Source organism: Burkholderia sp. 4M9327F10 (assembly GCF_005503145.1).
Lineage (GTDB): Bacteria > Pseudomonadota > Gammaproteobacteria > Burkholderiales > Burkholderiaceae > Paraburkholderia.
Genome location: NZ_SCNV01000065.1, coordinates 1 through 48,428, shown reverse-complemented (window position 1 = coordinate 48,428; position 48,428 = coordinate 1). Strand labels below are relative to the sequence as shown.

At 61.9% G+C, this 48,428-nt stretch carries 41 protein-coding genes and 1 pseudogene; 20 read left to right on the top strand and 22 right to left on the bottom strand.

Features of this window, described 5'->3' with window-relative positions; all coding sequences use genetic code 11:
* Positions 1 to 399 precede the first annotated feature (399 nt).
* The 4 genes from FFS45_RS35255 to hpnI are packed head-to-tail and all read right to left on the bottom strand — an operon-like array spanning position 400 to position 4,936.
* The gene (locus FFS45_RS35255; RefSeq protein WP_137959249.1) at positions 400 to 1,389 is read right to left on the bottom strand and encodes a lysylphosphatidylglycerol synthase domain-containing protein; all 990 of its coding nucleotides are present in this window, start codon (positions 1,387 to 1,389) and stop codon (positions 400 to 402) included.
* Positions 1,386 to 2,252 carry a hopanoid biosynthesis-associated protein HpnK gene (hpnK, locus tag FFS45_RS35250; protein ID WP_137959248.1) on the bottom strand — a complete coding sequence of 289 codons (867 nt, stop codon included), beginning with the start codon at positions 2,250 to 2,252 and terminating at the stop codon, positions 1,386 to 1,388. The genes FFS45_RS35255 and hpnK overlap by 4 nt, the downstream gene beginning before the upstream one ends.
* Entirely contained in the window at positions 2,252 to 3,673 is a 1,422-nt protein-coding gene (gene hpnJ, locus FFS45_RS35245) for a hopanoid biosynthesis associated radical SAM protein HpnJ (protein ID WP_137956479.1), read from the bottom strand. The genes hpnK and hpnJ overlap by 1 nt, the downstream gene beginning before the upstream one ends.
* A 60-nt stretch (positions 3,674 to 3,733) precedes the next feature.
* A complete protein-coding gene (gene hpnI, locus FFS45_RS35240; protein WP_137959247.1) occupies positions 3,734 to 4,936 on the bottom strand; it encodes a bacteriohopanetetrol glucosamine biosynthesis glycosyltransferase HpnI in 1,203 nt (400 codons plus the stop codon).
* A gap of 813 nt (positions 4,937 to 5,749) precedes the next feature.
* On the opposite strand from hpnI, the gene FFS45_RS35235 reads away from it, so the two are divergent.
* The 4 genes from FFS45_RS35235 (at position 5,750) to FFS45_RS35220 (ending at position 9,403) form a co-directional block, all read left to right on the top strand.
* Positions 5,750 to 6,745, top strand: a complete 996-nt coding sequence (locus FFS45_RS35235) for an LLM class flavin-dependent oxidoreductase (protein WP_137959246.1) — start codon at positions 5,750 to 5,752, stop codon at positions 6,743 to 6,745.
* A 580-nt stretch (positions 6,746 to 7,325) separates the two neighbouring features.
* Positions 7,326 to 7,901, top strand: a complete 576-nt coding sequence (locus FFS45_RS35230) for a carboxymuconolactone decarboxylase family protein (RefSeq protein ID WP_137959245.1) — start codon at positions 7,326 to 7,328, stop codon at positions 7,899 to 7,901.
* A 40-nt stretch (positions 7,902 to 7,941) separates the two neighbouring features.
* Positions 7,942 to 8,613 carry a peroxiredoxin-like family protein gene (locus tag FFS45_RS35225; protein ID WP_137959244.1) on the top strand — a complete coding sequence of 224 codons (672 nt, stop codon included), beginning with the start codon at positions 7,942 to 7,944 and terminating at the stop codon, positions 8,611 to 8,613.
* A gap of 73 nt (positions 8,614 to 8,686) precedes the next feature.
* A complete protein-coding gene (locus tag FFS45_RS35220; RefSeq protein ID WP_137959243.1) occupies positions 8,687 to 9,403 on the top strand; it encodes an SDR family oxidoreductase in 717 nt (238 codons plus the stop codon).
* Here the strand turns inward: FFS45_RS35220 and FFS45_RS35215 are convergent.
* Positions 9,380 to 10,306: a LysR family transcriptional regulator gene (locus tag FFS45_RS35215; protein ID WP_137959242.1), complete on the bottom strand. Its 927-nt coding sequence runs from the start codon at positions 10,304 to 10,306 to the stop codon at positions 9,380 to 9,382. The genes FFS45_RS35220 and FFS45_RS35215 overlap by 24 nt on opposite strands.
* A gap of 304 nt (positions 10,307 to 10,610) precedes the next feature.
* Here FFS45_RS35215 and FFS45_RS35210 point away from each other — a divergent pair, with 304 nt between their 5' ends.
* A complete protein-coding gene (locus FFS45_RS35210; RefSeq protein WP_137959241.1) occupies positions 10,611 to 11,243 on the top strand; it encodes a glutathione S-transferase N-terminal domain-containing protein in 633 nt (210 codons plus the stop codon).
* 297 nt (positions 11,244 to 11,540) lie between these two features.
* Here the strand turns inward: FFS45_RS35210 and FFS45_RS35205 are convergent, their stop codons facing one another.
* Both FFS45_RS35205 and FFS45_RS35200 read right to left on the bottom strand, forming a co-directional pair.
* Positions 11,541 to 11,852, bottom strand: coding sequence for a hypothetical protein (locus tag FFS45_RS35205; RefSeq protein ID WP_137959240.1), 312 nt, complete (start codon positions 11,850 to 11,852; stop codon positions 11,541 to 11,543).
* A gap of 44 nt (positions 11,853 to 11,896) precedes the next feature.
* Positions 11,897 to 13,120 (bottom strand): FAD-dependent monooxygenase, encoded by a 1,224-nt coding sequence (locus tag FFS45_RS35200; RefSeq protein WP_137959239.1) that lies wholly within the window; start codon positions 13,118 to 13,120, stop codon positions 11,897 to 11,899.
* A 95-nt stretch (positions 13,121 to 13,215) separates the two neighbouring features.
* Here FFS45_RS35200 and FFS45_RS35195 point away from each other — a divergent pair, with 95 nt between their 5' ends.
* Complete coding sequence (locus tag FFS45_RS35195; RefSeq protein ID WP_137959238.1) at positions 13,216 to 13,806, top strand: TetR/AcrR family transcriptional regulator; 591 nt, start codon at positions 13,216 to 13,218, stop codon at positions 13,804 to 13,806.
* Between the two features lie 488 nt (positions 13,807 to 14,294).
* Complete coding sequence (locus FFS45_RS35190) at positions 14,295 to 14,798, top strand: GNAT family N-acetyltransferase (protein ID WP_249363052.1); 504 nt, start codon at positions 14,295 to 14,297, stop codon at positions 14,796 to 14,798.
* Between the two features lie 264 nt (positions 14,799 to 15,062).
* Here FFS45_RS35190 and FFS45_RS35185 read toward each other — a convergent pair whose 3' ends face one another.
* Positions 15,063 to 16,088, bottom strand: a complete 1,026-nt coding sequence (locus FFS45_RS35185; RefSeq protein WP_137959237.1) for a phosphotransferase — start codon at positions 16,086 to 16,088, stop codon at positions 15,063 to 15,065.
* Positions 16,089 to 16,580: 492 nt separating this feature from the next.
* On the opposite strand from FFS45_RS35185, the gene FFS45_RS35180 reads away from it, so the two are divergent.
* Positions 16,581 to 17,321, top strand: coding sequence for a Type 1 glutamine amidotransferase-like domain-containing protein (locus FFS45_RS35180; protein ID WP_137959236.1), 741 nt, complete (start codon positions 16,581 to 16,583; stop codon positions 17,319 to 17,321).
* Between the two features lie 152 nt (positions 17,322 to 17,473).
* Here the strand turns inward: FFS45_RS35180 and FFS45_RS35175 are convergent, their stop codons facing one another.
* A complete protein-coding gene (locus tag FFS45_RS35175; RefSeq protein WP_137959235.1) occupies positions 17,474 to 18,385 on the bottom strand; it encodes a LysR family transcriptional regulator in 912 nt (303 codons plus the stop codon).
* A gap of 201 nt (positions 18,386 to 18,586) precedes the next feature.
* Between FFS45_RS35175 and FFS45_RS35170 the strand changes: the two genes are divergently transcribed.
* The gene (locus FFS45_RS35170; protein WP_249363054.1) at positions 18,587 to 19,774 is read left to right on the top strand and encodes an SGNH/GDSL hydrolase family protein; all 1,188 of its coding nucleotides are present in this window, start codon (positions 18,587 to 18,589) and stop codon (positions 19,772 to 19,774) included.
* A gap of 59 nt (positions 19,775 to 19,833) precedes the next feature.
* Here the strand turns inward: FFS45_RS35170 and FFS45_RS35165 are convergent, their stop codons facing one another.
* The 6 genes from FFS45_RS35165 to FFS45_RS35140 form a co-directional block, all read right to left on the bottom strand.
* On the bottom strand, positions 19,834 to 21,078 hold the full coding sequence (locus tag FFS45_RS35165) for an MFS transporter (RefSeq protein WP_137959233.1): 1,245 nt from the start codon (positions 21,076 to 21,078) through the stop codon (positions 19,834 to 19,836).
* A 224-nt stretch (positions 21,079 to 21,302) separates the two neighbouring features.
* Positions 21,303 to 21,923, bottom strand: a complete 621-nt coding sequence (locus FFS45_RS35160; RefSeq protein WP_137959232.1) for a nucleotidyltransferase domain-containing protein — start codon at positions 21,921 to 21,923, stop codon at positions 21,303 to 21,305.
* 318 nt (positions 21,924 to 22,241) lie between these two features.
* On the bottom strand, positions 22,242 to 22,745 hold the full coding sequence (locus tag FFS45_RS35155; RefSeq protein WP_137959231.1) for a prolyl-tRNA synthetase associated domain-containing protein: 504 nt from the start codon (positions 22,743 to 22,745) through the stop codon (positions 22,242 to 22,244).
* Positions 22,746 to 22,823: 78 nt separating this feature from the next.
* Positions 22,824 to 24,236, bottom strand: a complete 1,413-nt coding sequence (locus FFS45_RS35150; protein WP_137959230.1) for an aspartate ammonia-lyase — start codon at positions 24,234 to 24,236, stop codon at positions 22,824 to 22,826.
* Positions 24,229 to 25,212, bottom strand: coding sequence for a LysR family transcriptional regulator (locus FFS45_RS35145; RefSeq protein WP_137959229.1), 984 nt, complete (start codon positions 25,210 to 25,212; stop codon positions 24,229 to 24,231). Before FFS45_RS35145 ends, FFS45_RS35150 begins: the two co-directional genes overlap by 8 nt.
* Positions 25,213 to 25,279: 67 nt before the next feature.
* Positions 25,280 to 26,674 carry an MFS transporter gene (locus FFS45_RS35140; RefSeq protein ID WP_137959228.1) on the bottom strand — a complete coding sequence of 465 codons (1,395 nt, stop codon included), beginning with the start codon at positions 26,672 to 26,674 and terminating at the stop codon, positions 25,280 to 25,282.
* 627 nt (positions 26,675 to 27,301) lie between these two features.
* Between FFS45_RS35140 and FFS45_RS35135 the strand changes: the two genes are divergently transcribed.
* The gene (locus FFS45_RS35135; protein WP_137959254.1) at positions 27,302 to 27,829 is read left to right on the top strand and encodes an Rrf2 family transcriptional regulator; all 528 of its coding nucleotides are present in this window, start codon (positions 27,302 to 27,304) and stop codon (positions 27,827 to 27,829) included.
* A 573-nt stretch (positions 27,830 to 28,402) separates the two neighbouring features.
* Positions 28,403 to 29,611, top strand: a complete 1,209-nt coding sequence (locus tag FFS45_RS35130; protein WP_137959227.1) for an NAD(P)/FAD-dependent oxidoreductase — start codon at positions 28,403 to 28,405, stop codon at positions 29,609 to 29,611.
* 265 nt (positions 29,612 to 29,876) lie between these two features.
* Here FFS45_RS35130 and FFS45_RS35125 read toward each other — a convergent pair whose 3' ends face one another.
* Complete coding sequence (locus tag FFS45_RS35125) at positions 29,877 to 30,761, bottom strand: LysR family transcriptional regulator (RefSeq protein ID WP_212745788.1); 885 nt, start codon at positions 30,759 to 30,761, stop codon at positions 29,877 to 29,879.
* Between the two features lie 120 nt (positions 30,762 to 30,881).
* On the opposite strand from FFS45_RS35125, the gene FFS45_RS35120 reads away from it, so the two are divergent.
* Positions 30,882 to 31,355 carry a heme-binding protein gene (locus FFS45_RS35120; protein ID WP_137959225.1) on the top strand — a complete coding sequence of 158 codons (474 nt, stop codon included), beginning with the start codon at positions 30,882 to 30,884 and terminating at the stop codon, positions 31,353 to 31,355.
* Positions 31,356 to 31,540: 185 nt separating this feature from the next.
* Here the strand turns inward: FFS45_RS35120 and FFS45_RS35115 are convergent, their stop codons facing one another.
* Positions 31,541 to 32,215 (bottom strand): dihydrofolate reductase family protein, encoded by a 675-nt coding sequence (locus tag FFS45_RS35115; RefSeq protein WP_137959224.1) that lies wholly within the window; start codon positions 32,213 to 32,215, stop codon positions 31,541 to 31,543.
* Positions 32,216 to 32,294: 79 nt separating this feature from the next.
* Entirely contained in the window at positions 32,295 to 33,410 is a 1,116-nt protein-coding gene (locus FFS45_RS35110; protein ID WP_137959223.1) for an alpha/beta hydrolase, read from the bottom strand.
* Positions 33,411 to 33,887: 477 nt separating this feature from the next.
* Between FFS45_RS35110 and glgC the strand changes: the two genes are divergently transcribed.
* The 3 genes from glgC (at position 33,888) to pdxY (ending at position 37,770) form a co-directional block, all read left to right on the top strand.
* The gene (gene glgC / locus FFS45_RS35105) at positions 33,888 to 35,171 is read left to right on the top strand and encodes a glucose-1-phosphate adenylyltransferase (RefSeq protein ID WP_137959222.1); all 1,284 of its coding nucleotides are present in this window, start codon (positions 33,888 to 33,890) and stop codon (positions 35,169 to 35,171) included.
* Between the two features lie 68 nt (positions 35,172 to 35,239).
* Entirely contained in the window at positions 35,240 to 36,700 is a 1,461-nt protein-coding gene (gene glgA, locus FFS45_RS35100; protein WP_137959221.1) for a glycogen synthase GlgA, read from the top strand.
* A 206-nt stretch (positions 36,701 to 36,906) separates the two neighbouring features.
* Positions 36,907 to 37,770: a pyridoxal kinase PdxY gene (pdxY, locus tag FFS45_RS35095; protein WP_137959220.1), complete on the top strand. Its 864-nt coding sequence runs from the start codon at positions 36,907 to 36,909 to the stop codon at positions 37,768 to 37,770.
* Positions 37,771 to 37,774: 4 nt separating this feature from the next.
* On the opposite strand, the gene FFS45_RS35090 is transcribed toward pdxY, so the two are convergent.
* Entirely contained in the window at positions 37,775 to 37,972 is a 198-nt protein-coding gene (locus FFS45_RS35090) for a hypothetical protein (protein ID WP_137959219.1), read from the bottom strand.
* A 271-nt stretch (positions 37,973 to 38,243) separates the two neighbouring features.
* On the opposite strand from FFS45_RS35090, the gene FFS45_RS35085 reads away from it, so the two are divergent.
* The 3 genes and pseudogenes from FFS45_RS35085 to FFS45_RS42605 form a co-directional block, all read left to right on the top strand.
* A complete protein-coding gene (locus FFS45_RS35085) occupies positions 38,244 to 38,705 on the top strand; it encodes a hypothetical protein (protein WP_137959253.1) in 462 nt (153 codons plus the stop codon).
* Positions 38,706 to 39,192: 487 nt separating this feature from the next.
* A complete protein-coding gene (locus tag FFS45_RS35080; protein WP_137959218.1) occupies positions 39,193 to 40,347 on the top strand; it encodes a branched-chain amino acid ABC transporter substrate-binding protein in 1,155 nt (384 codons plus the stop codon).
* A 221-nt stretch (positions 40,348 to 40,568) separates the two neighbouring features.
* Positions 40,569 to 41,042, top strand: a pseudogene (locus tag FFS45_RS42605) (undecaprenyl-diphosphatase); the annotation flags it as partial.
* Here the strand turns inward: FFS45_RS42605 and FFS45_RS35070 are convergent.
* From FFS45_RS35070 to FFS45_RS35055, 3 genes are all read right to left on the bottom strand, one after another.
* Positions 41,033 to 43,045, bottom strand: coding sequence for a DUF3857 domain-containing protein (locus FFS45_RS35070; RefSeq protein WP_249363053.1), 2,013 nt, complete (start codon positions 43,043 to 43,045; stop codon positions 41,033 to 41,035). The pseudogene FFS45_RS42605 and the gene FFS45_RS35070 overlap by 10 nt on opposite strands.
* A gap of 333 nt (positions 43,046 to 43,378) precedes the next feature.
* A complete protein-coding gene (locus FFS45_RS35060; RefSeq protein ID WP_137959217.1) occupies positions 43,379 to 44,767 on the bottom strand; it encodes an MFS transporter in 1,389 nt (462 codons plus the stop codon).
* Positions 44,768 to 44,937: 170 nt separating this feature from the next.
* Positions 44,938 to 46,161 carry an aminotransferase class I/II-fold pyridoxal phosphate-dependent enzyme gene (locus FFS45_RS35055; RefSeq protein ID WP_171029838.1) on the bottom strand — a complete coding sequence of 408 codons (1,224 nt, stop codon included), beginning with the start codon at positions 46,159 to 46,161 and terminating at the stop codon, positions 44,938 to 44,940.
* Positions 46,162 to 46,315: 154 nt separating this feature from the next.
* Between FFS45_RS35055 and FFS45_RS35050 the strand changes: the two genes are divergently transcribed.
* Positions 46,316 to 47,170, top strand: a complete 855-nt coding sequence (locus FFS45_RS35050; RefSeq protein ID WP_137959250.1) for a LysR substrate-binding domain-containing protein — start codon at positions 46,316 to 46,318, stop codon at positions 47,168 to 47,170.
* A 192-nt stretch (positions 47,171 to 47,362) separates the two neighbouring features.
* Positions 47,363 to 48,391: a D-alanine--D-alanine ligase gene (locus tag FFS45_RS35045; RefSeq protein ID WP_137959216.1), complete on the top strand. Its 1,029-nt coding sequence runs from the start codon at positions 47,363 to 47,365 to the stop codon at positions 48,389 to 48,391.
* Positions 48,392 to 48,428 lie beyond the last annotated feature (37 nt).

Here is a 48,428-nt window from a genome sequence, read left to right as displayed (position 1 = left end):
GGGTGCGGGTGCGGGTGCGTTCACAGAATACCGGCGGCGCCGGTTCATGGAAAATCGGCAAGCCAAATATAGTTAGAATACCTACATACCATGCAGAAGGCGTTATGCCCTTCGGCGGGGCGCGCAGCGCGACGCTGGAGCGGATGAGTGCTGTGTCACGAACGTGCGTGGTGCGAGGGCGGGTCTCGTCTTGGGCCGTTCCCGGTGGCGAACCGGGATGGCTCACTACAAGCTAGCGGTTGCAGCCCGCTTTCTTTGCTTACTTTCTTTGCGGCGGCAAAGAAAGTAAGTGCCGCCCCGCACAGGGGCAACACAAATAGACCGATAACAAAACAAGGAAAGGCCAACACCCCAAAGAACAACAACCAAACAACAAGCCGCCGCAGGCAAAAAAAACCCTCACTCCCCCACTACAACACCAGCCCCCCGAGAACTCCGCCTCCAAACCTCAGCCACCTGCCAGGTAACCAGTGCGGAGCACCCAAACAGCACCTCCCGCATGCGCTTAACAACCGCCAACGACAAAGCGACCTCACGATCAACCCCAAAAAGCTGCGCGAGCAAAACCACAGCCAGATCCTGCACCCCCACCCCAGCGGGGACAAAAAACGCCGCATGCCTGACAGCCTGAGTAAGCCCTTCAACAGCAAGCGCCGCGCCCAACGAAACCGGATGCCCAAGCAACTCCAAAGCCCAATAAGTCTCCAACGCCCCAAGCAGATACCCGCCCAATTGCCAAAGAAAAACCCGCAACAAAACCCCAGCGCGGCTCATGAGCGCATCAATATCCGCATCGAGCTGCTGCCCATCCATGCCCTGCAGCAGCGAACTGGACGCCCCCAGCAACTTCCCGGCCCACCGTTCGATAGCGTGAAAAACCCCGCCTCGCCGCACGAGCACAACAGCAATCACCGGCAATGGCAGCGACAAAAGCAAAGACAACGCAATCGTGCCCACCCCGTCGGCCCGATGCGTCGAAACAACTATCAGAACCAGCGCCAGCGCAGAAAACGCATACTGCACCGCCATCGTCACCATCACCTCAACGATCACCGACGCGCTCACGCCGCTCAGATCCGCCACCTGCCATTGAGCCAGCCGGATCCCGACAATCTCGCCGCCAATCCCCGCCACCGGCAACAACCGGCTCACCGCCTCGCGCACCGCCGCGATCCACCACAGAAACACGAGCGACGCCCGCCTGCCGAGCAACAAGTGCCAGGCATACGCATCGAGCAACAGCGGCAGCGCATGAAACGGCAGCAGCCACAGCAGCGCAAACCCTGCCTGGCCGATCACCTGGATAAGGCCGGCCAAGCCCTCATGCAGCACGAGCCCAATCAGGATCGCGATGCCCACCGGCAAGCCGGCCCATTGCAACCACTTCATGACGGCTGCACCCCGCGGTCACGCGCGCGGTGGCTGCACACGTCGATAAAACCGCCTCGCGTCGCCCCCGCCGCCTCGATCGCGGCCGCTACGCGCGGCGACAGCAACGCGGCCAGTTCGTCCGCGTGACGGTAGGTTCGCATGCCTAACGTCAATGGGCCTTCGCCCGCCACAGCCGGGTGGCAATAGATTTCGCCCACGCCCTCGGGCAAATGCGCCAAAGCATCGAGCAGCACCGCTTCATCCATCTGCCCCGTCTTCGCAATGCCAACCACGTAATCGTTATGTGCGATACCGGCCCGCTCGAGTCGTGCCCGCACCAGTCCGATCCAGGGCTTCAGCCAGAACGGCTCCCTCGATTCGCTCGGCAAGCGCATCGCGCGCATGCCGTAGTCGCGGCCAATCTCCAGGATCAGGCCGAGCACCGTCGGATGCAGATGGAAATGCTTATGTGTATTGACGTGGTCGAGCGGCAGCCCGGTCTTGGCGAACGCTTCGAACTGCGCGCGGATTTCCAGCGCGAGCTGTCTGCGCACATGCGGCAGGAAGAAAAAGCGAAAGCCGTCGCGCACCATGTTGTCGCCGAACCGGCCGCGTGCGTCGACCAGCGCGGGAATGGCGTCGCGCGGCAGGAAGGCCGCGCCGTCGGCCAGCACCAGGTGCAGGCCGACGCGCAGTTCCGGCAAGCGGCGGGCACGCGCTACCGCATCACGCGCGGCAGGCGCTGCCACCATCAGGCTCGCCGCCGTCAACACGCCGTGCGCATGCGCGCGCTCGACCGCCTCGTTGACACGCTCATGCAGCCCGAAGTCGTCTGCCGTAAAGATCAGCGTGCGCTGCGGCAGACGGGCCTCGCGTGCCATCACGCTTCGTGAGCGCGCAGGAAGCGGAAGAACTCCACGCCCTCACGCAGACGGCGCTTCATCATGTCCCAGCTCATCAGCATCTCGCGCACGATTTCCCAGATCTTCGACGGCCGGAAATAGAAGCGCTTGTAGAAGCTCTCGACATGGTGATAGATCTCCTCGCGCGACAGGTGCGGATAGCCGATCGCCGCGAGCTGCACGCCTTCCTTGCTCACCAGGTTGATCACCTTGTTTTCCTGCAGCCAGCCGTTTTCCACCGCCTGGTTGTACAGCGTCGTGCCCGGATACGGCGCCGCCAGCGACACCTGGATCGTGTGCGGGTTGATTTCCTTCGCGTACTCGATCGTCTTCTCGATCGTGTCCTTCGTCTCGCCCGGCAGGCCCAGGATAAACGTGCCGTGAATCTTGATGTCCAGCTTGCGGCAGTCGTCGCTGAAGCGTCGCGCGATATCCGTGCGCAGGCCCTTCTTGATGTTCAGCAGGATCTGGTCGTCGCCCGACTCGTAGCCCACCAGCAGGAGGCGCAGGCCGTTCTCCTTCATGATCTTCAGCGTCGAATACGGCACGTTGGCCTTCGCGTTGCAGGACCACGTCACGCCCAGCTTGCCCAGACCGCGGGCAATCTCCTCCACGCGCGGCTTGAAGTCGGTGAAGGTGTCGTCGTCGAACATGATCTCCTTGACCTCAGGCATGTTGTCGCGGATCCACTTCACTTCTTCCAGCACGTTTTCCACCGAGCGCGTGCGGTAACGGTGCCCGCCCACCGTCTGCGGCCACAGGCAGAACGTGCACTTCGAGCGGCAGCCACGGCCCGTGTAGATGGACACGTACGGATGCTTCAGGTAGCCGATGAAGTAGTTCTCGATCTTCAGGTCGCGCCTATAGACCGGCGCTACGAACGGCAGCTCGTCCATGTTCTCGAGGATCGGGCGCGCTTCGTTGTGCTCGATCGAACCGTCCGCGGCGCGGTAGCTCAGGCCCAGGATCTGCGCGAGCGGCTTGCCCTCTGCCACTTCCTGGCAGGTGAAGTCGAACTCTTCACGGCAGACGAAATCGATTGCCTCGCTTGCGGTCAGCGAGTTGTGGGGATCGACGGCCACCTTCGCGCCCACCATGCCGATCAGCACCGACGGCTTGCGCTGCTTGAGGTCCTGCGCAAACATCGCATCGGTGGGGAACGACGGCGTGCTGGTGTGGATGATGACGAGCTCGTACTGCTGCGCGATATCGAGCGAGGCCTCCACCGACAGCCCGTCGGCGGGCGCATCCAGCACGCGGCTGTCGGGCACCAGCGCCGCGGGCTGCGCGAGCCACGTGGGATACCAGAAAGAGCGGATTTCGCGCTTCGCCTGATAGCGCGAACCCGCGCCGCCATCGAAACCGTCATACGACGGGGCCTGCAAAAACAGCGTTTTCATGAATGCTCCGGCAACCTGCGTTGATTCAGATGACTGACTAAATAGTTGATGCTAACGCCCTTATCCGCGATCGGACATTTCGGCGATCGGCCTGGGCGGCGGCGCCACCCGGTTGACCACCGACATCCGCGCGCCGCGCCACACGACGTGCGAACCGAATGCCGCACCGAGCCACTGCAGTGCAAGCAAGGTATCGCGCAGCGGCACGAGCGGCAGATCGCGCCAGAAGGTCCGCGAAATGCGGGCGCTGCGCGCATGCAACAGAATGCGCGCGATGATACCGGTTACCGTGCTGATCGAGAGCGTGAGCGCCATGGCCGGATGAGCGCCCTCCCCGCCGCTCAGTCCGGCGGCGAGCAGCGCGCCGGCCATCAGCCACGGCGAGGTGAACGTGATGATCAGCGAGGCGAACCCCGCGGGGTTCACCGAGCGGATCGTGCGCAGCCAGCGCATTTCGCGCAGCCACAGCGTCGTGAAGGTGGGCTCGATCACATCGGTGGCGACCATCACCGACGAAAGCACCGTGGTCAGGCCGAGCGAACGTGCATGTTCGGCGAGCCAGTAGTCGTCGGCGAGGCAGTCCTTGAGGGTCTCGAAGCCGCCGATGCCCTCCAGCGTCGTGCGCCGCAACGCCAGCGTCGCGCCAAAGCCGAAGCGGCGCGAGCCGCCCGCATGCGCGACGCGCACCGAAGGCGCGAACCATTCGTTGATGAACAGCGCCCCCACCCTCGGCCAGAAACCGCCGACGCTCTGCGCCCGGTACAGGCAGGTGACGACGCCCGTGTCGGGGTCGGCGAGCGGTGCGGTGACCGTGTTCAGGTAGTCGGGCTCGACGGCGATATCGCTATCGGCCAGCACGATGATGTCGTGGCGCGCCCGCTGCGCCATGTTGATAAGGTTGCTGACCTTGAGGTTGCTGCCGTGCACGCGCGAATCGATCACCAGTTCGATATCGCAGTGCGGATACGCCGCCTGCAGGCGACGCACCACCGCAATTGCCGGATCGACCGGAGACGACACGCCGAACAGCAACTGGAAGCATGGGTGCGCCTGCTCGCAGAACGTCACCAGGTTTTCGTACAGGCGCGGCTCGATCCCGCACAGCGGCTTGAGCACGCTGACCGAGCTCGACTCGCCGCGACGGATACTGATGCGTTTGCTGAAAAAAGGCATCGCCACCGCAGCAACGCCGGCATATACAGTAGCGGCACAGCACAACATAACCAGCAGCCACTCGAGGCCGCATAGCGAATGCACCGTCATTGGCCCCGACTCCCGGTGACCTGCAATCCGGCAATAGCACGACAAATCAACAAGAGATTCATGGATACGCTTGCTCGCACGATCGGAACTCCTTCTGCCTGCGCCTGAACAGTCAGCTCCGCAGGGAGCTAATTGTCAGAGCAAAGCGTGCGAAGGCTTTCACGTAATTTCCCGTAATATCGCGGCGGGCATATGACAGATAATCGAAAGCGAATAGACAGCGACAGACCCAGCCATTGTAAAGGCGGGGTCCGGATACGCTTCTGTCAGCCCCCGCGGAACGTTGCAGCCATAGGGCTGGCCAATTCACGCGGTGAAGACGCCGGCACGGTTTAAACATGGGCCGTGCTGTGCCTTTGAATGGCCATCGCACGCACATTCATTGTCGCGAAAATTGTAGCAGTGCCGGAGAAGTCTTGCTCATTGGGAACCAACAATCGAGACCCTTTTCATTGCCTCGCCCGGTGTGCTTTACAGTTGCGTCAACACTGGCTTGTTTAGCCGCCGATAATCGGGGCATTTTGACAATAATCGTGGCGCATATCGTCAATCGTCCGGGCAATCCGACGAATTGCAACACATCGCCTCAAACGACTTGATCCGATCATTGCGCAGTCGCTTCAAACGCAAGCGGCGCCCCCCTGCAGAACTACACCCTGCCGGGGGTGGGGGCTTCGTCGCCGCGTCAGCGGGAATTTAGGCGCTTTGGCACAATCCGCTTTTGCTTTTGCCTTTGCTGCCGACGGCCCGGTGTACCTGTGAGCATCTCGCTCGACGCGGACCGTGCGGCGAAAAGCCACGGACAACTTCGCCATGATCCCTTTCTCGGTTCTCGACCTCTCCCCCATCACCGCCGGCGCGAACGCGACGCAAGCCTTGCACAACACGCTCGATCTCGCCCAGCATGTGGAACGATGGGGCTACCGGCGCTTCTGGCTCGCCGAGCATCACAACATGACCGGCATTGCCAGCGCTGCGACTTCAGTTGTGATTGGCTATGTCGCCGGTGGAACCCGGACGATCCGGGTTGGTTCGGGCGGCGTGATGCTGCCCAATCACGCACCGCTGGTCATCGCCGAACAGTTCGGCACGCTGGCCTCGCTTTATCCAGAACGCATCGATCTGGGCCTGGGCCGCGCGCCCGGCACTGACCAGACCACTGCGCGCGCTTTGCGCCGCGACCTGCAAGGCAGTGCTGACTCGTTCCCGGACGATGTGGTTGAATTGCAGCGCTACTTTGCCGATCCGGCGCCCGGTCAGCGGGTGCGTGCGGTGCCGGGTGCGGGGCTGCATGTGCCGCTGTGGTTGCTTGGCTCGTCGCTGTTCAGCGCGCAACTGGCGGCGGCGCTTGGGTTGCCGTTCGCATTTGCTTCGCACTTTGCGCCTGATCATATGCTGACGGCATTGCGGCTCTATCGCGCGCAGTTCCGGCCCTCGGCTACGCTCGACAAGCCTTATGCGATGGTTGGCGTGAACCTGTTCGCTGCTGATACTAACGAAGCTGCCCAGCGGCTTTTCACCTCGCTGCAGCAGCAGTTCATCAATCTGCGGCGCGGCACGCCGGGGCAGTTGCAGCCGCCGGTCGAGCGCGTCGAGGCGAGCGGGATGGAATTGAGCAGCGTCGCGCAGTCGCTTGCTTGCTCGGTGATTGGAGATCCGGATACCGTGCGGGACGGGCTGCTGTCGGTGATTGAGCAGACCGGTGCGGATGAGTTGATGTTGACCGCGCTGATCTACGATCATGCGGCGCGGTTGAGGTCGTTTGAAATTGCTGCGCAGGTGCGTGAGGCGATTGTTGGCGGGCGGTGAGCGAGGTTATACACCGGGCAATCTGCGGAAGCAGCGGGCAGCAAACGGGCTCGCCTTGCCGCCCGATACTGTGCGGGCGGTGGCGCGTCGAAAAACGTGCAGCTCGCCGCACGCATGCCTGGTCGCGTTATCCGGGGGCTATTCCTGTTGCGTTACCTAATACGCCACCTAGCGGGTCTCTCAGGTAAAGCATGCGCCACGGTACGGTAGTCTGTTATCGACCCGTTGCTGCCCATGGGATCAAGCGGTAGGTAACGTCCGAAAATCGAACAGAAGCGAGCATTCCGGCGGCGCAGTTCAGCGACAGATTCCAGCTTGCAGCGGCGCGATGATGAGTGGGACTGAATTCGCACAAAGAGTTGTGACCGGTAGCCGGATGCCTTGCTAACATCTTTATTTGGGGCGCTCATCCGAAGAACACCGCGCGAGACCGCGTACGCCAGCCAGCGCAATGTGCTAGCGCGTGCCAACATGGCTTGCCATTCCGCCAAGGAATAAGTTGTATCACCGCCGCCTGCCTTCTTGCAGCACGGCGTCTGCCCGATCATGTGTTCACCGTCAACCCACAGAGGAACCAACGATGAACACCTTCAACGCCTACACGATCGGCACCGCACCGGCCGACTCGAAGCCCCTGCTCGAAGGCACGAAAGCGGCCTTCGGCTTCGTCCCCAATCTGCAGTCTTTCATGTCGGAATCGCCGGAACTGCTGGCCGGTTACTCGGCACTCTGGGACCTTTTCTCCAAAAGTACGCTGACGCCGCATGAACAGCAGGTCGTCTATCTGACCTCGAACTTCGAGAACGACTGCCACTACTGCATGGCCGGCCACAGCACGCTCGCAAAGATGATCAAGGTGGACCCGGCCGTGATCGACGCACTGCGCGCCGGCACCGAACTTCCCGACGCGAAACTCGAAGCCCTGCATCGCTTCACGACCGTCGTGGTGCGTGAGCGCGGCTTCGCCACCGATGCAGACATCGACGCATTCCTCGCCGCCGGCTACACGCGCCGCAACGTGTTCGAGGTGATTCTCGGCGTGGCGACGAAGGTGATGAGCAACTACACGAATCACATCGTGCATACGCCTTACGACGCCTTCATGAAGGGCAACGAGTGGATCAAGCCGCAGACGAGCGTCGCGGCCAGCGCCTGAGCGCAGGTTCTCACTCGATCATCCGACACAGGAGAAGGACATGTCACTGCAAGACAAACTCGACGCGTTCAAGGCGGACTTCAAGGGCGGCAAGCCGCCGTACTACGCACCGCCCGATATTCACCCGATCATGGAACGCGCCACCGCTGAGCTGATCGCAAGCGGACAGGCGGTACGCGCGATCAAGGCGGGCGAGCGCGCGCCCAGCTTCACGCTCAAGGATCAGGACGGCAACGAAGTGTCGTCGGCCGAACTGCTGCGTCGCGGCCCGCTCGTCATCACGTTCTATCGTGGCGTGTGGTGCCCGTACTGCAACATCGAGTTACAGGCGATCAACGACGTGCTCCCGCAGATCGAGGGATACGGCGCGAGCGTCGTGGCCATCTCGCCGCAGACCGCCGTGAACAGCCGCAAGTCGGTGCGCGATAACAAGCTCGGCTTTCCGGTGTTGAGCGACACGAACGGCAAGGTCGGTGCCGCGTTCGGCCTGCGCTTCGCGCTGCCCGATTATCTGGTCGATCTCTACAAGGCCCTGAAAAACGATCTGCCCGCGTTCAACGCCGACCCGTCATGGACGTTGCCAATGCCCGCGCGCTACGTGGTTGGCCAGGATGGCATCGTGCTGTATTCGGAAGTGAATCCCGATTACACGCATCGTCCCGATCCGGTCGATATGCTCCCGGTCCTGGAGCGCGCGCAAGCAAAGGTGTAAGCAAACGCGCAGGTCATCGCCGCCTTCGGGCGGCTTTTCTTTTCGCCAACTTTATTTCACCCAACTGACCATCATGACAAAGCGCACTTTTCTGGTAACGGGCGCGACCAAAGGCATCGGCCTTGCGCTCAGCGAGCGGCTCGTCTCGGCAGGACATCGCGTCATCGGCATTGCGCGCTCGCACGCGGCGTTTCCCGGCGAACTCGTCACGCTGGACCTCGGCGATCGCGCTGCCACTAACTCAGCGCTGCGCGAGTTGGCACAACGCGATCGCGTCGACGGCATCGTCAACAATGTCGGGCTGGTCCGGCCGCAACGCGTCGAAGCGGTCGATCTCGACGTGCTCGACGAAGTCTTCTCGGTGAATCTTCATCCGGCCGTCCAAACCGTGCAGGCGTTTTTGCCCGGCATGCGCGAGCGAGGCTGGGGGCGCATCGTCAATATCTCCAGCCTCACCATTCTGGGCATCACGCAACGCACGGCCTACGCTGCTGCAAAAGCCGCGCTCGTGAGCTTCGCCCGCACCTGGGCGCTGGAACTTGCAACGACAGGCGTCACGGTGAATTCGGTGGCACCAGGCCCCACCGAAACGGAGTTGTTCCGCGCGAACAATCCGCCTGGAAGCGAAGGCGAGCAGCGCTATCTGTCGGGCGTGCCGATGGGGCGCTTCGGCACGCCGGAAGAGATCGCCGCGGCCATCGCGTTCCTGCTTTCCGACGACGCGAGTTTCATCACTGGGCAGACGCTTTTCGTTGACGGCGGCGCATCAATCGGCAAGGCTGGAATCTGAAGGCAGGTTGTCTGGCTGTCCGGCAAAGAGGCTTTCGACGAAGGCGACGAAAGCGCGCGCCTTCGTCGTTGCCATCCGCCCGGAAGGAAAGACCGCCCATACGTCGACGCCCGGCAGCGTCCAGTCCGTGAGTACCGCCTGCACGGAGCCGTCCGCGAGTTCCGGTGCGAACATCCATTCCGAGGCGACAGCCAGTCCCAGATCGGCGAGGACAGCGGCGCGCATCCCTTCGGCAGCGCTGACCCGCACGCGGCCCGACACCGTGACGGCCACTTCGGTGCCGTCCGCGTGCCCGAAGGCCCACGCGTCTCCACCACTGCGCATGGCGTGAACGATCGCCCGATGCTGACTGAGTTCCGCGGGCGTTTGCGGCACGCCGTGCCGTGCGAAGTACGCCTTCGTGCCGACCACCAGGCGCTTTCCGCTTGCGACGCGACGCGCGGTCATCGAGGAGTCGTCGAGTCGGCCCATGCGCAACGCGACGTCGACGCCTTCTTCGAGCAGATCGATCGGACGGTCGTCCATCACGATCTCGACATCGAGTTTCGGGTGCTGCTCAAGGAACGCGCCAAGCGCGGGGATGACGTGCAGCCTCGCGAAGGTCACGGCGGCGCCCACACGCAGCTTTCCGACCAGTCCCTCCGACGACTCGCGCACCGAATGTTCCGCGTGATCGGCTTCTTCGATCGCCAGACACGCGTGTTCGTAGAAGCGCTGGCCAGCATCGGTGGGTGTCAGACCGCGGGTCGAGCGCAACAGGAGGCGCGCGTTCAGATGCTCTTCGAGCTGCGCGATCGACTTCGATACGGCGGGTTGTCCAATCTGAAGCCGACGCGCCGCCGCCGAGAACGAGCCCGCCTCTACGACGGCGACGAAGGTTTCCATTGCGGCCAGGCGGTCCATGCGGGCGGGGTCTCGGGAGTGGGGGAAGGACGGCGTCGCAGCGTTGCCGGACGCGAGCGATATCGCATTCCACAGGGACGACCGCACAACTATACAGCAGCAGGATGCAGTGAGTGCAGCGCGGGGGCAGCACGTCTTGCCACCGTCCGCGCCAGCATCCCGATGGCACCGCGCGACCGGCACAAGGCGCGCCCATGCCTGCGCGGAATAACTTCTATCGCCGCGACGGTGCTTCCGGGGCGGACGTCAATCGTCGAAAGTTACGTCATCCCATTCACGGTCTCAGGAGTCAATTCCATGTATCATGGTCTACGCGTTTTCCACGCCGAATTCCGTCAAGGTGCCGATTGCGCTCGAAGAACTCGGCCTGCAATACGAGCTGCATTCGGTGAACGTCCGGAAGGGCGAGCAGAAGCACGCCGATTTCGTCGCCTTGAATCCGAATGGAAAGGTGCCGGTGCTTCGCGACGATGAGCGTGGCTTCACGCTGGGCGAGTCGGCGGCGATCCTCGTCTATCTCGCGGAGCGTCACGGTGCGCTGCTCGCGCAGGAGCCGGTGACGCGCGCGCGCACCTTCGAGCAGCTGTTTGTGCATGCATCCGGGCTCAGTCCGGCCTTCGGGCAGGCGGGATATTTTCTGCGCAGCGCGCCGGCCGGTTCGTCGGTGCACGCGCTGGATCGCTTCGCGCAGGAAGCCCGTCGTCAGCTCGGATTGCTCGACGCCGTGCTGTCCGCACGCACCTTCGTCGCGGGCGACGACTTCTCCATCGCTGACATCGCCCATTTCGGCTGGATCTGGCGCCGGACATTTCCGGACCTGACGCTGGACGACGCGCCGAACGTGCAGCGCTGGTACGACGCTGTATCGAATCGCCCGGCAGTGGGACGGGCAATCGCGAGAATCGAATCGCTCGCCGAAGACCGGCAGGCAGCATAAAAAGGGCCGTGTCGAAATCCCGGCCGCTGATTGCGTTCGCCATTCTTTCGATCGCAGTGGGAATCGTAATTAGCCGTCCTTCGTCGATGCAACGATCCGTGCCGTTATCTGGCGCCGCGGTAAGCGCGGAGCTTGCCCGCGTCATGGGCTTCGGCATGGTCTAGATACCGCGCAGTATTTACGAACTTTGAATCAACATCTACGTGAAAAATAGACGGCACGAACCAGCGCACGGACCGGTACGGCGGCGCGATTGAGAGCCGCGCGCTTTCTGTTCGAGGGTCGCGTGCGAACCATTCACCAGCCTTTCTTTGTAACCTTAGAACCAGCCATGATCGATGGAATAATAAGAATTGCTAGCGTTACCCCATACCACGTCGGATAAGCTGTTTTGATGCGAAGCTCAGCGATGACGACCAGCGCTGTCAGGAGGATGCCGACGATAAGGCTTGCGCTCCGGCTACGTCCGACAACTGCGGTTAGTGCGCCACCGATTGCGCAATTGAAACAGTCAGATGCTAATTGCAGCACAACGTATGTGCTATCTGAATGGTTCACATAAACATGTTTGACTATATCGCCGGAAATTGAACCGATTACAATGATCACGAGGAGTCCTGACGCGATCGACAATAATGCTCTAAACGTCATCACTAAGCCCCCTGGGTGTAGTCGGGTAGCGTCAGCGAGTTATGCACCTGCCTCGATTGCTCTGCCCGCGGCGGCGCCTTCCCCGACGCCTGCATCGCAGCTAGCGCAGCGTTGCGGGCATCGAGTTCTGCCTGCGTACGGGGCATAAGCAGACTCCCGCCCGGCTTGGCGAGCGCTTGGTTTGCTTCCATGAAAGGCCGCGTTATCCGTTCGTACGAAGCAAATGCGTCAGCGTGATCCGGATGCGACGCCAGTTCGCCGGCAAGCACATACGCGCCAACCAGCGCCAGGCTGGAGCCCTGTCCCGACAAGAATGAAGGCGCGTGAGCGGCGTCGCCGACCAGCGCCACACGGCCGGACGACCAGCGTGGCATGTGGATCTGACTGACCGTGTCGAAAAAGAGATCGTCCGCGCGCTGCATGGCTTCGACGAAACGACGAAATATCGGCCCTCCATGACTGAAAATTTCCGCCGTCCGCTGGCGTTGCTTGTCGGCGTCCGTGTTCGAATGAAACGGCGGTTCATCAGCAGCGAAGTTCAGGAAGGCCTGGAGCGTATGACTGTCGCCAACCGCATACACGCCTGCGACACGGCCCGGTTCGGCATAGACGACGGCTTCGCGCGAGAGGCCAGCATCGTTTGGCACCGAGAAGAGGTTGAAGCAAAAACCGAGGTATCGGTTGAACGGTGCTTCCGGCCCGAACACCAGGGCGCGCGTGTTGGAATGCATGCCGTCCGCACCGATCACGATATCGAACCGCTGCGCCACCCCGCTTCTGAAGCGAACGTCTACGCCGGCGCCATCGTCGTACAGCGCTTCGATGGAGTCATTGAACCGGTAGCGGATCTGCCGGTCGCGCGTGAGACCGTACAAAATCGAAGTCAGTTCGCCACGCGGCAGCTCGATGTGACGAGTGGTCACCCCACCAGCCAGTTCCTCCGGCGCGATGGTGGCGATCGGATTGCCGCCGGCATCCACGAATGTCAGCTTCCCGGTGTCGATATGGGCGGACCGCAGTTGCGAAAGCACGCCCATGCGTTCGACGACATCGATTGCAGTGCCACGTATATCGATAGGGTAGCCGCCGCTACGAATGGTGTCCGAGCGCTCCACCACCGTCACATCGAAGCCATACCGGTCGAGCCAGTAAGCCAGTGCCGGCCCGGCGATGCTGGCCCCGGAGATCAGGACCGAGCGGGATTTGAAACCTTGCGCCTCGAACATAGGATTTCCCCAATCAAATAAGGTACGATGTGCATCTTATTTGATTGGGATCAAGAGTTCAATAGGATGCAGAGTGAATCTTAAATGGGGGCACCATGAATACTGACAAAGCCGGACGGCGGCGAGGCACCCAACTGGAGGACGCGATCCTTGACGCCGGCTGGGCAGAACTGATCGAGCGCGGCTACGGCGGGCTCACGCTGGAGGGCGTCGCGAAGCGTGCGGGCACGAGCCGCCCTGTGCTCTATCGGCGTTGGCCGAGCCGCACCGCGCTCGCAACGGCTGCGCTGGCACGGCATTTTGCGCAGAACCCGATCGCCGTCCCCGATCTCGGCAGCGTCCGCGACGAAATCAGCCTTCTGCTTCGGCGGTTGTCCGACCGTGCCCGGCCTGATCTGATCAGGCTGGTTTTCGACATGCAGAAGGACCTGGCGGACCAGCATTCCAACCTGGCAACCATGAGGGCGCAGATCAGGTCGCAGATCGTTGACTCCGACGTCATGCAAACCATCCTGGGACGCGCGATTGATCGTGGTGAGATCGCCGCTGCCCGCCTTACCCCGCGAATCGTTGCGCTTCCAACCGACCTTGCGCGCCATGAGGTTCTGATGACCTTCGAGCCGCTGTCGGACGAAGCGATCAGAGAGATTGTCGATGAGATTTTCCTGCCGCTGGTCAGCCATTGATTTGACCAGGACCGTGCGAGCCGTGGCGATTTTCTGGTCGATCGCGTGATGGCGGGATACGTGTAACGAAGGTCCGCTGTCCGGACAGGCCCGACGTTCCAACATCCTCACGATGAAGCATGTGAGCGGCCGTTTGTGGCCGAACCTAGAAGTTCGGCTACCGCCCGTCAGTCAACTACCCGTCCCCGGCATGAACTTCCCTTGCCGACCCGAAGCGGTCGTTCACGCTCCCGAGAAGTGGCCATTCAACACTCGGTGAGGGCGTAGCCAGTCGCCACTGGCTACGCTTCCGGCGTGTGGATGCGCTCCATCTTCAATGCCGGCGCTCTTGTATCGCGTGGGTGAATGCAACTGTGTTGGTAACAGCAAAGGCACTGTACATGTCAAACGAAGGGCCGCGCCTTCAGAATGTTCGATAAACCTGTTGAGCCTAGAGTCAGGTTGACTCACGGTGGTGGCGCCACTAACAGGGGATGGCGCACCTATCGATGCAGCTTGATAGTTACCCGATAAAGCTCATCGCCCATCGCCAACTCCACGAAAAGGATACCGTGACCATGACTATCGCTGGATACGAAATTTCGACTGATGCGGCGCGCCTCGACCACGAGATGATTTTCAGGTTTCTGTCGGAAGATTCGTATTGGGCCGCGGGCATACCTCGAGCGGTCGTCGAAAAGTCGATCGCTAATTCGCTGTGCTTCGGCGTCTATTCTCCGACGGCGCAGGTCGGCTTGGCTCGCGTCGTCACCGACAGGGCAACGTTTGCACTCGTCGCCGATGTGTTCATTCTCGAGGCACACCGGGGCAAGGGTTTGTCGAAATGGCTGATGCACGAAGTGACGCAACACGAAGATCTTTCGGGCCTTCGTCGTCTCCTGCTGCTGACATCGGATGCACATTCGCTCTATGCGCAGTTCGGTTTCACCGAGATCGGGAACGCATGGCGTTTCATGGAGATTTTGCGACCGGACGTCTACAAGCCGTCATGACACATATCCGTCGCTTCGCACCTGCCTCGTCAACCGGCACGCGCCTTTACGACAGCACCCACCGCGCCACGCGCCGGGCGGTTGACGACGATTCACGTTCACGGATCGAATGACCGCAAGTGGCCGGTCGCCGCCTGTCTACGATCGGCATGCACCGCTCGAACCTCACAAGGTCGCGATAGGCAGCACGCGATCCTGAACAGTCCTTCGAAAAAGCCGTTAGGAGCCGTTGGGTGCAGTGACATTCGGGTGTAGCTTTGAGCATCAAGGGGTTTCGAGTGCGCACCACTGATCGAGCTTGTCCGCCTGTTTTTGCAGCCATTTTGGCGGAAGCACCGCGGAACCCCATTCGTCGCCGCGACTCGCATACTCACCCAAAAACCAGAAATGCCGCGCGGAAACAAACAGCGCTATAGCCGAAAAATCCGTCGGAGACAGTGGCGACACCTCGCGATAGCCATCGACGAAGCACCTCCATCGCTCGCTCTGCTCGGCGCTTAGCTCGATTTCCTTGCTGTTCAATAACATAGCCCAAAGGTAGACCGCGAGATCGTATGCAAGGTAACCCGGGCCTCCGTCGTCGAAGTCGAAAAACGAACCAACACGGCGACCGTCCGAAGAACTTGTCATAAACGTGTTTCCGCCATGGCAGTCACCGTGGCAGAAGACCATTGTCAGTTGCGTCGTTGCTTCGATTTTCGCGATCAGGTTTGAGGCCATTTCTCTCAGGCGTCCCGAAAGGACCTCGTCCATCGATGCGTGATTCAACAGCCGTTGTAACGGCCGACTAACCAGATGCTGAAGATCCAGCACGTAATGACTTGCCGGCCCGCTATAACTTCGCGCTAAACAATGCAGAGTAGCGAGGCTGGCAGCCATCGTTTTCGTGTCCTGTAAGTCGGCACCGGGAGGATCGCCTGCCAGGAACTCAAATACGACAAGCGAACGGCGGCCTTCCGCTGCGTCGACTTCGATACTCAGCGCGCCCGTGTTCGTGGAAAGCGGTGCTGCCACATCGCCACCCGCTGCCTTCAGATGGCAAAGCAGTGAGGTTTCGTAAGCGACGTTTGATTCTCCCCGCGCTCGACGCGAGCTCAGGCGAGCTATCTTGCTGCAGCCATCGGCAAAGCGAAGAAGATAGACATCGTTGAATCCTCTTCTCAGCAAGCTACATTCGAACGGTGAGTCAAACGGATATGCCGAGGCGATGAAATCGCGGAGGTCGTTTCCGTCTATTGTCGAATACGTGGCGCGGAGTGGCTTGGAGGATATGAACCCAAGATCTTCCATACATACGCTCCCGAACTGGTCTGATCGAGCATTGTGCGTGCGTTTGCTTTCAACAAGCAATCGTCGAAAACCGCTTTGATTGTCAACGAGTTAGAGCTCGGTCCTGAATGACTCAAACTGGCCGAAACTGTTGAAAAACCGCCGCGTGGCTTTCTCAATTCCCCGGCGAGAAAAGCGACCTCTCGGATCGCCCTACAAACCGCTCGCGCAAGCCAATCAAGGATAGAAAAACCTCTGAAAACCTGGCGAAAACGACAGTCATCGACTTTTTCAACAGCATCGACCCATAACGCGCCTCCCTGACGACCCCAATGAGGTAATACCTGAAGTGTGCCCAACGCGGGCATGAAGCCAGGCCCGTGCCGGAATACCGCTCAGCCGCCACCGTAATCCACATCTGAAAAAATAAAGCGGACTATTGTCGAATACGGCGGTCGCCGTTCGTCAACCTGATGAGTTGCTAAACATGCTCATACAAAGGAGGGAAACCGCATGAAATTTCTTTTGACGTCCGGCGGCATCACCAATGCCAGCATCCACGCCGCACTCGTTGATCTGTTGGGCAAGCCCATCGCCGAGTGCAGCGCCCTCTTCATTCCGACTGCCATGTATGCCTATCCGCGACATGCTGCCATGGCGTGGCAGGCGTTCGCTGGCAAAGCGCGAAGTCCGTTATGCGAACTGGGCTGGAAGTCGCTGGGCGTTCTGGAACTCACCACACTGCCGAGCCTCTCTGAAAAAGACTGGGTCCCCCTGGTGGAAGAAGCGGATGCCCTGTTGGTGTGGGGCGGTGACCCTATCTATCTAGCTGAATGGATGCGTCGTTCCGGCCTCGCCGAGCTATTGCCTTCACTGCGAAATGAACTGGTTTACGTGGGCGTTAGCGCCGGTAGCATGGCGGTGTCTTCGACATTTTCAGAAAGCTACAACCAGCCACCCAGCGTTAATCGCGATGCGCTGAAGTCTGAGAACTTCCTGTTCGCAACTGCAGAAGGCGACGTCACAAACCTCCTGGTCACGGCCCACGGAGCAGGTTGGGTCGACTTCGCATTGATCCCGCATTTCAACAATCCGAATCATCCCGATGCATCCTTGGAGAATGCTGAAAAATGGGCCGCCAGGATACCGCTGCCGGTTTATGCCATTGATGATCAGACCGCCATCGCAGTGAGCCATGATGGCGTCCAGGTTGTTTCCGAAGGTCAGTGGAAATTGTTTTTGCCGACTGCGTAGAGGGGCGCACGCGTGGTGGTGAAAAAAAGAAAGCGCGCCAACGGCGCGCTTTTTTTCAAAGGAAAATCACCTGTTTGACTAAAGGCGGCGAGCCGTCCAGCGATGAGCAGCGTGACAGGCGCTTGAACGATAGAGACAACACGGCGGGCGGTCTAGATTCGACCGATATCCACCCTATCTGCCAGAAAGTCCAGTAATGCACGCACGCGCAGCGGCACGTAGCCACCCTGACCGACATAGACGGCGTGGATTTCCTCCACATCGCCTGGATTGCATCCTTCAAGCACCGGCAGCAGCCGGCCGGCGGCAATGTCGTCGCGTACCTGAAAAGCAGCGAGGCGTGCCAGTCCCAGTCCAGCCAAAGCCAAATGGCGTAACGCTTCGCCATCGCTGGCTTGCGCGTTACCGGTTACCGGAAGCACGACATCTTCGTTCCCATGCCGCAGCGGCCAGCCTGGCTGCGCTCGCGCGTAGTTCGCCCCCAGGCGATTGTGCGCAAGCAGATCATCGAGTGTAGCGGGCGTGCCGTAGCGAGTCAGGTAGCCTGGTGCGCCCACGATCACCATGCGCGTGTCGCCCAACTTGCGCGCCACCAGGTTCGAGCTTTTCAGCGGACCGGCGCGCACGGCCACATCGGTACGTTGCTCCAGGATGTCGACGAGCTCATCGGTCAGCACGATGTCCAGCGTCACGTCGGGATGACGATCCAGGAATTCGGGCGCTAGCGGCAGCAAGAAGTGGTGTCCGAAGGGCACGTTGGCATTCACGCGCAGACGACCGCGAGGCGCGGTATTTTCGCTCGCACATCGTTCGGCTTCTTCCAGGTCCGCCAGGATGTGCACACCGCGTTCGTAGAACGCGCAGCCTTCAGGGGTGAGTTGGAACTGCCGGGTGGAGCGGTTCACCAGGCGCGTGCCCAGGCGTTGCTCCAGGCGTGTGACCAGTTTGCTGACAGCCGAGGGCGTCATGCCACAGGCACGTGCGGCGGCAGAGAAACCGCCCAGCTCGATGACGCGCACGAACACTTCCAATTCGCCGGATCGGTTGACTTCCAGACGGGCCACGACCGTCTCCTTGGTGAATTCAATTCACAAATGCTATTCCTGCGGCCACTCTACTCTAATTTGGTCCTTGAATTCATTATTACCGTATCAACGGCTGATGAATTCACGAACATGACGAAATCCAAGAAGCCACTTTTCCATGCCTCGGCAGCACTGACCCTGGCACTGGCGACTGGCAGCGCTCTGAGCGTCGCACCGGCAATGGCGGCCTCGCCGGCCTGGGTAGCAACCTGGCAAGCGAGTCCGCAGCCGGTGTGGGGATCGGACTTCCTGTTTCCCACTAATGTGCCGCCGGTATTGCACGAACAGACCCTGCGGCAGGTAGCGCGCGTCAGCCTGGGCGGCCAACGCTTGCGCATCGTGTTGTCCAACGCCTACGGCAACCAGCCGCTTACCGTAGGCAGGGCCACGATCGCACGGCCCAGCCAGGGCGGTGACATAGTCGCTGGCAGCCTGCGCACCGTGACGTTCGGCGGCCAGGAAGTGGCGAGCATTCTTCCCGGCGCGTCATTGGTCAGCGACCCTGTGGCGTTGCCAGTATCTGCACGCGCACGGGTAGCAGTCAGCCTCTACTTGCCGAAGGTAACCTCGATAAGCACGTTCCATTGGGACGGCCGACAGACGGGCTGGATTGTGCCCGGCGATCAGACTTCGGCATTGGCGCTGTCGAAGGCAGATGGCACCCTACAGAGCACCACGGCCCGGCCGCTGTTGACGGGCATTCAGGTCGAAACCGAACAAGCTGCGCAGGCGGTCGTGGTAATCGGTGACTCCATCACCGATGGCGCGGCAGCCAGCCTCGACAAAGATAGCCGATGGCCGGACTTCCTGGCTGCCCGACTGGCTCCACACGGCGTTGCAGTCGTCAATGCCGGCATCTCCGGTGCGCGCCTGCTCTCCGATGGCATGGGCGTCAACGCGCTGGCGCGGCTGGACCGAGATGTGCTGGCGCAACCCGGTGCGCATAGCGTCATCGTGATGCTGGGCATCAACGATATTTCCTGGCCTGGTACCGCGTTCGCGCCGGATGCACAGCGCCCCACGCTGGACGCCCTGAAGGCAGGCTATCGTCAACTTGTCGAACAGGCCCATGCGAGGGGTGTGCGCGTGATCGGCGCCACACTGACGCCGTTCGAGGGCGCGTTGCCCGGCACACCGCTGGACAACTACTACCATCCGGACAAGGACGCCCTGCGCCAGGAAGTGAATGACTGGATTCGCCATAGCGGCGTGTTCGATGCGGTCATTGACTTCGATGCGGTCCTGCGTGATCCCGCCCATCCAACCCGGATCGCTGCACGCTACGACTCCGGCGACCATTTGCACCCCGGTGATGAAGGCAATCGCGCGATGGCCGAAGCGGTCGATCTCGAAGCATTGCTGAAATAGCCACCGGTCCACGTGGCTTAATCATCAAATTCGATCGGCGGTTTGCGAAAAGCGCTCGATCACTCCGGCGTCGCCAGGCAGTCGCAATCGGCCTTCACTACCGTGCTGCTTCTTCCGAAGCTCGCCAACGCGGCCAGACCGAGCAGCGCAAGCGCACCGCCAAGCAGGAAATCAGGAGGGATGCCGAGCGAATCCACAATCGTCCCTCCGACCAGTGATCCTACCGCAATAGCGACCTGAATGATGCTCACGAACAACGCCGAACCGGCTTCCGGCAGATCGGGGGTTGCGCGCTGAATCCACACGCTGAGACAGAGCGGCAGCGCACCGAACGATACACCCCACAGCAGCACATCAACCGTAACCGCAAGCTGCGAATGCCCCAGCAGCGACATCGACAGGAGCGCGAACATCATCAGCGACACCATCGCCGCCAGCGATGCCTTGAGGTTCCGGTTGACCGTGCTAGAAACGGCGAAATTGGAGAAGAAACCAATCACGCCGAACCCTAGCAACAACCAGGTAATGGTCTGCGTTCCGAAGCTTGCGTTATGCAGCAGAAACGGCGTGACGTAGGTATAGGAACAGAAGTGGGCGCCGAATACGAGTCCCACCATCAGCATGCTCCGGCGCGCATAAGGACGCCGTAGCAGCTCGATCAGGTCTGCAAAACGTAGCGCTGCGCTAGAGGGTAGTGACGGGATTAGCAGTAGTTGCGCGACAAGCGCGATGGCGACCAGCGCACCGGTGGCCATGAACGAGAAGCGCCACGAAGAAAAGCCGGCGATGAACGTGCCCAGGGGCACGCCGATCACGGTGGCGCACGTCACCCCCGTCAGGATTGTCGCGGTCGCCCTTGCTGCGTCTTTAGGCTGCACGAGCCGGCCCGCTGCGGCGGTTGCGAGGGTCCAGAATCCACCCAATGCCGCCCCTAGCAGAGCGCGGCCCACCAGCATGACGGCGAAATTGGGCGCGAATGCGGATAACAGATTGGACGCCAGCAATAGAGCCGTCAGCAACAGGAAGACGTGCCGGCGATCCATGCGCCCGGCGCCCAGCATGAGCCCAGGTGCAGAAAAGGCCGCAATGATGCCTGGCGTGGTAACCATCAGGCCCGCCGTGCCTGGCAGAACATTCAGTTCCCTGGCGACATGCGGCAGTAAACCAACTGGCAGGAATTCCGTGGTCACAAAGGCAAATGCGCCAATCGCCACCGCGCCGACGGAAAGCCATTGGCGTACAGACGACGAACTACTCTTCTCCGGCGCGGGCGTACCCGCCGGCAGATTGCTTTCTACCAACATGGTTTTGTTTGTCCTTGACGGACAATGATTGAATTGGTGCGGACTTGCGTACTAATTCAACCGCACCATCGGGTTAGTGATGAAAACGCTTTGCCTCAGGCGTATGCAGTGCTGTCCTGAGAACGATGCGCCACCATACCATTGCATGATTTCCCTTGCTGACGCGCTGCCAAAGACAACTCTCGGCGTAGGGATGCTAGTTCACTGATCTCGACGGATAGTCGCTACACGCCTTCGAAGGTCACGCCGATTACCTCTCGCACGGCGTCAAGGGAAGCGCCCGGCTTCAGCGCAGTCTCGAATATGCTGAAATGCGTCCCGGCGGTTTCTCTTAGTCTGCGAAAACTCTGTTTGGGGCCCAGGTACCAGTTGCGACGAACGGCAAAGTAGTCCTCGAGCAAAACGAATAAGAGCCAGTGAAGACGGAAGTTCCCCTCGACGTCCCCTTTCGCTGCTCTCTCAAGCATCTTTTCTGCCCAGATTTTTCTTACCTGTAACTCCGTGTTTGGCACATCCTCAGGTCCTGCGTCGAAAAGCGTCTTCACATCATCAAGTACCTTGTCGCCGAAGCCGTCTTTTTGAAAGAGTATTCGCCCGCCGTTGATCCTGATCCAGCCTGGATCAGCTTCGTCATGTGTTGAATGTACGAACAGATCGAGAAACACACCATTCCAACGCGAGGCAACGCGCTGGTGGTCACCGGTATCCCGAAAGGCAATTACGTCAATATCGCTCGTAGCCTCCCAGTCGTCACGTGCGCGGGAACCATAGAGAATCGCCGTGTGGCACCCGTATGTCACACGCAAGTCTTCGGCGAGAGATTCGATCAATTCGTTGTTAGTCATTTTTTTCTACCGGCACGTGGTGGTGATGCCACGATTGTCGAGGATTTGTCCGCAGCGGTCGAACGGACGAAACTGCCCGAACCCGGAAGTTCGGCCAGAGCCTGTCAGTCGGTTACGCGATCTCGACGCGAACTTCTCTTGTGGACCCTAAGCAGCCGTTCAATGTAGTGGATTGTCACTGTCTCATGGTGATGCAGAAGCGGACATTGGTAGCGTATCCGATGCTCGACTTGGGCCGCTGGTCACCTGCTGCCCAAGTCGCTATCTAGAAGAGCATCCGGTAGTTCAGGGACGTGCTACATCGGACCTGATGAGGGGCTACGCCGTAGCCCGCGCCGCGAGCTTCAGCCATTGCGCCGGGTGATCAACGCCAGCGAGGAAACAGTCCAGTCCATCTCTGGAAAGCAATACGCTTGCATTGTTTTCCAGAGGGTGAAAGAGGAAGTCTGATTCGCCTGCCAGGTCAGTATCCAAGACCAGACGAACTTGATTCGCCTCGTCGTTGATCAGCGCGAATGGACTCAGCGAGCCTGTCCGGATGCCCATCAAATCGAAAAGCCTGTCCGCGGACGCGAACGAAAGTCGCTTGCTGCCAAGCGTTTCGGACAGCATGCCGAGATCCAGTGACTTTTCAGCCGTCGTCACGACCAGGAAATGGTGGCCCTTCTTGTCCTGCAGAAGCAGATTCTTGCAACGGGCCCCGGACATATTGAGTTCCAGCGTACCGGACTCAGCCATGTTGAGAACCGGCTCGTGTTCTTCGCATGAGAACGGAATCTTCCATTCTTCGAGGCGCTTCAGTAGATCATTTTTGCCGAGCATGCTGTCGTTTCTCTTTGAATTCCATCGACCCTGAAAGCAAACCAGGGCCGATTACCTTTAGCCGGTCTGGCGAAACACTTAGTCGCCAAACACAGGATGTGAAGCCTTGCGAATTGCCGCGATCGTGTCATCGGGCGAAAGCAAACCCGTCTCGTCCAGAATCGTGACCAGCGAACGACCTTCGGCCACCGATTGGCGAGCCAACTTGCTGACGCGAGCATAGCCAATCGTAGGAACAAGTGCCGTCGCCACGGCCATCGACTCCATCAGATGCTTCTCATTGCGCTCGACGTCGGCCTTGATGCCCTTGATGCATTTTTCACCGAAGCGCTGGATTCCGTTAGTCAGCAGGGAAATGCTGTCGAATACGCGCGATGCCACCACCGGCTCAAAATGGTTGATTTCCAGTTCGCCGTATTGAACCGCCTGTGCAATGGCAACGTCGTTGCCGACCACGGCAAAGCTCAACTGGATCACCGCCATCGGCAACACCGGATTGACCTTGCCAGGCATGATGGACGAGCCGGCTTGCGCCTCCGGCAGCGTGAGTTCGCCTAGGCCACCAACCGGTCCCGATGAAAGAACCGTCAAATCGGAGGCGACCTTCGCGAGCGACACCGCGCAGGTGCGAAGCTCAGCCGACACGCGCGAGAACACGTCCATGTTCTGCATGGCGTCGAATGGATTGGCGGGCGCCTGATAATCCACGCCGGTGACGCTATTCAGGCTCCTGTAGACCGATGTGCGGTAGCCCGCGGGCGCGCCGAAGCCCGTTCCGATCGCCGTGCCGCCCAGGGGAAGCGTGCGAAGCTTGTCCCGTACCGCGACAAGTTCCTCGGCCAGGCGTTCGGTCAGGGAGGCATAGCCGCCGAAGAGCTGGCCGAGCCGCATCGGTTGCGCGTCCTGCAGGCAGGTGCGGCCGAGATGGAGGATGTCGGCGAACTCGACAGCTTTGCCCTTAAAAAGTGCCGCGAGTTGCGTGACTTCCCGGATGAGCGGCCCAAGCATCGCGTACATCGCGATTTTCAGGGCAGCGGGGTAGGCATCGTTGGTCGATTGCGAGCGATTGACGTGGTCATTGGGATGAATGACCGCGTAGCTGCCCGCAGGATGCCCGAGGATCTGCTGCGCGCGATTCGCGATGACTTCATTGAAGTTCATGTTCGTCGACGTGCCGCCCGAGCCTTCCATCAGGTCGACGATCAACGACGAGTCAAATTTTCCTTCGATGACTTCCTTGCATGCAGCGACGATGGCTTCGCATTGCTCGCCGTTGATGACGTCGTTATCGCGATTGGCCAGCGCTGCCGCCCATTTGACCTGAGCGAACGCGTTTCTGAACTCCGGGTAATGCGCGATATTCAGCGGCGACACCGTGAGATTGTCGAAACCCCGGACGCTGTTTACGCCATACAGTTTGTCGCCCGGAATCGAGACTTCGCCGACATAATCGCGTTCGATCCGGTGTTCGCCTTGAGCAAGCTTATTCATTTGCATTCCTTCCGCCAACGGTAATGAGTTGTTCAATGTTCGCGCCGAGCGCTTTCAGTCTCGGCATGAACGATGTCTCGATGACTTCGCGGGCTGTCTCGCACGCGTCGTCGAAAAATGCGTTGTATTCGTCCCGGCGCGCCACCAGATAGAGCGATCGCTCCAGGCCCAGCTTCTCGACCAGATGCGGCGCGACGCGGGCGGCATGCGTGACTCCCTGAAGCAGACACATGGGCGAGGTAATGGCCCAGCCGATGCCTTCCGCCACCATCGACGTCAGCGCGTCCGCGTTATCGAGTTCGAGCCGGTTCGGCGCGCGAACGTCGATGCGCCGCAGGTATCGCTCGATCTGCATCCCTACCTGGGACGTACGGTTAAACCGGACGATGGGAAGGCGGTGAGTCAACATCTTCAGATCGTCGATGGTCTTCACGGGGGAGTCGAGGTTCCTCGGCGTAATCACCAGATAGCGCTCGGAAAACAGTCGATATCGAACGACATCGTTAGCGTCCATCAGCGGATCGCTCGTGACGATCAGATCCAGATCGCGGCGCAGCAGCGCCTCACCTTGCTGCGGGCTCAAACCGGTCCGGATCGACAGTTGCGATACCTTACCCAACAGATTTTTCGTAAATACCGACCCGCATGTCGAGGCGAAGGAATCGACCAGGCCGATACGCAAATCTGGCTTGATGCCTTGTCCCGCTTCGACGACCTGTGCCTTGAGATTGGCGATTTCCTCGCTCAGCACGGCGCCGCGATTTCTGAGCGCAATGCCGAAGGGCGTGAGTGCCATCGGACGGGTCGTGCGATTGACGAGCACGACGCCCAGGTCGTCTTCAAGCTGTCGAATGATCTGCGATACGCCCGACTGGGAGATGCCCATGCGCGCGGCGGCGGCCGACATGCTGCCTTCTTCCGCCACAGCGACGAACACCTGCACCGCGTGCATATCGAGAGGTTTGTTCGACGGCATATCGTGTCCTGATGAGAGAGTTCGTGCCTATGTTCCCGCATTCGCTCCGCCCTCGCACCGCGTATCGTCAGATACGCTTCCTGCCGCCTGGCGTCGATGTTGCGAAAGAGGCGTCATGCTGGCCGGAAGTTTCGATTGCATCGTCTTCGGTGTGATCGGACTTCAGGTCGGAAAGATTCGCGCCACCGGTTTCGGGTGCCATAAACTGGCAGAACACGCCGCCAAAGAGTAGAACTCCTACGCAAACGCCCAGCGCCGTATGGATGCCAACATGTTGCACGGCGAGCGGCAGCAGGAATGTGCTGATGGCCGAACCGAAGCGGCTGGAAGCCACCGCGAGGCCCACGCCGGAAGCGCGCAGATGCGTCGGAAACAACTCCGGGGGATAGACGAACTCAAGGTTCGCCGCTGCCGAGAGCACGCAGGCAAACAGGCCGAAAACGAGCATGGTGCCGGTGGCGCCAAAATTCGCGTAGGTCAGCACGGCAAGTCCGAGCGCCGCAAGATAGAAGGTGCCGAGAAGGAACGCGCGCCGCGAGATGCGGTCGACGAGCATCAGGCCAATGATGGCGCCGGCGAAGAGCAGGACGTTGTAGACGAGGCCGCCCTCAAATTTGTCCTTGACGTGCAGTGCTTCGAGGACCTTCGGCGCAAACGTGCCCAGCGCGAAATAGGGAATCACCTGGCATGTGTAGAACACGCAACCGACCAGGGTATTTTTGCGCCAGCGCGGAGAAAAGAGTTGCGACCATGCGCCTTTGTGCTGCAGGGTTGCCGGCGACGTCGAGGCGAGCGTGACGTCCGTACCAAACCGGCGATGCACAATCGCGAGCGCTTCATCGCGGCGGCCGCGCTTCATCAGCCACATCGGCGACTCGGGCACGATAAGGCGGAACGGAAGAATGAGGAGTGCCGGAACGCCGCTTGCCGCTAGCATGAATCGCCAGGCGTCGGGGCCGATGTCGCGCATGGCGAAGCCTGCGATATAAGCGCCGACATAACCTGCGGCCCATGCCGCAGCCAGCACGCTCAACAGGCGGCCTCGATAACGGCGGGGCGAAAACTCGGTCACGAGTGATTTACTGACTACGTAGTCGGCGCCGAGGATCAGCCCGAGCACGAGACGCAGGGCCAGCAATTGCGAAGGCGACGTCACAAAGTATTGCGCGGCGGAGACGACGGCAAACAGCAACATGTCGTAGGCAAAGATCGTGCGCCGGCCGTACCGGTCGGCAATCGGACCAGCCAGCACGCTGCCGAGAAACAGACCGGCCAGCGATGCCGCGCCGAGCAGCCCCATCCACAGGGCGTCGAGATGCAGCGGGCCGACGGCCATGCTGACCGCGATGCCGATGATGCCAAGAACGAAGCCGTCGCTGAATTGCCCGCCGGTCCCGCTGAACGCGACTCCAACGTGAAATGGGCGAAGCGGCACGTCTTCGAGTAATACCTGTCTGTTCACAATCGTCTCCTGTCTCCGGGCGGTGCTTCATGCACCTTGGATCGGAGTGTAGGACGGTGATTTCAGAAAAACAGCATGCGATCAGACAGTATCACTAAATCTAATACTGCGCCGCAGTAGCGCTGAATCCGGCTCGATTTCTCGCTATTCGGTGCCGGTCAAGCTGCAGGTACGCCGAGGTAGTGCAGGGCTCCAAATGTCCCTTCGAACTGGACTATCGCTGAGCTTTTTCTGGCAAAGGGAGTACGAAAACCAGATTCCGCTTTCGCCAATGGCCGCCGAGCGGAGCACAGCGGTTGTTCAACCGGCAGACTTGTGCGCTGGCTGAATGACGGTTCGTGGCCGACTGCCACCTCGCCCGGTCGGCCGTAATCGACCCGGAACAGCCCTACGGTCTGCCTCTGGGGAGCGTCTCGACCGCGTTCAAGAACGGCCATTCCGGTTCGCTCACGCGCCGCCGTAACCGGAGGTGGCAAGCCGACTCTACCCGGTTCCGCGGCACGCAAAGACTGGAAACGTTCTTGGCCGACACCTTCTACCGGCGTGCCGGATCAGTTGATTTCATTGCAGAACACGCCTGATTCCGTTATGCTAAAATACTACGACACATTAAGTCCTAGTTTAAAGATGTCTCATATTAGTACAGGCGTAGAATACGCATTGCACTGCCTCCTTTACCTTGCCGAATCGCCAGCCGGGGTAAAGGAAGCGAGTGTGCGCGACCTCGCGGAACTCCAGGGCGTTCCCACGGATTATCTGGCGAAACTGTTCACCAAACTGGCGAAAACCGGACTGGTAGTCGCCACCGAGGGAGTCCGCGGGGGCTTCGCGCTTGCACGGCCAGCCGAAGATATTACTGTCGCACAGGTCGTCGAAGCGATTGACGGTGACAAACCGCTGTTCGATTGCCGCGAAATACGTTCGCGATGCGCCGTGTTCAACGATCAGGCGCCCGATTGGGCGACGCGAGGTGTCTGCTCGATCAACGCGGTGATGCAAGCCGCCCAGAACTCCTTACGAGAAGAACTGCAAAAGCATACGCTGGCCGATCTCGCGCACCGGACGATCGCCAAGGCGCCGGCCAGCTACGGACGTCACGTTGTGAAGTGGTTCGCTGATCGATCGGCTAGTCGTCGCAGCGAGGATCGCGAATAGCCGGGCCGATATATGTCCGGCTCGTCGTAAGCCGAGCGGCCGTGCCACATCGACGGTTGGCAATCTCGCCGCCTGTCTATGCCACGCGCTGACCATGGGTCATGGTTACCCGGCGCGGCGTGCCCCCCGCCGCCACCGACGCGGTAAAGCCTACAGCACCCACAACAGCCCCCACATCCGGACAGGCTCGAGTCCAAAAGGACGCGAGCCTGTTTTCATTCCAGTCTCCCCGCTACACGTTCCCGCGCACATTTGCGTGGTCTCCTGTTTTGCCCCAGTTAGTACCCCATGGGCGAAAAATCGCCCCCCTGCCAGCACTCAAGCACTTTTGCAGCATCAACGCAGCTTTTCGCATGTTGAGCATCGGTCGAAAATTTCTTGCGTTCCTTAACTACGACTCATAGAATCGTAGTTAAGGAACGATGCAGCGGAAGACACTCCTACTGGCACCATGAAGGGCACGACCATTTCGTCAATTCAGGCAGCACCGAGCCGCTCTATCAACCTTATGTGGCGAACGGATCATGACTTCGTCATGAGCAGACACAGTTTTTAATGAATAGGACTACTAAGATGAAGCGAATTCTAGTTATCGGCGCCGGTTTCGCCGGCATGTGGAGCGCATTGAGCGCCGCACGGTTGATCGACGAGCAACGCAAAACGGACGTGGAAATCTGGTTGGTGGCACCTGAACCGAATTTGCATATTCGCCCCCGTCTTTACGAAGTAAACGCCGCCTCAATGAAGGCGCCACTCACCGAAATTTTTCGCGAAGCAGGTGTGAACTTCATCCAGGGTACCGTCGATCGGATTCACCCGGACCGCGATACTGTAGACGTCGTCACAGCTGATCAAAACAGATCGACGATTCAGTACGACCGCCTGGTTCTCGCCACCGGCAGCCGGCTGTTCCGTCCACCAGTACAGGGGTTGGCAGAACATGCATTCAGCGTCGACCAGATTGACGAAGCGGCCGAACTGGAAGCGCACATCAAGGGTCTGGCAGATCAACCGGATACGCCGGCGCGCAACACCGTGGTAGTCGCGGGTGGAGGTTTCACTGGCATTGAGACCGCCGCCGAGATGCCTGCTCGTCTGCGCGCGGCGCTCGGGGAAGAAGCCAATGTGAACGTCATCGTCGTCGAGCGCAATCCTGCGATCGGCCCAGATCTCGGCGCGGGTCCGCGTCCAGTGATTGAAGAGGCGCTCCACGAACTGGGTGTGACCTTGAAACTCGGCTCGGCAGTGTCGTCCGTTGACCCCAACGGCCTGACCACGTCTGACGGTCAGCGCATCGAGGCCAAGACCGTTATCTGGACTGCTGGTGTACGGGCAAGCGCGCTGACGGAGCAGGTGCCCGCCGAGCGCGATCCCGCAGGCCGGCTTTATGTGGACTGTTATCTGCGCGTGAAGGGCTTGAACAACATCTTCGCAACAGGCGATGTCGCGTATGCAGCAACGGATGACGAGGGCAACTACGCGATGATGTCCTGCCAGCACGCAATGAATCTGGGCCGTTCCGCTGGACACAACGTCGCCGCCGATCTGGTCGGCGCCGAGATGATTCCATACGCCCAGCCGAAGTACGTGACGTGTCTTGACTTGGGTCAATGGGGCGCAGTCTACACAGAAGGATGGGATCGCGCAGTAAAGTTGGTCGGCCAGGAAGCGAAACAGCTCAAGACCAAGATCAATACCGAATGGATCTATCCGCCGGCCGCGGGTGCGGCGCGAACTGAAGTATTCGCTGCCGCTGATCCTCGCCGTATCGTCGTTGCCTGATCAACTATCAGCAGACATTCGCCAACCGACTGCGATGGACCGCAATTGGCCGACTTCCGCCTCACCCGGTCGGCCGTAATCGACCCGAAGCAGTCTTTCAGCTCGATCTGCGTGACCGTCTGCTATTTCGTAACCGAAGCGAACGTACTGGCAACGCCGCTCTCGCATCGATAGCCGCGGTAGCTGGATGAACGCTATCTGGCATTGTCATTTTGGTGAGCACGGACTCGGACTATTACGCGGGGAACATCTCGACCCCACCGCCCTACAGATCTTGCGCCGCAATCCTCTCCGCAAGGAAGTCGATAAGTGCTCTCACCCGGCGAGGCAGGGATCGACCCGCAACCCATACCAGGTGCACCGGAACGGGTTTCGGCTCGAACTCGGCGAGCACAACGTCCACCGCTCCTGAATCCACAAGACTGCGCACCTGCCACAAGGGCGCACGGGCGATTCCGTGGCCGGCCACAGCGGCCATATTGCAGGCATCGGCATCGTTCGCCCGTAACCTGCCATGTACCTGCACGGCCCGTTCATCCGTACCGAACTCCCAGATGTCCCGAAGCGGGTCTTGGCGAAGAATGCACTCATGACTTGCGAGATCCGATGGGTCGATGGGATAGCCGTGTGCGATGAGGTACTCCCGGGAAGCGAACAGCACACGTCGAAATTCAGTGACCCGTCGCGCCCGGAGGTTTGAGTCCGGAAGCTTGCCTAGACGAACTGCGAGATCGATTCCTTCACTGGCAAGATCGACATGCCGCTCGGAAAATAGCAGTTCAACGCTGACGCCAGCATGTCTCTCCATGAAGGCAGTGATCTGAGGAACAACGTATTGCACACCAAAGGAAGATGGTGCAGCAACGCGAATGGAACCGCGCAACTGGACGTTCTGTTCGATCAATTCGTCTCTGGCCGAGTGGATTTCGTTTAACGCTGGCCGAATGCGGCTGACAAACGCAAGACATGCCCGTGTCGGAAGTACACGGCGTGTGGTTCTCGTGAACAGCGAGACGTTGAGTTGTTGTTCGATACTCGCAAGCGAGCGGCTAATTGCCTGTAACGAACGTCCAAGCGATTTTGCGGCCGCGGTCAGACTACCATGGTCGATCACCGCCAGTAGCACTTCATAATCATCACCTGCTGCCATCGTGATTCTCTCGCTGATCGGAAGAATGCCTATTGGCCCGGAACACTATCGGTATGTAACCGGAAATCATACAGTCAAGGCACGGCATAACGCCGTCCCACAACCATCCGGAAGACTGACATGAGCACAGAAAAAGCGGTACACATCACACCTTTGTACGGCGCGCCTATAACGTTGCACCTGGCGAGGCAAGCGGCCCAAGCCGCTGAAGACGAAGCCACTCGTCACGGATGGCCAATGGTGATCGCGGTTGTCGATAGCGGTGGCAATCTCGTGTTGCAGCATCGTCTTGATCAGGCTCAGTACGGTAGCATTGACGTAGCAAGGCAAAAAGCCGAAACGGCGGTCAGATTTCGGCGCTCGACGAAGCTATTTGAGGATGCGCTCGCTCAAGGTGGCATGCATCTGCGCCTCCTTGGGATGACCAATCTAACTCCCCTTGACGGAGGCATTCCCCTCATTCTCGAGGGCAAGATTATCGGAGCGATCGGCGTTTCGGGGATGCAGTCCGATCAAGACGCAAAGGTTGCGCAGGCTGGTGCTGACGCCCTACGGGGTATTCACGGGCAGTCGCCAGGGTTTGCCACGCGATAACGCCGGAAAGCGGACTCTCAAAAAAGACGTCGGTGACCGTCTCCTCATGGCCGAACCCAGCCTGACAGCGATCAGCTCATATCGCCCCATTGCCACCAGCCGCAAACACTGAACGCAATCATTCAAATTCCGACACTAGCACTGACGCTCAAGCCAAGACCGCAGCCCATCAGAAACGCCGGCCTTCAGCGAGCAGCTAGGCTGCCCACGTGCCCCTGGCGCCGTAAAACAACATGCGTAACCTTCCCCGAAGCCACAGATTCAACGCATTCATATCCCAGAGCCCGCAAATCAACCCCTTCGAACAGCGCTTCTCCCCGCCCTAGCAAAACCGGCGCGATAGCAATATGCAGCTCATCAATAAGACCCTCACGAAGATACTGCCGGATCGTCTCTGGCCCACCGCCGATCCGCACATCCATCCCCGCAGCGGCTTCGCGTGCACGATCGAGCGCCTCGCGAATGCCTCCTGTCACAAAATGGAACGTCGTGCCGCCCTCCATCTCAATGGGAGGCCGAGCATGATGGGTCAAGATAAAGACCGGCACGTGATACGGCGGGTTATCTCCCCACCAGCCTTTCCAGCTTGTATCCGGCCAGTCACCCCGAATGGGCCCAAACATGTTCCGCCCAAGAATCCACGCCCCGACATTCTGAAAACCACGGGCCGCGAAATCATCGTCAACCCCGCTCGTGCCGCCCTCCTTACCGAACAAGCTGCGCTGGAACGTGCGTGTTGGGACTAGCCACTGGTGCAGTTCCATGCCACCAACGCCGAGCGGATTGTTGATGTCCTGATCCGGACCTGCTCCGTATCCGTCGAGCGAGATGGTGAAGCCATTAACGCGAACTCGTGTCATCGTTTGTCTCCGTTCAGACGACTGGCAGGAAGTTAACGCACGTCGACGCCCCGGTATGCCTATCGCATAGAAAGATCGCTCACCGGTTTTCCGGCGCCGCCGCCAGCCAGTCCAATAGCGCCTTATGAAACGCCTGCGGGTCCTGCATCTGCGGCGCGTGCCCCAGTTCCGCGAACTCCACCAGCGTCGCATGCGGAATCGTCTGCGCGGCGAGCCGGCCCAACTCCGGATAGTGGCCGATCCGCGCACGCACCTCCGGCGGCGCGGCATCCTTACCAATCGCAGTGGTGTCCTTCTGCCCGATCAGCAGTAAGGTCGGCATCTGCAGTTCGCCCATTTCATACACCACGGGCTGGGTATAGATCATGTCGTAGAGCAGCGCTGAATTCCACGCCACAATCTGCTTGCCCTGCCCCCGGTACATGCCCGCCAGCATCTGCACCCACGGTTCGTAGTCAGCACGCCAGGTGCCCGCATAGTAGGTACCCTGTTCATAGCGGCGGATACTGTCAGCGGTAGTCTTCAGCTCACGCTCATACCATTGATCGACGGACAGCGACGGCACCCCTTTCGCTTTCCAGTCCTCGAGGCCGATCGGATTGACCAGCACCAGTTGCCGGGTGTCCTGCGGATACATCAGCGCATAGCGGATTGCCAGCATGCCACCGGTCGAATGGCCGATCAGCGTGACGCGCTGCACGCCAAGAGACTCCAGCAGCGCATGCGTATTGCGCGCCAGTTGCTGAAAGCTGTACTGATAGTGCTCAGGCTTGCTCGATTTGCAAAAGCCGATCTGATCGGGCGCAATCACCCGGTAGCCGGCCTCGCTCAGATGCCGGATGGTCGGCCCCCACGTCGCGGAGCAAAAATTCTTGCCGTGCAGCAACACCGCCGTGCGGCCATTTGCGTGCGCCGGCTGGACGTCCATATAGGCCATGTGCAAGGCCACGCCTTGCGAGGTGAAGTCGAACTGCTCGACCGGCGCCGGGTAGTCGAATCCCTGCAATTCGGGACCATAGGCCGGACCGTCATTGCCGGCGTTGTTGCCGCCCGCGGCGTCCGTTGCGGCAGAGTGACTAACTTCCGGGCTACTGGCGGCGTTATCGCTGGCGGCAAACGCCACGTGAGACGCGACGCAGACGGTCAGCGCACAGGCGCTCACCAGGGCTAGCAGTTTGTGGCGGCTGACATTCATAGGCGATAGATCCGGCGTATTCAGGTTCGGCGATTCAATCCACGGGCGGTTCGAGCCAGGCGCAACCGTCGCGCCAGCGAGTGGCCGATTCTACGTGCCCCATCCGAATCCTGCTTCGGGCGAGGCATGCTGCACCGCGCCATTGCCCCACTATGCGCCGTTCCGCACCGACGCCTGAATCGCATGCTGCGATCTTGCGCAATAGATCGCGCAGTGGACCACGCATTGGACCGCGCACCGGACCGCTCAGTAGCCCAATAAATTTGGCATCCACATAATCCAGACTATTCGCCGCCCGCACTTCGGTGCTAGAAATAGCAAACAATTGTCAGCAGTCGCGCCACAGAAGCGGATATCTGGAACAGAATCACCAAGAAAAACCACCATAGCCATCCGGGGTACAACACCAGAAACCAAGTTGCATGGGAGCCACGTAAGCGCGTTAGCGCCTGCTCCGCTCCACACAGGAGACACAGCATGGAAACTCCGGCAAGCCTCAATGATCTGCAACGCGCCACGCTGGCCATCGTCCTCGCGGGCGGACGCGGCACGCGGCTCGGACCGCTGACCAACAAGCGCGTCAAACCGGCCGTGCACTTCGGCGGCAAGTACCGCATCATCGACTTCGCGCTGTCCAACTGTCTGAACTCCGGCATCCGGCGCATCGCGGTCGTCACGCAGTACAAGGCGCACTCGCTGATCCGGCATGTGCAGCGCGGCTGGGGTTTCCTGCGTGGCGAATTCAACGAATTCATCGACCTGTGGCCCGCGCAGCAACGCGTGGAAGGCGGCCACTGGTATCGCGGCACGGCGGACGCGGTGTTTCAGAATCTCGACATCATCCGTTCTATCCGCCCTAAATACGTCGTCGTGCTGGCCGGCGACCATATCTACAAGATGGATTACACCCGCATGATCCGCGACCATGTCGACAGCGGCGCGGACTGCACGGTCGGCTGCATCGAGGTGCCGCGCATGGACGCGGTGGCGTTCGGCGTGATGCATGTGGACGCGAGCCGCCATGTGACCGGCTTCGTCGAAAAGCCCGCCGACCCGCCCGCCATGCCGGGGCGCCCCGACACGGCGCTCGCCAGCATGGGCATTTACGTGTTCAATGCGGACTACCTGTACACGCTGCTCGAAGAGAACATCAGCAGCGCCGAAACCGATCACGACTTCGGCAAGGACATCCTGCCGCGCGTGGTCACACAAGGGCACGCCATTGCGCATCCGTTCAGCATGTCGTGCGTGTCGTCGGACCCGAAGGTCGAGCCTTACTGGCGCGACGTCGGCACCATCGATGCATACTGGTCCGCCAATCTCGATCTGGCCTCGACCATCCCGACGCTCGACCTGTACGACCCCGACTGGCCGATCTGGACGCAGCAGCAGCAATTGCCGCCCGCCAAGTTCGTGCGCGACATGAACGGGCTGCAAGGCTCGGCCACCAACCTGATCGTGTGCGGCGGCTGCGTCATCTCCGGTTCGCAGATTTCGCGCTCGGTGCTGTCGTCGAATGTGGTGGTGAATTCTTTTTGTAACATCAATGAGGCAGTCTTGTTGCCGCAGGTCACTGTCGGCGCCAGTTGCCGTTTGCGCCGCGTGGTGATTGACCGCGGCTGCGCGATCCCCGACGGCATGGTGATCGGCGAAGACCCGGCGCTCGATGCGCAACGCTTCTACCGCACCGATAGCGGCGTCGTGCTGGTGACGCCGGACGCGCTCAGGGGCATGCACGCGGGCGTGAAAGCGGACCACTAGCGCGGCGGCCTGCCGGTCCGAACCCGCTGAACCCTCGAACCTCGCGCAGCACAACCGGAAAACTGCCCATGACGATCCGCGCCCTGCACGTCGCAAGTGAGCTGTATCCCCTCCTGAAAACAGGCGGTCTTGCCGATGTGGCGGGCGCCCTTCCCCCGGCGCTGATCGAGCGCGGCGCGGATGTGCGGGTCCTGCTGCCGGGTTTTCCGGCAGTGGTGGCGGGTCTCGCCGACCTGCGCCCGGTCGCCCAGCTGGGACGCCGTTTCGACGCGCCGCACGTGACGCTGGAACAGGGCACGCTGCCGGCAAACGGCCTCGTGGTCTACGTGATCCGCGCCGATTCGCTCTACGAGCGCCCCGGCAACCCCTATCTCGACGCGGAACACGTGCCGTACGGCGACAACGCACAGCGCTTTGCCCTGCTGGGCTGGACCGCCGCGCAACTCGCGCAGCAGCTCGACCCGGCGTGGGCGCCGCAGATCGTCCATGCGCACGACTGGCATGCGGGGCTGGCTCCGGCCTATCTGAAAGCGGCCGAGCGCCAGCACGGCCGGCCCTTCGCGCGCAGCGTCTTCACGGTGCACAACCTCGCCTATCAGGGCATTTTCCCGGCCCATCAGTTCGGCCAACTGGCGCTGCCGGCCGACTATTTCAGCATGCACGGCGTCGAGTTCTACGGTCAGTTGTCGTTTCTCAAGGCCGGCCTGTACTACAGCGACCGCATCACCACGGTGAGCCCCACCTACGCCCGCGAAATCCAGACGCTCGCCCAGGGTGGCGGCCTCGACGCGCTGCTGCGCCACCGCTCGCACGATCTCTCCGGGATCCTGAACGGCGTCGACTATCTGGTATGGAATCCGGCGACCGATACCCTGCTCGCCGAGCACTACACCTCGACCCTGCTGTCCGGCAAGCATGCCTGCAAGGCCGCGTTGCAGAAGCGTTTCGGCCTTGCGAACAAGAGCGATGCGCTGCTGTTCGGCGTGGTGAGCCGCCTCACCGAGCAGAAAGGCCTCGACCTGCTGCTCGCCGCGTTGCCGGAAATCGTCAAACGCGGCGGCCAGCTTGTGGTGTTCGGCACCGGCGACCCCGCGCTCGAGACGGGCCTGCAGCGGGTCGCCCATGCGCATCCCGAATCGGTGGCGGTGGAACTCGGTTTCGACGAATCGCTCGCGCACGCCATCATTGCCGGCAGCGACGTGGTCGCCGTGCCGTCGCGCTTCGAGCCGTGCGGCCTCACGCAACTCTATGCGCTCGCCTATGGCTCGCTGCCGCTCGTGCACCGGGTGGGCGGGCTGGCCGACACGGTGGTCGACGCCTCGCTGGAAAATCTCGCCGACGATCTGGCCACCGGCTTCGTCTTCGAGCGCTTCGAACCGGAGGCGCTCGGCGCCGCGATCCGCCGCGCCTTCGCGCTATACGCGCGCCATAGCGAGTGGAAGGCGACCCAGCGGCGCGCCATGCGCCAGGACTTCGGCTGGGGCGCCTCGGCGGAACGCTATCTGGCGCTATACCGCGAATTGACCTGAAGCAAGCCCCCTCGCCGGACCCGCTCATCAGCCCCGCAATGATGGCTCGGCGCAACACTACGGGGCCGGATCATGTCGGCCGTGCGAAAACTCATGTATTGTTTATTGCACACCGAATCCGGTCGCAAGCGAACCTGGGCGCACACGCGCGCTGAATCGTACGCGGCCAAGAACGGCGCCCCTTCAGCCGCGCCGGCGAATCGATCATGAAAAACGTCCTGAGCATCCAGTCACATGTCGTCTTCGGGCACGCGGGCAATAGCGCCGCGGTGTTCCCGATGCACCGTCTCGGCGTCAATGTCTGGCCGCTCAATACCGTGCAGTTCTCGAATCACACGCAATATGGTCACTGGACCGGCAGCGCCATCGACGCCTCGCAGATGCAGGACCTGGTGGAAGGAATCGGCGCAATCGGCGTGCTGCCGCGCTGCGATGCCGTGCTCTCAGGCTATCTGGGCGCGCCCGAGCAGGCTCAGGCGGTGATCGAAATCGTCAAGGCCGTGAAGGCGGCCAATCCGCGCGCCTGGTATTTCTGCGATCCGGTGATGGGCACCACCACCGGCTGCAAGGTCGAACCGGGCATCCAGGAATTCCTCGTGCGCACCATGCCCGAAGTGGCCGACGGCATGGCGCCGAATCACAGCGAATTGCAGCGGCTGGTGGGGCGCGAGATCGATACGGTCGAAGAAGCCGTGGCCGCCTGCCGCGAGGTGCTCAGCCGCGGTCCGAAGATCGTGCTGGTCAAGCATCTGCTCGACCGCAACAGTCCCGCCGACCGCTTCAACATGCTGGTGGTCACACCGACCGAAGCTTGGATGGCCCAGCGTCCGCTCTACCCGTTCGCGCGGCAACCGGTTGGCGTGGGCGACCTGACGAGCGCGGTGTTCGTCGCCCGCACGCTGCTCGGCGACTCGCTGCGGGTGGCCTTCGAGCACACGCTCGCCGCGGTGAACGCCGTAATGAAAGCCACCTGGCAGGCCGGCCGCTATGAACTGGAACTGATCGCGGCGCAAAACGAAATCGCCCAGCCGCGCGAGTGGTTCGACGCCTGGGTCGTCGAGACGGTGTAGCGCGTTACTTGAGGGCGCCGCTGCCAGCCGTGGCGGCCAAGGGCGCCTCACCGGGCACGCCACCGGACACATCACGCCCGGCAATTGCCGCCAGTACCTCGGCACGCGTCAAACCGGCCGCCTCTGCAATCGACGGCACCACGCTCACCACGCCCGCCACGCCTAGCGCGAGGGCAACAAGCGAAAACCACACACCCTTCATCGTATTTCTCCAGACAAATCCAAACAAAAAGCAGACCGCCCGCCAGCCGTTCGTCACGCACCGGGCGTCGCGGCCGCGAGTGTAACAACCGGCGCGCCGGAGCGCATCCGGCAAGGACGGAACAAACTATTGCGAGACCTGAAGCAGCAACTGCATGAAGACCGTGCGCCCTTCCCGCGCACACGCGATTGTCAGCGGCTCGTCCTATAATGCGTGCCGCGTGGTGCACGCAACCCTTTTCAAGCACCCGCTACAGGCAAACGAGGCGCAGATGGACGGTCAGATCCGCAGCGAGCGGGAAGAATATTTCGAGGAGTTGTGCATCAGTGTCGATGCCGACGAAGCGCACGAACAGGAAGCCATCGAGTACTTCGAGAACCAGTTCGGAGACGCGGATTTCGACCCGGCGCAATGGCTCGATATCGCGCTCTACTACTCGCCCGCGGTGGCGCGCGGCATCGTCGATCTGGTGACGCCCGACGACAAGGCGCGCAGCAACATCGCCGAAGTGATTGCGGACAATCTCGACATCTCGTACGGCGAGGACGAGTGCCAGCAGTTCGCGGAGACCATCCAGTTCGCGCTTGCCAACGGTATACCGGTGGATCTCGACCTGGTGCTCGACGGCTGCCAGCGCGCCATCGACGATCTCGAGACCTGGGCCGACGAGGGCGCCAAGGAACCGCTCGAGCGCCTGCGCGAAGAAGTGCTGCGCCTGCAGGGCGAGCAGTAAGCCACCAGGAGCAGCCAGAGCAACACGCGGCAGCACCCGCCAGCACCACCAGACAGCACCAGACAGCCCTCACCCGGCGGCGCCGCCCGCGCGCCGTCCACCCCTCGCGCCCACACACCGGCATCGCGCCGGATGTCTCACGTGTGCCGGCATCCGCACGCACCATCCGCTTAACACCCGCCTGCCGTCCGCCCGCTTCGGCGGCTATGCTGAAATTCTCATCCAAAGCGCCGCGATCTGCCAAGACGGTCGCAAATTGGCTTTCTATATTCGCGCCAGGTTGATGGACAAATGCCTGCCGCGACGCGGGTTCGCTCCCCGGTGTTTTCCATCATTGTTTCCAGCACACGATCATCCGTACCCTGAACCAGGTCGGACCCCTTTGAAGGAGAGGCGTGACTTCAGCGTGATAGCCCTACCCGGCTACCTGGCCGGTTGCACCCTTAGCGATTTTCATAACCTGAACCTGTCGAAGCAAGGAGAGACCATGAGTCTTCGCAATACGCTGAAACCCCTCGCTGTGATGCTTGGCGCGATCTTCGCCATCGCGCCGCTGTCCGGCTTTGCGGACGACCTGCCTGTGAAGATCGGCTTCGCGGCGCCATTGACGGGCGTCAATGCCGGCTACGGCAAAGACCTCGAAAACGGCGCGCTGCTCGCCATCGAGGAAGCCAACGCGCAAAAGATCAAGGTGGGCGATCAGGTCGCCAACTTCCAGCTCGTCTCGGAGGACGACCAGGCCGACCCGCGCGTCGGCGTGCAGGCGGCGCAGAAGCTGGTGGATGCCAACGTCTCGGTGGTGGTGGGCCACTTCAATTCGGGCACGACGATTCCGGCTTCGCAGATCTATGAAACGGCCGGCATTCCGGTAATCGACCCGGCCGCCACCAACCCGATCATTACCGGGCGCGGTTTTGCCAACACCTTCATGGTGATCTCCACCGACGCGCAAAACGCCGGCAACGCAGGCGCCTACGCGGTCGACGTCACCAAGGCCAAGCGCATCGCCATCTTCGACGACCGCACCGCATTCGGCCAAGGCGAGGCCGATGAGTTCGAGAAGGCGGTCAAGGCACGCGGCGGCAATATCGTCGCGCACGAGTACACCAACAACCAGGCGGTCGACTTCAGCACCCAGCTCACCGCGATCAAGGCGGCCAACGCCGACCTGATCTTTTTCGGCGGCCTCGACACCCAGGCTGCCGGCGTCGCCAAGCGCATGAAGCAGCTCGGCCTCACCGCGCAACTGGTGGGCGGCGGCGGCGTGATGGACCCGGAATTCATCAAGCTGGCGGGCGATGCGGCCGAAGGCGCAATGGCGTGGGAATACGGCCGGCCACTCGCTCAATTGCCGGGCGGCAAGGACTTCTCGGCGAAGTTCAAGAAGCGCTTTGGCGTCGACATCCTCTCGTATGCGCCGTTCGGCTACGACGCGGCGTGGGCGGCGATCAAGGCGATGCAGCAGGCCAAGTCGTCGTCGCCGGCGGTGTATCGCCCGGTGCTGAAGGCCATTAGCTTCGAAGGCGTGACCGGTCCGATTGCGTTCGAATCCAACGGTTCGCTGAAGAATGCCGGCTCCACGCTGTATCAGGTCAAGGGCGGCACGTGGGTGCCCATCGTGACCAAGGGCGGCGGCAACTGAGCCAGGACGGAGCGGCAAGTGAGGGGCAACTGAGGGGCTACCAAGCGGCAACTGAGCCGTGCGTCCGCATCTGGGCGCCTCGGCGGCTGAACCGTTCGGCAAGCGGCGGGTCTCACAGGTTTGCCCTGTGCGCGTGCGGGTCTCGTTGACAGCGAGACCCGCGCCGCCCGCCGCCATACCTCAAGAACCGGCCGCCTGATGCCGCGGCTCGCCCGGATGCAATGGATTACATCGAACACCTGAACAGCACGCTCTTCCTGATTCTCAACGCCAGCCTGCCGGCGCGCCCGGCGCTCGTCACCACGGCGTGGTTCTTCGCCGAATATCTGATCTGGGCCATTCCATGCGGACTCGTCGCCATGTGGCTGGGCGGCCGCGGCCCATGGCGGCGCGCGGCGTTTCGCGCGGCGCTCGCTGCCCTGCTGGCCTTTCTCATCAGCTATGCGATCGGCGTGGTGTGGCCGCATCCGCGGCCCTTCGTGCTCGGCATCGGCACCAACCTGCTCGAGCACGCACCCGACGCCTCGTTTCCGAGCGACCATCTCACGCTCTGGTGGGCAGTCGCCTTCAGTCTGCTCGTGCCGGCGCACCGGCGGCATGGTTTGCCGCAGATACGCGTGACGGGCTTCGTACTGGCGCTGCTCGGCTTGCCTATTGCGTGGGCGCGCATCTACCTCGGTGTGCACTACCCCCTCGACATGCTCGGCGCCGTGCTGGTCGCACTGATCGGCGCAAGCGGCGTCGCGCTTTGCGAAGGACGCGTATTCGATACGCTGTTCGGCGCGAGCGTGCGGCTATACCGGTTCACCTTCGCGCCATTGATCCGGCTCGGCTGCGCAAAGCGGTAAACCGGCGGTGTGGCTCGCACGACCACCTGCGACGACGCATCGCGCTCGATCCTCACGAGCGAGGCCTGCGCCTCATCGAACACGTCCGCTGAGCAGACCTGCTGGCCGAAATCGGCGCGCAGGCGGCGCGTGATCTGCAGCACGCGCGTCTGCGGATCGAACACGTAGTGCGAGGCGTAATCGAAGTAGCGGTCCTGCACGCTGGTATCCACCGGCAGATCGGTCACGCGCACGGTGCCGGGCAAGCTGATCTGCGCGGTCTCGTCGAAGTCGCCGCCCACGCAGACCCATGGCTGGGTACGCTGCGGCTCGGCCAGCCATGACTGCACCTGGCTCGCAATGCCCCCCGCGAAACTCGAAAGCGCCGGCAAGGCGGTAGTGCCGTCGGTCCACGTGACGTGCTGCAGCGTGCCCTGGATCGTGGTGGTGAACGGCCCCACGGTTGTCGCGGCGTCGCTGGTGTGCAAGCGCGCTGTGCCGTGCAGGCCGGTCTGCAACAGACGGCTCGCGGCAATCGCCTGGGCGCGCTGCAGCGTAGCGCGGCGGAACACGTTGCGCTCCAGTTCGGCCGTGGCCCCCGCGTCCTCGACCCGGTACGCGTAGGAAGCGGCCCCGCTATCGTCGACGTCGATCTGCAGGCGCACCGAGCGCGCGCGCGGCTGCTCGGCGGGCGTGCGCGACATGACACCATCGTCGACCAGCAGCACCGGCCGGTCCATCACCACGAGCGGCAGATAGCCGAATGCGATGCCGCCCGCCGTGGTGTCGGCGTACAGCCCGAGCTGCGGAATCCAGACAATTGCGTGATTGATCGCGCTTTCGCCGTAGCCCGGCACGTCCGGCAAGGTGTAGTACGGGCCGAGGTTGAGCAGCACCGCTTCGCTGCGAATCCCGAGCGCCGCCAGCAAGGCGCTATAGAGCGCCACGTGATCCTTGCAGTCGCCATAGCGGTTGCGCAGGATGTCGATTGCCTTGTGCGGCACCGCCGCCGTCTCGCCCAGAAACAGCGCCACGTAGCGCACATTCAGGCGCACCCAGTCGTAGAGGATGCGCGCCCTGTCGCGTGGATCGCTCACGCCTGCCGTCAGCGCCTGGGCAAGCTGCACGATGGCCGGATCGCTCATGGTGGCGTCGATGGCCGGAACCCTGTAGCGGGCGGCAAAGGTCGCGTAGTCCGGCACCGTCGAAACCATCAGCCGGTCGCCCCATGTTTCGTAGCCCACCGCGCCCGCTTCGAGCGGCGCATACGGGCCGTGCTGATAGTCGAACTCGTAGCGGGTGCGGCCGTTCTCCGTCACCGGCGGCAGTTCCTTGTAGCCACGTGTATCCGCATACAGCGGCACGTCGGCAGGCAAGTCGAAGATCAGGCGCTGAAGCTCGACCGGATCGCGGGTCGGCTCGACGAGGTAGGCGAAGGTGCCGGCCTGCAGGGGCTTGCTGCGGGTCTTGCGAAACGCCAGATGGACTCGCGAGCCGGGCTCCACACCTGGGAAGATGACCGTGCGCAGCACGCCGTCTTCAAAGGTCGGCGCGCCGGCCGAGCGCGGCTCCTGGACATCGCGGATGCCGTCCGCGCCGACCGGGTGCACGGCACCGTCGGAGTCGATCGCCTCAGCGGCGAGCAGTTGCACCTGCTCGATATCCTTGTTGAACCACACGTAGCGCTGCGCGATATCGTCGACGCCGCTCGTGGTGTTGGCGCGCAGCACGGTGTCGTCGCGCTCCTCGACCGAGCCGTCCTTCTGGATCACAAAGTAGTGGACGTCGCGCTCGATGGTGAACGGAGCGAGGTCGTCGCCCGCCGGCTGAGCGTCTGCCCCGCTGTCAGCCCAGGCGGCTGGGGAAGCCAACGCCGCTAGCGCCACCACTGACACCGCCACGGCCACCGAGGCCACCGAGGCCGCTGAGGCCACTGAGGCCACTGAGGCCACCGAGGCCGCTGAGGCAACTGAGGCCCATGACGCCACTAACGCCACGCGGGCGCCGCAGGTCGCCCATGCCTTGGTGGCACACCAGCGCCGAGCGGCAATTTTCCCCAAGATGGCACCTCGTCCCGTCGTGTACTGTGGTTGTAGCACATCGGCGCTGAACCCGGTTTGACTGCTGCAGCAGATGAACCCGCGTGGAAGCACAAAGCAGGATTCCACGCGCAGCGGGCGACGCGCTGCGCGAACCCGCCGGCCTCAGCGCTGCCGCAACTCCGCCCCTTCGTCATGCGAAAGCCGGGTGAAGAAGAATAGCGAGCTCAGCGTCAGCGCCCCCACCACGCCGAAGGCCGGCGAAAAATCGCGCGCCGTCAGATGCGCCGCGCTGCCGCCGTGCAGATGCGCGGTCAGGGCCAGCAGCGACGCGGCAAACGCCACACCAATGCTGATCGACAGTTGCTGCGCCATGCTCGAGAGCGCGGTGGCGCGGCTCATCATCGGCTTGGGCATATCGGAGTAGCCGAGCGTGTTGAGCGTGACCATGCCGAGCGAATTGAACAGACCGCCGAACAGCAGCACGACGAAGATCAGCAGATGCGGCGTGCTAGGCCGGAACAACCCATAGCACGCGTAAAAACAGCCGGTCAGCGAGGTCGCGCCGATCAGCAGCGTGCGAAAGCCGATGCGCCGGATGGCCTGCTGCATCACTGCGCGCACGCTGAGCGAACCGATTGCGGTCGCCACACTGAGCGAGCCCGATTGCAGCGGCGAGAGGCCGAAGCCAAGCTGCAGCATCAAGGGCAGCAGAAACGGCGACGCGCCGATTGCAATGCGCAGCGGCATGCCGCCCACCACGGCAGTGCGGTATGCCTTGTAGCACAACAGGCCCGGATCGATGATCGCATCGTCGATGCGGCGGCTGTAGCACCAGTAGGCAAAGATCGACAGCGCGCCGAGACCCGCCAGCGCAAAAGTCACGGCCTGCGGCACCAGCCCGCGCCCGGCGGTATCGAGACCGCCCACGAGACCCACGAGTCCGCTCGAAAGCAGAATGAAACCGGCCAGATCGAAACGCTCATAGACCGCTTCGTGAGTATCGTCGATGAAGCTCAGCGCCATCAGCACACCCAGCACGCCGAACGGGATGTTCAGCAGAAAGATCCAGCGCCATGAGGTAATGGTCACCACGAGACCGCCGAGCAAAGGTCCGGCCAGCCGGCCGATGGCGCCCGGCACGGTGAACCACACCATCGCCGCCACCATCCGCGCGGGCGGCACGCTGCGCAGCAGGATCAGCCGTCCGACCGGCACCATCATCGCCCCGCCCATCCCCTGCAGGACGCGAAACACCACCAGTTGCGGCAGCGATTGCGCCAGCCCGCATAAGGCCGAGCCCAGCGAGAACAGCGCGATCGCCGCGCAGAACACGCGGCGTGCGCCGAAGCGGTCGGCGAGCCAGCCGCTTGCCGGCAGGAACACGGCGAGACTGAGCAGATAGGAGGTGATCGCCAGGTTCAGATGTAGCGTCTGGACCTGCAGCGAGCGGGCAATCGACGGCAAGGCCGTCGCCATGATCGACGTGTCGAGATTTTGCAGGAACAGCGGACAGGCGACGATAAGGGGAATAAGTCGGGAGCGATCGGTCATGCGCTCCCTTTTACCGCAAAACACGGCGGCTGCACAACGAGGCGTCGACAAGACCTCAGTCCGCACAACCCGGCTTCCGCAAAACGCGCGGCCGGCACAACACGGCCTTTGCAAGACGCCGCACTTGCGCAAGACGTTTGCCGCCAGCTTCTGCTCAACGCCCCGCGCGACTACGCCGCCGTTGTACTTTCCTCCATCGCCCGCCGCAGCGACAGCGCAATGCCCTGGGCCGCCAGCCGTACCTCATCAAGCGCCGGGAAGGTCGGCGCGATGCGCAGATGCCGGTCCTCGGGGTCGCGCCCATGGGGATAGGCCGCGCCCGCCGGTGTCAGCACCAGGCCCGCATCGGCGGCAAGCGCGACGGTACGCTTCGCGAACCCCGGCGGCGTGTAGAGGCTGATGAAGTAGCCTCCCGCCGGTTCGTTCCAGGTCACACCGGCCAGCCCCCCAAGGTGCTCACCGAACGCGGCCGCGACCGCCGCGAACTTCGGGCTCAGGAGCACACGATGACGCTCCATCAGGCGCTCGAGCCCGGCGCGATCGCGCAGGAACCGCACATGACGCAGCTGGTTCAGCTTGTCCGGCCCGATCGTGCGCACCGAGACGCGCTGCTGCCACCAGCTCACATTGCGCGGCGAGCCGGCAAGGAACGACATCGCGCCGCCGCCGAAGGTCACCTTCGAGAGCGAGGCGAACACCAGCGCGCGGTCTTCGTGGCCGGCGGCGGCGCACGCCTGGACGATGTTGGGCGTGGTGTGCCGCTGCGCGCCCAGATGATGGAAGCGGTAGGCATCGTCCCACAACAGCCGGAAGTCGGGCGCCGCCGCGGGCATTGCAGCGAGACGCCGCACCACCTCCGCCGAGTAGATCGCACCGCTCGGGTTGCTATAGAGCGGCACGCACCAGATCGCCTTGATGGCAGGATCGTGCAGTACCTGCGCTTCGACGAAGTCCATGTCAGGGCCGTCGTCGTGCATCGGCACGTTGATCATGCGGATACCGAGCGCCTCGCAGATCGCAAAGTGCCGGTCGTAACCGGGCACCGGGCACAGCACGGCGATATCCTCCTGCCCGCGCCATGGCGTGCCGCCCGGCACGCCGAACAGCATCGCGAACGCCAGCACGTCATGCATCAGCTCGAGGCTCGAATTGCCCCCCGCCGCCACCTGGGCCGCCGGCACATCGAGCAGTGCCGCGCCGAACTCGCGCGCTTCCGGCAAGCCGAGCACGTGCCCATAGTTACGGCAGTCGATGCCGTCGCGCGACAGGTAGCCCGCCGTGCCCGCCTCGTCGAGCAGTGCGCGCGAGAGATCGAGTTGCTCGGGCGCGGGCTTGCCGCGCGACATGTCGAGGCGCATGCCCAGTTGTCTGAAGTCGTCGTAAGTCATCGGCATGGTGATGGTCCCCAGTCGTTGTATGGACATCGTTTGAGAAGAGCAGCCGCGGCAGATCAGCCCCAGCCACTTGTGAACGGCTTCAGTATGCCCAGCGCCATGCGTTCAGACAAACGCGTTATATTGAACGTTTCAATCAGATTTTCTGATGCCTATGAAAACCCTGGATCTCGACGTGCTGTCGATGGTCGTCGCCATCGCCGATGCCGGCAGCTTCGTGCGTGGCGCGGCGCTCGTGCACCGCTCGCAATCCGCGCTCAGCATGCAGATTCGCACCCTGGAGGACACGCTCGGCAAACCGCTCTTCGTACGCGGGCCGCGCAGCGTCACGCCTACCGCGGACGGCCAGGTTCTGCTGGCCTATGCCCGCCGCATGCTGGCTCTGCGCGACGAGGCCTGGGCGTCGATGGTGCATCCGGAGGTGAAGGGACGCGTCGCCATCGGCGTGCCGGACGATTACGCGGCCTCGCTGCTGCCGGCGGTGCTGCGCAAATTCTCGGCGAGCTATCCGAAGGTCGAGATTCAGGTGATCGGCCTGCCAAGCCATGCGCTCGCTCCGCTCGTCAAGGACAACAAGATCGACCTCGCCTGCGTGACGCGCCTGAAGAACCTGAACGGCGAGTTCATCCGCTTCGAACCGATGGTGTGGGCAGGCGCCGTGGCGAGCGGACGCGAGATATGGAAAGAGCGCCCCTTGCCGGTGGCGCTGTTCGGCGCCGGCAGCGTCGCGCGGGCCAACGCGATTCATGCCTTGGAACGGGCAAAGATCGCCTATCGCACCTCCTACGAAAGCCCGAGTCTGATGGGCCTCTTCAGCATGGTCGAAGCCGGACTCGCTATCGCCCCGCTCGCGCGTTGCGCCGTCCCTGGCCACTTCGTGCAACTGGGCCGCGCGCATGGTCTGCCCGCGCTGCCGGAACTCGAAATCGTACTGGCGCGCAGCGCCCGCTCGAACCGCCCGCCCTGCGACTTTCTCGCTGAACAGATACTGGCCGAGTTGCGGCTGTGAAGCGCACGGCCGCACGCGCAGTCAAGTCAACTACGCGGCGAACCACGTAACAAGCCGTGAGGCGAAGCGCAAGACGAGGAATGCTCGTTCGCCACGCGCCGCACCTGTAAAATAATGCTCCGTGTCCGCAGCGATTTTGCTGCCGCAGACCACGCACGCCCCACCACACCCAGGAACCGAAGGCCCGTTGATATGCAAACTAGCCCGCTCAAGATTGCCGTGCTGTTCGGCGGCACCAGCGAGGAACGAGAAGTCTCGATCGCCAGCGGCGCGCAGGTCGTGCGCGCACTGCGCGCGTCGGGTCACGAAGTGCTTTCCATCGATACGTCGCGCGGCCTGCTCAGCGGCGAAGAAGAGGTGCGCTTTCTGAGCGCTCGCGTCAACGAAGCGCCGCCCGCCTCCGAAGCGCTGGCGATGATCCGCTCGGACCAGAACAGCGCGCTGCAGGCCGCCACGCTGGCCGGTGTGGACGTGGTGTTCGTCGCCCTGCACGGCGGCACCGGCGAGGACGGCACCATTCAGGCCATGCTCGACCTGGCGGAATTGCCCTATACGGGCAGCGGGCACCTGGGCAGTGCGATCGCCATGGACAAGGACATGTCCAAACGGCTCTTCGTCAGCGCGGGCATTCCTACGGCTCGCTGGCTGATGGCGCCCGTAGACGCCGGGACCGTTGCCGCCCAGCTCGGTTACCCGCTCGTCGTCAAGCCGAACAGCCAGGGCTCGACCGTCGGCTTATCCCTCGTGCGCAGCCCCGATCAACTGGCCGCGGCGATCGAGCTGGCCGGCTCGTACGACAGCGAAGTGATGCTGGAGCAGTTCGTCGCGGGACGCGAAATCACCGTCGGCGTACTCGGCGACGAAGCCCTCAGCGTGGGCGAAATCGTCATCGACCCGGATGCGGTGTTCGACTACAAGGCCAAGTACCAGCCCGGCGCGGTGCGCGAAATCTTTCCGGCCGACCTGCCGGAAGAGATCGCGGAAAATGCCCGAACGCTGGCACTGCGGGCGCATCGCACCTTGAAACTGGATGGCTATAGCCGCACCGATTTCCGGCTGGATAGCCACGGCGTGCTGTGGTGTCTCGAAGTCAACACGCTGCCGGGCATGACGGCCACCAGCCTGCTGCCGCAGTCGGCGCAGGCGCGCGGCATCGGCTTTGGCGGACTGTGCGAGCGGATCTGCCGGCTCGCCATCGAGCGGCATCGGACGCGCAAGTAAGGTGCGCGATCCGGGGGCGTTTCGGGGGCGTTTCGGG

Coding starts and splice junctions, on each gene's coding strand:
- FFS45_RS35255 (WP_137959249.1), bottom strand. CDS start 1,389: ATGAAGTGGTTGCAATGGGCCGGCTTGCCGGTGGGCATCGCGATCCTG.
- hpnK (WP_137959248.1), bottom strand. CDS start 2,252: ATGGCACGCGAGGCCCGTCTGCCGCAGCGCACGCTGATCTTTACGGCA.
- hpnJ (WP_137956479.1), bottom strand. CDS start 3,673: ATGAAAACGCTGTTTTTGCAGGCCCCGTCGTATGACGGTTTCGATGGC.
- hpnI (WP_137959247.1), bottom strand. CDS start 4,936: ATGACGGTGCATTCGCTATGCGGCCTCGAGTGGCTGCTGGTTATGTTG.
- FFS45_RS35235 (WP_137959246.1), top strand. CDS start 5,750: ATGATCCCTTTCTCGGTTCTCGACCTCTCCCCCATCACCGCCGGCGCG.
- FFS45_RS35230 (WP_137959245.1), top strand. CDS start 7,326: ATGAACACCTTCAACGCCTACACGATCGGCACCGCACCGGCCGACTCG.
- FFS45_RS35225 (WP_137959244.1), top strand. CDS start 7,942: ATGTCACTGCAAGACAAACTCGACGCGTTCAAGGCGGACTTCAAGGGC.
- FFS45_RS35220 (WP_137959243.1), top strand. CDS start 8,687: ATGACAAAGCGCACTTTTCTGGTAACGGGCGCGACCAAAGGCATCGGC.
- FFS45_RS35215 (WP_137959242.1), bottom strand. CDS start 10,306: ATGGACCGCCTGGCCGCAATGGAAACCTTCGTCGCCGTCGTAGAGGCG.
- FFS45_RS35210 (WP_137959241.1), top strand. CDS start 10,611: ATGGTCTACGCGTTTTCCACGCCGAATTCCGTCAAGGTGCCGATTGCG.
- FFS45_RS35200 (WP_137959239.1), bottom strand. CDS start 13,120: ATGTTCGAGGCGCAAGGTTTCAAATCCCGCTCGGTCCTGATCTCCGGG.
- FFS45_RS35195 (WP_137959238.1), top strand. CDS start 13,216: ATGAATACTGACAAAGCCGGACGGCGGCGAGGCACCCAACTGGAGGAC.
- FFS45_RS35190 (WP_249363052.1), top strand. CDS start 14,295: ATGCAGCTTGATAGTTACCCGATAAAGCTCATCGCCCATCGCCAACTC.
- FFS45_RS35185 (WP_137959237.1), bottom strand. CDS start 16,088: ATGGAAGATCTTGGGTTCATATCCTCCAAGCCACTCCGCGCCACGTAT.
- FFS45_RS35180 (WP_137959236.1), top strand. CDS start 16,581: ATGAAATTTCTTTTGACGTCCGGCGGCATCACCAATGCCAGCATCCAC.
- FFS45_RS35170 (WP_249363054.1), top strand. CDS start 18,587: ATGGCGGCCTCGCCGGCCTGGGTAGCAACCTGGCAAGCGAGTCCGCAG.
- FFS45_RS35165 (WP_137959233.1), bottom strand. CDS start 21,078: ATGTTGGTAGAAAGCAATCTGCCGGCGGGTACGCCCGCGCCGGAGAAG.
- FFS45_RS35160 (WP_137959232.1), bottom strand. CDS start 21,923: ATGACTAACAACGAATTGATCGAATCTCTCGCCGAAGACTTGCGTGTG.
- FFS45_RS35155 (WP_137959231.1), bottom strand. CDS start 22,745: ATGCTCGGCAAAAATGATCTACTGAAGCGCCTCGAAGAATGGAAGATT.
- FFS45_RS35150 (WP_137959230.1), bottom strand. CDS start 24,236: ATGAATAAGCTTGCTCAAGGCGAACACCGGATCGAACGCGATTATGTC.
- FFS45_RS35145 (WP_137959229.1), bottom strand. CDS start 25,212: ATGCCGTCGAACAAACCTCTCGATATGCACGCGGTGCAGGTGTTCGTC.
- FFS45_RS35135 (WP_137959254.1), top strand. CDS start 27,302: ATGTCTCATATTAGTACAGGCGTAGAATACGCATTGCACTGCCTCCTT.
- FFS45_RS35130 (WP_137959227.1), top strand. CDS start 28,403: ATGAAGCGAATTCTAGTTATCGGCGCCGGTTTCGCCGGCATGTGGAGC.
- FFS45_RS35125 (WP_212745788.1), bottom strand. CDS start 30,761: ATGGCAGCAGGTGATGATTATGAAGTGCTACTGGCGGTGATCGACCAT.
- FFS45_RS35120 (WP_137959225.1), top strand. CDS start 30,882: ATGAGCACAGAAAAAGCGGTACACATCACACCTTTGTACGGCGCGCCT.
- FFS45_RS35115 (WP_137959224.1), bottom strand. CDS start 32,215: ATGACACGAGTTCGCGTTAATGGCTTCACCATCTCGCTCGACGGATAC.
- FFS45_RS35110 (WP_137959223.1), bottom strand. CDS start 33,410: ATGAATGTCAGCCGCCACAAACTGCTAGCCCTGGTGAGCGCCTGTGCG.
- glgC (WP_137959222.1), top strand. CDS start 33,888: ATGGAAACTCCGGCAAGCCTCAATGATCTGCAACGCGCCACGCTGGCC.
- glgA (WP_137959221.1), top strand. CDS start 35,240: ATGACGATCCGCGCCCTGCACGTCGCAAGTGAGCTGTATCCCCTCCTG.
- pdxY (WP_137959220.1), top strand. CDS start 36,907: ATGAAAAACGTCCTGAGCATCCAGTCACATGTCGTCTTCGGGCACGCG.
- FFS45_RS35090 (WP_137959219.1), bottom strand. CDS start 37,972: ATGAAGGGTGTGTGGTTTTCGCTTGTTGCCCTCGCGCTAGGCGTGGCG.
- FFS45_RS35085 (WP_137959253.1), top strand. CDS start 38,244: ATGGACGGTCAGATCCGCAGCGAGCGGGAAGAATATTTCGAGGAGTTG.
- FFS45_RS35080 (WP_137959218.1), top strand. CDS start 39,193: ATGAGTCTTCGCAATACGCTGAAACCCCTCGCTGTGATGCTTGGCGCG.
- FFS45_RS35060 (WP_137959217.1), bottom strand. CDS start 44,767: ATGACCGATCGCTCCCGACTTATTCCCCTTATCGTCGCCTGTCCGCTG.
- FFS45_RS35055 (WP_171029838.1), bottom strand. CDS start 46,161: ATGCCGATGACTTACGACGACTTCAGACAACTGGGCATGCGCCTCGAC.
- FFS45_RS35050 (WP_137959250.1), top strand. CDS start 46,316: ATGAAAACCCTGGATCTCGACGTGCTGTCGATGGTCGTCGCCATCGCC.
- FFS45_RS35045 (WP_137959216.1), top strand. CDS start 47,363: ATGCAAACTAGCCCGCTCAAGATTGCCGTGCTGTTCGGCGGCACCAGC.